Genomic DNA, 54,127 nt, shown 5'->3' with positions numbered 1-54,127 from the left:
GCCAGGCGCAGGCCTGGCAGGCGGTCACGCAGGCCTTCGGACAGGCGCAAACCAGCCAGCTCGGCCTGCTCGCCAAAGGCGCACAGGTAGACGTCGATCTGGCGGCTGATGGACTCCGGCACCTTGCCGAGGGTTTCCAGCAGCAGGATCAGACGCTCGATACCCATGGCGAAACCAACGCCGGTGGTCGGCTTGCCGCCCATCTGCTCGACCAGGCCGTCGTAGCGGCCGCCGGCACACACGGTGCCCTGGGCGCCCAACTTGTCGGTGACCCACTCGAACACGGTCTTGCTGTAGTAGTCCAGGCCACGCACCAGCTTGGTGTTGATCACGAACGGAATGCCGGCTGCGTCCAGGCGGGCCTTCAGGCCTTCGAAGTGCACGCGGGACGCTTCGTCCAGGTAGTCTTCCAGCTTCGGCGCCCCCACCAGCACCGCCTGGGTGTTCTGGTCCTTGCTGTCGAGAATGCGCAGCGGGTTGCTCTTCAGGCGGCGCTGGCTGTCTTCGTCCAGCTGCTCCAGGCGCGCCGAGAGGAACTCGACCAGCGCGTCACGGTAGCGTGCACGGGCCTCACTGGTACCCAGGCTGTTGAGCTCCAGCTTGACCGCGTCCTGGATGCCCAGCAGGCCCCACAGGCGCCAGGTCAGCATGATCAGCTCGGCATCGATGTCCGGGCCGTCCAGGTTGAACACTTCCACGCCAATCTGGTGGAACTGGCGGTAGCGGCCTTTCTGCGGGCGCTCGTGGCGGAACATCTGGCCGATGTACCACAGTTTCTGCACCTGGCCGTTGCCGGTGATGCCATGCTCCAGCACGGCACGCACGCACGCGGCGGTGCCTTCAGGGCGCAGGGTCAGCGAATCGCCGTTGCGGTCCTCGAAGGTGTACATCTCTTTTTCGACGATATCGGTCACTTCACCGATCGAGCGCTTGAACAGCTCGGTGAACTCGACGATCGGCGTGCGGATCTGGCTGTACCCGTAGGTATCCAGCAGACCGGCCACGGTGCCTTCGAAGTAGCGCCACAGTGGCGACTGTTCTGGCAGGATGTCGTTCATGCCACGGATGGCTTGCAGCGATTTGCTCACGAATAGTCCTTACGAATTCTGTGTGTCAGCCACGGGCGATCAGCGCCGCGTCGGCCTCGACCTTTTCGGCCGCTTTCTGGCGGATGAGTTTTTCCAGCTCATCGACCAGGTTGTCATTGGTCAGCTTCTGCGCAGGCTTGCCATCGATGTAGATCAGGTTCGGCGTGCCGCCGGTCAAGCCTACATGGGCTTCCTTGGCTTCGCCCGGGCCGTTGACCACGCAACCGATTACCGCCACGTCCAGCGGCACCAGCAGGTCTTCCAGGCGCCCTTCCAGCTCGTTCATGGTCTTGACCACATCGAAGTTCTGCCGCGAGCAGCTCGGGCAGGCGATGAAGTTGATGCCACGCGAGCGCAGGTGCAGCGACTTGAGGATGTCGTAGCCGACTTTCACTTCTTCGACCGGGTCGGCCGCCAGCGAGATACGGATGGTATCGCCAATGCCCTCGGCCAGCAGCATACCGAGGCCGACGGCGGATTTCACCGTCCCTGAACGCAGGCCACCGGCTTCGGTGATGCCCAGGTGCAGCGGCTGCACGATTTGCTTGGCCAGCAGGCGGTAGGCTTCGACGGCCATGAACACATCAGACGCCTTGACGCTGACTTTGAAGTCCTGGAAGTCCAGGCGGTCGAGGTGCTCGACATGGCGCAGGGCCGACTCCACCAGCGCCGCCGGGGTCGGTTCGCCGTACTTCTTCTGCAGGTCCTTTTCCAGCGAACCGGCGTTTACGCCGATACGGATCGGGATGCCACGGTCGCGGGCAGCATCGACCACGGCGCGTACACGGTCTTCACGACCAATGTTGCCCGGGTTGATACGCAGGCAATCGACGCCCAGTTCGGCTACGCGCAGTGCGATCTTGTAGTCGAAGTGGATGTCAGCGACCAGCGGCACGCTGACCAGTTGCTTGATCTTGCCAAACGCCTCGGCCGCGTCCATGTCCGGCACCGAAACCCGCACGATGTCCACGCCGGCATCGACCAGGCGCTGGATTTGCGCCACGGTCGCGGCGACATCGTTGGTGTCGGTGTTGGTCATGCTCTGCACCGCGATAGGTGCATCACCACCCACCGGCACATTGCCGACCCAGATTTTGCGGGATTCGCGACGTTTGATCGGAGATTCGCCGTGCATGACTTACTGTCCCAACTTCAGGCGAGCAGTCTCGCCACTGGTGAACGGGGCAACATCGACGGCCTGGCCGTTGTAGCTGACCTGGGCGCCACGGGCAAAGCCCAGGCGTACCGCGAACGGCGGCTTGCCGGTCAGCTCGAGGTTGTCCCCCTTGCGCTTGACGGCGCTGAACAGCACCTTGCCGTTGCCATCCGAGACCTGGGTCCAGCAATCGGCGGTGAACTGGATGGCGACCTTGGCGCTACCTGCCGGCACTGCGGCTGGCTCGGCAGCGGCCACGGCGGCTGGCGCTACAGGCGCAACGGCGGCCGGTGCAGGGGTAACCGGTGCGACCTGAGCAGGCGCTGCGCTGGCCGCAGGTTGCGCAGGCACCTGCTGGGCGGGTGCGGCAGCCGTTGGCGCCGGGGTTGCCGGGGCCTGTTCGGCAGTAGCGGCAGGCTGTTCGGCAGTGCCCTGGTCCAGTGCCAGCGGCGCGCTTTCAGGCTGCTGCCCAGCGGTCACGGCCTGATCTTCAGGCTCGTCAAGCGGGTGAATCTGGGTGGTGCCGTCGGCGCTCTCGACTTCGACGTGCTCCAAAGCAATCTTGGCCAGGTCCTTGCCACGCAGGCTGCCCTGGTCCTGCCACCAGACAAAGCCACCGCCGACCACCGCCACCAGCAACAGCAGGCTGACGCCGCGCAGGATGTTATGCGACAGGCGTACCGGCTCTTCGATACGGCCCAGCGAGTGCACATCGCTGCCTTTGGCGTGGGTACCGGTGTAGCGGTCGAAGGCCTCTACCAGGGTGGCCTGGTCCAGGTCCATCAATTTGGCATAGGCGCGGATATAGCCACGGGCGAAGGTATGACCGGGCAGCTTGTCGAAGGCGCCAGTTTCCACATGGTTCAACGAACTGACAGTGAGGTTGAGCTTGCGGGCCACCTCGGCTTGAGACCAGTCCCGTTTCTCACGGGCCAGGCGCAAAAGCTCACCGGGGTTCTGGCCAGGCGCTACTGCTACTTCGGGATGCGCGGCGTTCATCGTTGCTCCGACAGGTATTGCTGATATTCCGGCGTACCGGGATAAAGTCGTTGTAATTGCTGGCCCATCTCGGCCAGTGTGCCCTGCTCGTCGAACACCCGGGCAAGGCGGCTGCCCAGCAGCAGGCTACGGGCATCGTGGTCGCTCAACTGGCTGAAACGATCGTAGTAGTCCCGGGCCGGCACATAATGCCTGTTTTCGTAGGACAACTCAGCCATTTCCAGCAACGCTTTCGGTTGCCGCCGGTTGAGTTGCAACGCTTTCAGCAGATAAGCATGCGCCTGGTCGCGGCGATCGAGCTTCAGGGCAGTCAGGCCCAGGTTCTCGTACACGCGTGAGCGCTCAGGATACAGGGTATCGGCGCTGGCCAGGCGAAACATCTGCTCGGCCTCGGCAAATCGCCCCTGAGCATAAAGGAAACTGCCGTAATTGTTGCGCATTCGCGTGTCGCCGGCGCGCGCTTGCAAGGCCTTGCGAAAGTGGGCTTCAGCGAGCGCCGGCTCACCTTCGGCCTGGAACACCAGCGCCAGGGCCGCGTGCGCGTCGGCATCAGTGCTGTCGAGGGCCAGGGCCTTGCCCAGTGGCGCCTTGGCCTGCTCGGTCAAACCCTGTTGCAAATACCCCAGGCCCAGTTGCACATAAGCCCGCCCCGCCTCCGCCCTGCCCTGGCGGCTGGCCAGGGGGTCGCTCGCACCGCCCGACACACAGCCGGCCAGCAGCGAGAGCGCAAGGATCGACAGCGCGGCGCGCAGGCTCATGGGCAAGGTCCCGGTCAGTGGCTGGCGGCGCTGTCTTGCAGCTCGACGTCCGCGGAAAGCTGGCGCACGGCAATGTAGCGCTCGCTACGGCGGGTGCGGTCGTTGACCTGGCCGACCAGCTGACCGCAGGCAGCATCGATATCGTCACCACGGGTGGTGCGCGTGGTCACGTTGAAGCCACCGTGGTGCAGCAGGTCCTGGAAGCGACGAATGGCGTTGTTGCTTGGCCGCTCGTAGCCCGAATGCGGGAACGGGTTGAACGGGATCAGGTTGATCTTGCACGGCACGTCGCGCAGCAACTCGATCATCTGTGCGGCATGCTCAGGCTGGTCGTTGACGTCCTTGAGCAGGGTGTACTCGACAGTAAGCACGCGCTTGCCACCCAGGGTGGACATGTAGCCCATGCACGATTCCAGCAGCACTTTCAGCGGGTACTTCTTGTTGATCGGTACCAGCTTGTTGCGCAGTTCGTCGTTCGGTGCGTGCAGCGACAGGGCCAGCGACACGTCGATGTGCTTGGCCAGTTCGTCGATCATCGGCACCACGCCCGAGGTGGACAGGGTGACGCGACGCTTGGAAATGCCATAGCCCAGGTCATCCATCATGATTTTCATGGCGGCGATGACGTTGTCGAAGTTCAGCAAGGGCTCGCCCATGCCCATCATCACCACGTTGGTAATCGCGCGGTCGACTTTGGCAGGGACGGTCCCGAAGGATTTGTTGGCAAGCCACACCTGGCCGATCACTTCGGCGGCAGTGAGGTTGCTGTTGAAGCCTTGCTTGCCGGTGGAGCAGAAACTGCAGTCCAGGGCACAGCCGGCTTGCGACGATACGCACAAGGTGCCGCGGTCGTCGGTAGGAATGTAGACGGTCTCGACGCAGCTGCCGGAGGCAACGCGGATCACCCACTTGCGGGTACCGTCGGCGGAAATGTCTTCACTGACCACTTCCGGAGGCCGAATCTCGGCAACGGCCTCGAGCTTTTCGCGCAAGACCTTGCCTACGTTGGTCATGGCCGCAAAGTCGGACACGCCAAAATGGTGAATCCATTTCATCACCTGGCCGGCACGGAAGCGTTTTTCCCCGATCGAGTCGAAGAATTGTTCCATTTCCGGCTGGGTCAGACCCAACAGGTTGATTTTGCCAGTAGATGTCGTCATGGATTCACCCTCACCCGTAAGCTTTCGCTTAGCGAGTGGTTACCTCGGTAGCAGCGAAGAAGTAAGCGATTTCGCGAGCAGCAGCAGCTTCGGAGTCCGAACCGTGAACGGCGTTGGCGTCGATCGACTCGGCGAAGTCAGCACGGATGGTGCCTGGAGCAGCTTCTTTAGGGTTGGTAGCGCCCATCAGCTCACGGTTCAGAGCGATGGCGTTTTCGCCTTCCAGAACCTGAACAACAACCGGGCCGGAAGTCATGAAGGCAACCAGGTCACCGAAGAAGCCGCGCTCGCGGTGCTCAGCGTAGAAGCCTTCGGCTTCGGCTTTGGACAGTTGCTTGATTTTCGAGGCAACGATTTTCAGGCCGGCTTCTTCGAAGCGAGTGGTGATCTTGCCGATGACGTTTTTGGCAACGGCGTCAGGCTTGATGATCGAGAAAGTACGTTGGACAGCCATGGAAAACTCCAGAATATGAGTGACACGAAAAATTAAACCCGCGAATTATACGCGGGTTCCGGGGGATTGCCTAACCTGCAAGTGACGCTTAGTCGGCTTCGTCGATCCAGGCAGCCTGGATGGCCTCGAGCACTTTCTCACCGCCGCGTGACGGATCGTCGCTGAACTCTGGCAATGCCAGCACCCAGCGGTGCAGGTCTACGAAATTCACATAACGAGGATCGACCTCAGGCTTGCTTTCTGCAAGCTGAATGGCGATCTCAAGTACATCAATCCATTTCAGGCTCATGGTGCAAACCTCAGTGCGGCGCTTCAGCGGCGTGGTTGAGCGAGTACTTGGGGATCTCGATGGTCAGGTCTTCGTCAGCGACGACCACCTGGCAACCAAGCCGCGACTGCGCTTCCAGGCCCCAGGCCTTGTCCAGCATGTCTTCTTCCAGCTCGTCGGCTTCTTCCAGCGAGTCAAAACCCTTGCGCACGATGCAGTGGCAAGTGGTACAGGCCTTGACGCCGCCGCAGGCACTTTCCATCTCGATGTGATGGTCGTGGGCCAGTTCCAGGATGTTGGTCCCGGTCGGCACCTCCACGGTCAGCCCCTCGGGGCAGAACTTCTCATGCGGCAGGAATGTCACCAGCGGCATCGGTTACTCCTCGATCTCATTCAGGTTGCGCCCGGCCAGTGCGGCTTTGACCGTCGAATCAAGGCGACGGGCGGCAAATGCGTCGGTCACCTGCGACAGACGCTTGGTCTGTTGCTCGATGGCTGCGCCATCGGTGCCGGCCAGCAAATCACGTAGTTCTTGCATCTGGAATTCGATGGCTTCGCGCTCGTCACTGCTGAGCAGGCGCTCACCGTCGGCGTCCAGGGCGCCCTGTACCGCTTCAAGCAGGCGCTCGCCGTCCACCTGGTGCTCGCGCAGCTGGCGGGCGTGCTTGTCGGAACCTGCGTGTTCGAAGGAATCCTTCAGCATGCGGGCGATTTCGCCGTCGGTCAGGCCGTAGGACGGTTTGACCTGGATGCTGGCTTCCACGCCCGAGCCCAGTTCGCGGGCGGCAACGCTGAGCAGGCCGTCGGCATCCACCTGGAAGGTGACGCGGATTTTCGCCGCACCGGCAACCATGGCCGGAATGCCGCGCAGCTCGAAACGGGCCAGCGAACGGCAGTCGCTGATCAGCTCGCGCTCGCCCTGCAGGACGTGGATCATCATGGCCGTCTGGCCATCTTTATAAGTGGTGAACTCCTGGGCACGCGCCACCGGAATGGTGGTGTTGCGCGGGATCACTTTCTCCATCAGCCCGCCCATGGTCTCAAGACCCAGCGACAGCGGGATGACATCGAGCAGCAGCAGTTCGCCACCTTCGCGGCGGTTGCCGGCCAGGGTGTCGGCCTGAATGGCGGCACCGATGGCCACCACCTGGTCAGGGTCGATCGAGGTCAGCGGGGTACGGCCGAACAGCGCGCCCACGGCTTCGCGCACGCGCGGAACGCGGGTCGAGCCACCCACCATGACTACCGCACTGACTTCTTCCAGCTCCACGCCACTGTCGCGAACGGCGCGGCGGCAGGCCTTGAGGCTGCGGGCAACCAGCGGCTCGATCATGGCTTCGAAGGCGGCGCGGCTCAGTTCGCCCTGCCAGGCGCCATGGCTGACGCTGACCACATCGGCGTCGGTCAGGGCTTCCTTGGCGGCGCATGCTGTTTGCAGCAACGCACGCTGGGTGGCCGGGTCCAGGTCGGACGACAGGCCAGCCTGCTCAATGATCCAGCCGGCAATGGCGTGGTCGAAATCGTCACCACCCAGGGCGGTATCGCCACCGGTGGCCAGCACTTCGAACACGCCAGCGGTCAGGCGCAGGATGGAAATATCGAAGGTACCGCCGCCTAGGTCATAGATGGCCACCACGCCTTCGGCGTTCTGGTCCAGACCATAGGCCACGGCTGCCGCGGTCGGCTCGTTGAGCAGGCGCAGCACGTTCAGGCCTGCCAGGCGCGCAGCGTCCTTGGTGGCCTGGCGCTGTGCGTCGTCGAAATAGGCCGGCACGGTGATCACCGCGCCTACCAGCTCACCACCCAGGGTCGCTTCGGCGCGTTCGCGCAGCACTTTGAGGATATCGGCGGACACTTCCACCGGGCTTTTCGGCCCCTGCACCGTGTCGATGAACGGCATGTGCGACTCGCCACCCACAAAGCGGTATGGCAGCTGCTCGCCCAGTTGCTTGACGTCGGCCAGGCCGCGCCCCATCAGGCGCTTGACCGACAGCACGGTGTTCAGCGGGTCGCTGGAAGCGGCATCACGTGCGGCCTGCCCCACTTCGTTGCGCCCTTCGAGGTAGCGCACCGCGGACGGCAGAATGACGTTACCCTGCGCATCAGGCAGGGGCTCGCTACGGCCGCTGCGCAACGCGGCGACCAGAGAGTTGGTGGTACCCAGGTCGATCCCCACCGCCAGGCGGCGCTGGTGCGGCTGAGGGCTTTGACCGGGTTCGGCAATCTGCAGTAGGGCCATGCTTATCTGAATACCTTAGGTGCCATCACGGGCGACACCGGGTTAATCGTCGAGGCGCTCTTCCAGTTGGCGCACTTCTTGGGCGAGCTTGTCGAGGAACTGCATGCGGCGCATCAGGCGCTCGGCCTTTTCGCGCTCGCCTGGGGCATCCCAGCAGGCGGCAAAGTCCTCGTTCAGGGTGTCCTGGGCAGCCTTCAGGCGCCGCTTGAATACACCCACGCCGTCAAGGTCGGCTTCGTCCTGCAACTCTTCGAGCTCTTCACGCCACTGCATCTGCTGCAACAGGAAATCCGGGTCGTGGACCGTGACTTCCTGGGGCACTTCATGGCCGCTGATGGCCAGCAGGTAGCGGGCGCGACGTGGCGCACTGCGCAGTGTCTGGTAAGCGTCGTTGAGGGCTGCGGACTTTTCCAGCGCTACACGCTGCTCACGCTCGGAGGCGTCGGCAAAGCGGTCGGGATGGACTTCCCGGGCCAACTCGCGGTAGCGAGTGGCCAGCTTGTCGAGGTCCAGGCGGAAGCTTGGCTGGAGGTCAAACAATGCGTAATGACAAGGAGTACCCACAGCCAGCCTCAAACGTTGAAGCTTTCGCCGCAGCCACACTCACCGCGCACGTTGGGGTTGTTGAACTTGAAGCCTTCGTTCAACCCTTCCTTGACGAAATCCAGCTCGGTGCCGTCGAGGTAGACCAGGCTCTTGGGATCGATGATCACCTTCACGCCATGGTTCTCGAACACCTGGTCTTCGTCCGCCAGTTCGTCAACGAACTCCAGCACGTAGGCCAGGCCCGAGCAACCGGTGGTGCGCACGCCCAGGCGAATGCCCTCACCCTTGCCGCGCCCGTCGAGGGAGCGGCGAATGTGGTTGGCGGCGGCTTCTGTCATGCTGATAGCCATCAGGACTCCTTACCTCGCAACAGGCGGCTTAGATCAAGCCTTTCTTCTGCTTGTAATCGCGTACGGCTGCCTTGATGGCGTCCTCAGCGAGTACCGAGCAGTGGATCTTGACCGGCGGCAACGCCAGCTCTTCGGCCAGCTGGGTGTTCTTGATGGTCTCGGCTTCGTCCAGGGTCTTGCCCTTCATCCACTCGGTGGCGAGGGAGCTGGAAGCGATGGCCGAACCGCAGCCGTAGGTCTTGAACTTGGCGTCTTCGATAACGCCCTGCTCGTTGACCTTGATTTGCAGACGCATTACGTCACCGCACGCCGGGGCGCCGACCATGCCGGTGCCAACGTCTGGGTCTTCAGCATTCATCTTGCCGACGTTGCGTGGGTTTTCGTAGTGGTCGATGACCTTTTCACTGTATGCCATGGTGCAATTCCTTCCTCATCAGGGAGCCGCTCTTGCCGGCGACTGCTTAGTGGGCGGCCCACTCGATCTTGGAGATGTCAACGCCGTCTTTGTACATGTCCCACAGCGGCGACAGCTCACGCAGTTTGTTGACGGCCTCGCAGACTTTCTGCGCGGCGTAGTCGACTTCTTCTTCAGTGGTGAAACGGCCGAAAGAGAAGCGGATCGAGCTGTGCGCCAGCTCGTCGTTGCGGCCCAGGGCGCGCAGCACGTACGAAGGTTCGAGCGACGCGGAGGTGCAGGCCGAACCGGACGAAACGGCGATGTCCTTCAGCGACATCAGCAGCGATTCGCCTTCGACGTAGTTGAAGCTCAGGTTCAGGTTGTGCGGCACGCGGGCGGTCTGGCTGCCGTTGACGTACAGCTCTTCCAGGTCCGAAACCTGCTTGAAGAAGCGGTCGCTCAGGGCCTTGATGCGCGCGTTCTCTGCGACCATTTCCTGCTTGGCGATGGCGAACGCTTCGCCCATGCCGACAATCTGGTGAGTTGGCAGGGTGCCCGAACGCATGCCGCGCTCATGGCCACCGCCGTGAATGATGGCTTCCAGGCGTACACGCGGCTTGCGGCTGACGTACAGCGCGCCGATACCTTTAGGGCCGTAGACCTTGTGCGCCGAGAACGACATCAGGTCGACTTTCAGTTTTTGCAGGTCGATTTCGACCTTGCCGGCCGACTGGGCGGCATCGACGTGGAACAGGACGCCGCGCGAGCGGGTCAGTTCACCGATGGCGGCGATGTCGTTGATCGAGCCGACTTCGTTGTTCACGTGCATCAGCGAGACCAGGATGGTGTCGTCGCGCAGCACCGCTTCTACCATGGCCGGGGTGACGATGCCGTCTTCGCCTGGCTCAAGGTAGGTGACTTCGAAACCTTCACGCTCCAGCTGGCGAGCGGTATCCAGGACCGCCTTGTGCTCGATCTTGGAGGTGATGATGTGCTTGCCCTTGGTCTGATAGAAGTGCGCGACGCCTTTCAGTGCGAGGTTGTCGGACTCGGTGGCACCGCTGGTCCAGACGATTTCGCGCGGATCAGCGTTGATCAGCTCGGCAACCTGGCGACGACCGTTCTCGACCGCTTCCTCGGCCTTCCAGCCGAAGACGTGGGAGCGCGAAGCCGGGTTACCGAAGTTCCCGTCGACCAGCAGGCAGTCGGCCATCTTCTGGGCCACGCGTGGGTCGACCGGAGTGGTCGCGGAGTAATCGAGGTAGATCGGCAACTTCATTTGTCTCTCCTATCAGGCGGTGGCGTCGCTCATCGTCCCTGGGGGATCAATCGACGGCGGACGTCTCAATCTTGTCCAGCTGGGCGGTTCGGCCTGCGACACGTCGCAAGTCCTGGCGCTGGGCGACTTCCTGCACCTCACGGCGCATGACGAGGTCGGCCAGGCTGATGCCGCTGAGGAATTCATGGATCTGCTGGCTGAGGTCGCACCACAGGTGGTGGGTCAGGCAGGTATCACCGGCATGGCAGTCCCCGAGGCCCTGACAACGGGTAGCATCGACCGATTCGTTGACCGCATCGATGACCTGGGCCACCTGGATGGTTTCCATGCCCCGCGACAGCTGGTAGCCACCGCCTGGACCGCGCACGCTGGAAACCAGGCTGCTGCGGCGCAGCTTGGCGAACAGCTGTTCCAGATAAGAGAGGGAAATGCCCTGGCGCTCGGAAATATCGGCCAAAGACACCGGCCCATGCTGCGCGTGCAACGCCAGGTCAAGCATGGCGGTCACGGCGTATCGGCCTTTGGTAGTCAGTCGCATGGCTATTGGGTACCACGGGAGTTTCGGGATGTGTGCGAGTATGCGATTCCCGAGCATTTAAGTCAACTATAAGACCTAGTGCTTTAGTCGGGTTTGCATCGGGGAGGCGGGCGCGAGTGTAGCAGACGAGGGGCGTGAGCACACGCCCCGTATGTCACTATGATTTCAGTGCGGCGCAATCAATGCGACTGAGTGTCGCGCTGGGCCACCTTGGCCTCCTCGGCAAAATCGTCTTCCGGCAGGGCTGGCAGCTCCTTGGCACAGTAGTCACTACCCATCTTGGTCAGGGCGCCACACATACCCTCCAGCCGCTCGTCGACCGCTTGCAAGTGATCGAGCATCTGGCCGATGGCGCGCGCCACCGGGTCGGGCATGTCACCACTGACGCCGTAGGCATCGAAGCCGATCTTCTCGGCCATGGCCTTGCGCTTGGCCTCGACTTCGTTGTCTTCGCTCTTGACGATGATCCGCCCCGGGATGCCCACCGCCGTGGCGCCCGCTGGCACCGCCTTGGTCACCACTGCATTGGAACCAATCTTGGCGCCGGCACCGACGGTGAACGGGCCCAACACTTTGGCCCCCGCCCCTACCACCACGCCGTTCTCCAGGGTGGGGTGGCGCTTGCCTTTGTTCCAGCTGGTGCCGCCCAGGGTCACGCCCTGATAAAGCGTGACGTCGTCGCCGATTTCGGCGGTTTCGCCAATGACGATACCCATGCCGTGGTCAATGAAGAAGCGCCGGCCGATGGTGGCGCCCGGGTGGATCTCGATACCGGTCAACCAGCGGCCGAAGTTGGACACCAGCCGGGCCAGCCACTTGAAATCACGCTTCCACAAGGCGTTGCCGAGGCGGTGCAACCAGATGGCATGCATGCCGGGGTAGCAGGTGAGCACCTCGAAGGCATTGCGCGCCGCCGGGTCACGGTGGAATACGCTTTGAATATCTTCACGCAGGCGTTCGAACATCTGTCAGTCCTTCCGTTTATGCGGCTCGCCCCGGACCACTTTCTGGGTCTCGGTAAGGATGCCGCGCAAAATGCTCATTTCCGAACGTTCGACCGCCACCCGCCCATACAGCCTGCGCAAGCGCGGCATCAGGTACTTGGGTTTTTCCGGGTCGAGGAAGCCGATGCCCACCAGGGTTTTTTCCAGGTGGTCGTAGAACAGCTCCATTTCGTCCATGGTCGCCAGCTCGCTGGCGTCAACCTTCTCGACTTTTTCCGGCGCTGCACCGCCAGCCAGCCACGCCATGCGCACCTCATAAGAGAGCACCTGCACGGCAGCGGCCAGGTTCAGCGAACTGAAGTCGGGGTTGGAGGGAATGTGCACGTGGAAGTGACATCGCTGCAGTTCTTCGTTGGTCAGGCCGGCGTGTTCGCGCCCGAACACCAGGGCGATTTCTTCGCCGCCATTGGCATGCTCCACCGCCTTGGCACCGCACTCGCGCGGGCCGATCAACGGCCACGGGATGCTGCGCTCGCGGGCGCTGGTGCCCATCACCAGGTTGCAGCCGACCAGCGCCTGTTCAAGGCTGTCGACCACCTGGGCGTTATCCAGCACATCGTCGGCGCCCGAGGCACGGGCACTGGCATCCACGGCGGGGAATTCTTTCGGCTGCACCAGCACCAGACGCGACAAGCCCATGTTTTTCATGGCACGCGCAGCGCCGCCGATGTTGCCGGGGTGGCTGGTATTGACCAGAACAACACGAATATTTTGCAGCAAGGTGTTGTGCTCACAGATGCAGGAATCAGGGCCTTCGATCTTACAGAACCGACAGACGTAACGCCATGAAAGCAAATGTGACACTTCTGCCGCCAAAGTTTTCTGCTAGAATGATCGGCTTTCTTCTTTAACATCTCCAGGTGACCCGCCCATGCAGCCTATGCTGAATATCGCCCTGCGCGCCGCTCGCAGCGCCAGTGAACTGATTTTCCGCTCCATCGAACGCCTGGATAGCATCAAGGTGGACGAGAAAGAGGCTAAGGACTACGTTTCCGAGGTTGATCGCGCCGCCGAGCAGAGCATCGTCAACGCCCTGCGCAAGGCCTACCCGAACCACTCCATCCAGGGCGAGGAAACCGGCCTGCACGCGGGTAGCGGCGAAGAAGGCAAGGATTACCTGTGGATCATCGACCCGCTGGACGGCACCACCAACTTCCTGCGTGGCATCCCGCACTTCGCCGTCAGCATCGCCTGCAAATACCGTGGCCGCCTTGAGCACGCCGTGATCGTCGACCCGGTTCGCCAGGAAGAATTCACCGCCAGCCGTGGCCGTGGCGCCCAACTCAATGGCCGCCGCCTGCGCGTCAGCTCGCGCACCAGCCTGGAAGGTGCCCTGCTGGGTACCGGCTTCCCGTTCCGTGACAACCAGATGGCTGACATGGACAACTACCTGGGCATGTTCCGCGCCCTGACTGGCCAGACCGCCGGCATCCGCCGCGCCGGCTCCGCCAGCCTGGACCTGGCCTACGTGGCCGCTGGCCGTTTCGACGCCTTCTGGGAGTCGGGCCTATCCGAGTGGGACATGGCAGCCGGCGTGCTGCTGATACAGGAAGCCGGTGGTTTGGTGAGCGACTTCAACGGTGGCCACGACTTCCTCGACAAAGGCCATATCGTTGCGGGCAACATCAAGTGCTTCAAGGCAGTCCTGACGGCCATCCAACCGCACCTGCCAGAGAGCATGAAGCGCTAAGCGCGGATTGCCTGAAAACAAAAAGCACCCCGCGGGGTGCTTTTTTTATGCCTGCAGGTTTTGCATTTCCTGTACCGGCCTCTTCGCGGGCAAGCCCGCTCCCACAGGGATAGCACCAACCTCAAAGGCAGCGCAGCACCTGTGGGAGCGGGTTTACCCGCGAAAGGGCCAGCACAGGCAACACAAATTACTGCGCAGCATCGCTCAGGATCAGCTTGCCATTCTTGTCCAGCGGAATGGTCGACCCCGGCTCGCGATCCATCTTCACCTTGCCGACCTGATCGCCAATGGAATAGGTCACGTTGTAGCCCACCACCTTCTCACTGATGTCATTCACCGTGTTGCAGCGAGTTTGCGTGGTGGTGTAGGTGTCACGCTCCTGCATGCCTTCCTGCACCTTGTTACCGGCATAACCACCACCGACCGCACCGGCCACGGTGGCGATCTTCTTGCCGGTGCCGCCGCCAATCTGGTTACCCAGCAAACCACCGGCGATTGCACCCACCACAGTACCGGCGATCTGGTGCTGGTCCTTGACCGGCGCCTGACGCGTCACAGCGACGTCCTTGCAGACTTCGCGCGGGGTTTTTACCTGTTGTTTGATCGGTTGCACGTCGGTGACCTGCGCATACTCAGGCCCCTTGTTGACCAAGCTGTAGGTCGCCACAGCACCTCCGGCAGTTACACCGACAGCACCCAGTACCGCACCCACCAGCATTGATTTGTTCACATGAACCTCCTGATCATACCCGCGGGGGTTAGCCCGCCTTCTCCCAGCCTTGGAGCAAAAAAAAAGGCGCGAGTTCAATACTCGCGCCTTTCGGGCAGCCAAACGGCGTGAGACAAGCCCTTATGGGCGCTCGTCCACACCTTCCGCCTTGGTCGGCGGGATCAGGTCTTCGCTGTTCAGGTTCAGCCAGATCAGCACCACGTTGGCGATGTAGATCGACGAGTAGGTACCGGCCATGACGCCGATGAACAGGGCCAGCGAGAAGCCGAACAGGTTATCACCACCGAAGAACAGCAGTGCGGCAATGGCCAGCAAGGTCGAAACCGAGGTGGCGACGGTACGCAGCAGGGTCTGGGTGGTGGAAACGTTGATGTTTTCGATCAACGAGGCCTTGCGCATGACACGGAAGTTTTCACGCACCCGGTCGAATACCACGATGGTGTCGTTCAGCGAGTAACCGATGATCGCCAGCACCGCTGCCAGCACCGTCAAGTCGAAGGTGATCTGGAAGAACGACAGGATACCCAGGGTGACCACTACGTCGTGAATCAGCGAGATGATCGCACCCACGGCAAACTTCCACTGGAAGCGGAAGGCCAGGTAGATAAGGATGCCGCCCAGGGCCAGGAGCATGCCCATGCCGCCCTGGTCGCGCAGCTCTTCACCCACCTGCGGCCCAACGAACTCGACACGCTTGAGCGTGGCTGGGTTATCGCCGCCAGCCTTCTGCAAAGCAGCGGCTACCTTGTTACCCAGTTGCGGGTCATCGCCCGGCATACGCACCAGCAGGTCGGTGGTAGCGCCAAAGCTCTGTACCACGGCCTCGTGGAAGCCCGAATTGACCAGCTCGGCACGCACCGCCTTGAGGTCGGCCGGGCGCTCGTAAGTCAGCTCGATCAGCGTACCGCCGGTGAAGTCCAGGCCAAAGTTGAGGCCCTTCTGCCACCAGCTGAACAGCGCCAGCACGGTGAGGAGCACGGTAATGGCGAACGCGACATTGCGCACGCCCATGAAGTTGATGGTTTTCATCGCAGCTCCCTCAAACCCACAGCTTCTTGATGTCACGCCCGCCGCAGGTCAGGTTGACCATTGCGCGGGTCACCATGACGGCGGTGAACATCGAGGTGAAAATCCCGAGGGACATGGTGACCGCAAAGCCTTTGACCGGGCCGGTACCCATGGCGAACAGGATGCCGCCGACCAGCAGGCTGGTCAGGTTGGCGTCGATGATCGCGGTGTAGGCGCGATTGAAGCCTTCGTGGATGGCGCGCTGTACCGACATGCCGGCTTTCAGCTCTTCGCGGATACGCGAGAAGATCAGCACGTTGGCGTCTACCGCCATACCCATGGTCAACACGATACCGGCAATACCCGGCAGGGTCAGGGTGGCGCCCAGCAGCGACATCAGGGCCAGCAGCAGCACCATGTTGCCCGCCAGGGCGATGGTGGCGATCACGCCGAAGCCGCGGTAGATGGCGATGATGAACAGCGAGACGAACAGCATGCCCCACAGCGACGCATCGATACCCTTGGTGATGTTGTCGGCACCCAGGCTTGGGCCAATGGTACGTTCTTCAGCGAAGTACATCGGCGCGGCCAGACCACCGGCACGCAGCAGCAGGGCCAATTCGGACGACTCGCCCTGGCCGTTCAGGCCGGTGATGCGGAACTGGCTGCCCAGCGGCGACTGGATGGTCGCCAGGCTGATGATTTTCTTCTCTTCCACAAAGCTTTGTACGGCAACGTCCTTCTCGACGCCGTCGACCGTCTGCTTCACGTAGCGGGTGACCGGCTTCTGCTCGATGAAGATCACCGCCATGCTGCGGCCAACGTTGCTACGGGTAGCGCGGCTCATCAGCTCGCCACCGTGACCATCCAGGCGGATGTTCACTTGTGGGCGGCCGTGTTCGTCGAAGCTGGCCTGGGCGTCGGTTACCTGGTCACCGGTGATGATCAGGCCGCGCTCTACAGGGGCGGAGCGGCCGCCTTCGCGGAACTCGAACACCTCGGTAGTGGCTTTGGACGCGCCCGGCTCGGCACCGAAGCGGAACTCAAGGTTGGCGGTTTTACCGAGAATACGCTTGGCTTCGGCAGTGTCCTGCACGCCTGGCAGCTCGACCACGATACGGTTGGCGCCCTGGCGCTGTACCAGCGGCTCGGCCACGCCCAACTCGTTCACGCGGTTGCGCACGGTGGTGAGGTTCTGCTTGATCGAGTATTCGCGGATTTCGGCAACTTTTGCCTGGGTCAGCGCCAGACGCAGCACGGCAAGCTCGTTGCGCTCGGTGGTGGTCAGGTCGAAATCATTGAAATTCTTGCGGATCAGGGCACGTGCCTGTTCGCGGGTAGCATCGTCAGCGAAGCCCAGCATGATGCCGCCATCCTGCTGAGGCAGGCTGCGGTAGCGGACGCGCTCTTTGCGCAGCAAGGTCTTGACCTCGCCTTCGTAGACTTTCATGCGGGCCGTCATGGCCTTGTCCATGTCCACTTCCAGCAGGAAGTGCACACCACCGGACAGGTCCAGGCCCAGCTTCATCGGGCTTGCACCCAGGTTGCGCAGCCATTGCGGGGTAGTCTGGGCCAGGTTCAGGGCCACGACGTAATCATCGCCCAGCGCCTTGCGCACGACATCCTTGGCTGGCAGTTGGTCTTCCTGGTTGGTCAGGCGGATCAGCCCGCTGCCCTTCTCGCCCAGGCTTGCGCCCTTGACGGCGATTTTGGCATCGACCAGCGCCTTGCTGACGCGATCGAGGTCGGCCTGGTTCACCTGCAGCGCCGAGCTGGCACCGCTGATCTGCACCGCCGGGTCATCCGGGTAGAGGTTGGGAGCGGAATAAATGAAACCGACCACCAGTACCAGCACGATCAGTGCATATTTCCACAGAGGGTATTTGTTCAGCATCACGCCGCCCGTTCAAGACGCGGGGCGCGTTGCGCGCCCCGACTGGAAAATAAAACCGGTAACTCAGATAGCCTTGAGCGTACCTTTTGGCAGGGTTGCCGCGATGGCGCCCTTCTGGAACTTCAGCTCGACAGTGTCGGACACTTCCAGTACCACGAAGTCATCGGAAACCTTGACGATCTTGCCGGCGATGCCGCCGTTGGTGACAACTTCGTCACCTTTTTGCAAGTTGCTCAGCAGGTTCTTCTGCTCTTTGGCGCGCTTGGCCTGCGGGCGCCAGATCATCAGGTAGAAGATGACCAGGAAACCGACCAGGAAAATCCACTCGAAGCCGGTACCGGCTGGGCCGGCGGCAGGTGCTGCTGCGTCCGCGTATGCGGCGGGGATCAAGAAGCTCATTGGGCACTCCTAATGTAATTTTCTAATAATGTGTGCGAACAGTCAGTCCAGGGGCGGTACGGGAAGCCCGCGCTTGGCGTAGAAGGCGTCGACAAAGGCGGCCAATTTACCCTGTTGAATAGCCTCGCGTAAACCGGCCATCAAGCGCTGGTAATGGCGCAAGTTGTGGATGGTATTCAGCATGCTGCTCAACATTTCGCCGCACTTGTCCAGGTGGTGCAGATAGGCGCGGGAGAAGTTGGTGCAGGTGTAGCAGTCACAGGTCGGATCCAGCGGCGATTCATCGTGGCGATGGAACGCGTTGCGGATCTTGATCACCCCTGTATCGACGAACAGATGGCCGTTGCGCGCATTACGCGTCGGCATCACGCAGTCGAACATGTCGACGCCGCGGCGCACACCCTCAACGAGATCTTCCGGTTTGCCTACCCCCATAAGGTAACGAGGTTTGTCAGCGGGCATCTGGCCCGGCAGGTAATCCAACACCTTGATCATTTCGTGCTTGGGTTCGCCCACCGACAGGCCGCCGATGGCCAGGCCGTCGAAGCCGATGTTCTCCAGGCCTTCCAGCGAGCGCATGCGCAAGTCCTGGTACATGCCGCCCTGGACGATACCGAACAGTGCCGCGGTGTTGTCGGCGTGGGCGTTCTTCGAGCGCTGGGCCCAGCGCAACGACAGCTCCATGGAGGTGCGCGCCACGTCGTGCTCGGCCGGGTACGGGGTGCACTCGTCGAAGATCATCACCACGTCCGAGCCCAGGTCACGCTGCACCTGCATCGACTCTTCCGGGCCCATGAACACTTTCGAGCCATCGACTGGCGATGCGAAGGTCACGCCCTCTTCCTTGATCTTGCGCATGGCACCCAGGCTGAACACCTGGAAGCCACCCGAGTCAGTGAGGATCGGGCCTTTCCACTGCATGAAGTCGTGCAGGCCGTTGTGCTTCTTGATCACCTCGGTGCCCGGGCGCAGCCACAGGTGGAAGGTGTTGCCCAGGATCATCTCAGCGCCAATGGCCTCGATATCGCGTGGCAGCATGCCCTTGACCGTGCCGTAGGTGCCCACCGGCATGAACGCCGGGGTCTCCACGGTGCCACGAGGGAAGGTGATGCGACCACGACGGGCCTTGCCGTCGGTGGCCAGCAGTTCGAAGGACATTCGACAGGTGCGACTCATGCTTGATCCTCGGGGCCGCGCGGCGCCGGATTGCGGGTGATGAACATGGCATCACCGTAACTGAAGAAGCGGTACCCGTTCTCGACCGCCGCCGCGTAGGCAGCCATGGTCTCGGGGTAGCCGGCGAATGCCGAGACCAGCATCAGCAGCGTGGACTCCGGCAGGTGGAAGTTAGTGACCAGGGCGTCAACCACATGGAACGGCCGGCCCGGGTAGATGAAGATATCGGTGTCGCCGCTGAACGCCTTGAGCACGCCGTCACGCGCCGCGCTTTCCAGCGAACGCACACTGGTGGTGCCAACCGCGATCACCCGGCCGCCACGTGCGCGGCAGGCCTCGATGGCATCGACCACATCCTGGCCCACTTCGAGCCACTCTTTATGCATGTGGTGGTCTTCGATCTTGTCGACCCGCACCGGCTGGAAGGTACCCGCGCCCACGTGCAGGGTCACGAAGGCCCGCTCCACGCCTTTGGCGGCGATCTTTTCCAGCAGCGCCTCGTCGAAGTGCAGGCCCGCTGTGGGCGCTGCAACCGCACCGGCACGCTGGGCATACACGGTCTGGTAACGCTCACGGTCGGCACCCTCGTCCGGGCGGTCGATATAGGGCGGCAGCGGCATATGGCCGACGCGGTCGAGCAGTGGCAGCACCTCTTCGGTGAAACGCAGCTCGAACAGCGTGTCATGGCGCGCGACCATTTCGGCCTCGCCACCGCCATCGATGAGGATGACCGCGCCTTCTTTCGGCGCCTTGCTGGCACGTACATGGGCCAGCACCCGGTTGCTGTCGAGCACGCGCTCGACCAGCACTTCCAGCTTGCCGCCGGAGGCTTTCTGGCCAAACAACCGCGCCGGGATCACCCGAGTGTTGTTGAACACCATCAGGTCGCCGGGGCGCAGGTGGTCGAGCAAGTCGGGGAATTGCCGGTGCGACAGCGCGCCGGTTGGCCCATCGAGCACCAGCAGACGGCTGCCATGGCGCTCTGCCAACGGGTGGCGGGCGATCAGGGAATCAGGGAGTTCGAAGGAGAAATCGGCGACGCGCATGATGATGTTCGGTTCGGCAGGGCCAGGAAGTTTAGCCCAATGTGTGAAAATTGACCATGAAAGCCGATTGACCGACTAGCGGCAGCTCTCTATACTGCGCGCCACACGCCCTGATGGCGGAATTGGTAGACGCGGCGGATTCAAAATCCGTTTTCGAAAGGAGTGGGAGTTCGAGTCTCCCTCGGGGCACCAAGATCCGGAAAAAACCGACCTTATGGTCGGTTTTTTTTTGCCTGTTGATCGGCCATCAGCACAGCCGCCCTTCCTTCACCCAACAGAGGTTACACATAACGTAACTTTCTGTGCACCCTAACCGTTAGGGATCATGGTTGCCGCCCGCTCACGCTAGCCAGTATGAGTGGATGCAACGTCAGCATGAAGCTGTAGGCCAAGCGCTCTGGTCACCTTCAGGATGGTGGCGAAGCTTGGGTTCCCCTCGCCGGACAACGCCTTGTACAGGCTTTCACGCCCAAGCCCGGTATCACGGGCCAACTGAGCCATGCCTTTTGCACGCGCAATGGTGCCGAGCGCCTTGGCGATAAAAGCCGCATCATCACCCGCCTCTTCAATGCAAGCTTCGAGGTAAAGCGCCATGTCCTCGTCCGTCTTGAGGTGTTCGGCACTGTCCCATTTTTTCAACTTGACGTTACCCATGGGTACCTCCTAAAGCCGTCGTGCAATGTCGAGGGCGGTTTTGATGTCTTTTGATTGAGTGGACTTATCGCCACCCGCCAGCAGGATCACGATTTCAAGGCCGCGCTAGGTGAAGTACACACGATATCCTGGCCCATAGTGAATACGCAGCTCGGAGACGCCCTCACCCACAGCTTGGCAATCACCGAAATTCCCTGCTTCGGCACGGTCGATGCGCGCCTGGATGCGCATCGCAGATCGCTTATCGCTAAGCTTGGAAAACCAAGCATCGAAATCATCGGTTGTGAGGATGGTCTTCACGGCTCAAATGTATTCCATGGGATACACAGTATGGGCCGACCATCCCCATAGCGCAATCAACGAACGTTGCCAATCATGACCAAGCCACCCCAACCAAGGAGTGCGTAGGCCTCAGAAATCCGCCCGCAGGGTAACGGTGTAGTTACGCGGATCCCCGTAGTAGTTCGCCGCATACAGCCAACCGATGCTGGAGAAGTACTTCTTGTCGAACAGGTTGTTGCCGTTCAACGACACGCTGAAGTTTTTGTTGATCTGGTAAGCCACCCGAGCGTTCCAGATCGCATAACCGGCCTGTTCGATCTTCCCTACCCCGTCTGTCCCACCAAAGTTACCGTGGTAGTTGCGGCTCTGGATGTTGGCGCCAGCGCCAACGGTCCATGGGTCCAGTTCGCCAGGCAGGTTGTAGTCCGCCCAGAAGCGCAGCAGATGCTTGGGTGTGTAGGTGTTGAAGGTGCCTCCGGCCTGCGACTCGCCATCGGCCGGGTCGTTGCGGTACTCGGTGTGGGTGTAGGTGTAGCCGGCAAACAGCTGCATGCGGTCCAGCACTTCACCGCTGATCTCCGCATCGAAGCCCTGGGTGCGCACTTTGCCGCCGGCCACGTAGCAGTTTTCGCCACCGTCAGTACCGCACTCGGCGGCCTGGGCGCGGTTCTGCTGGTCTACCTGGAACAGCGCGAAGCTGGTATTCACGCGACCGTCGAACAGCTCACCTTTCAGGCCCAGCTCATAGTTGGCGCCTTCGATGGGCTTGAGCGGGGCGTTGTCCACGCTCAGCTCGGTCTGCGGCTTGAAGATGTCGGCGTAGCTCACGTAGGCCGACCACTGGTCGTTCAACGCGTAGATCAGGCCGCCATAAGGCGTGAACTCGCCACTTTCACGCGAGTGGGCCGGGGTTGGCGACACGCCATTGAAACGGTGCAGTTCATAGTCGTAGGTGTAGTTGCTGGTGCGCCCGCCCACTACCAGAGTCACAGGGTCGGCCAGCTTGTAGCGCGTGACCGCGTAAAGCCCGTTCTGGCGGATCTTGCCCTTGGAAGTGCCGGGGTAGGTGTTTGTAGTGCCGTTGCCCAGCAGTTGATCCTGGGTCGGGCGCTGTGGCGAGATAGGGTCGTAAATGTTCATCGGGCCCAGGTTCAGGAAACCGCCTTGCAGGTCGTCGGTCTGCAGGTCACTGGCGTTGGCGCCCACCACCACCTCGTGCTCCCGGCCAAAGGCACGCCACTTGCCGGTCAGGTTGATGTCCGCGCCCTTGTTGATGTTCTCGAAGTCGTACATGTAGGCACGCGAGCGCATGCCGTCGCCGGTGGCCGGGTCCACAGCGCCACGGCCGAAGCTGTAGAGGATGTAGTTGGTTTCGCGCATGTAGCTGCCAGAAGCCTTCAGGCGCCAGTCTTCGTTGAAGTCGTGGGTGACGTCGGCAAAGTAGGTGGTCTGCTTGTTGTCCCACGTGTTCCAGTCGGCACCGGTGTAGGTGGAACGGCTGACGTTCAAGGCGCTGCCATCCTTGTTGCGTGGCAGGCCGCTGAAGAACGGCGTTGAATGCAGGTCTTCAACACTGGCGCCCGCCGCTACCGTCGTCGCGTCGCTGAGGTCGTATTCAAGGATGCCGTAGAGCACGTTCTTGCGGCTTTCGGCAGTGTCGTAGAAATAGTTCTGGTCTTCGTGCCCGGCCACCACACGGCCACGAAGCGAGCCGTCGGCATTGAGCGGGGCGCCGGCATCGACGGTCTGACGATAGGTGTCCCAGGAGCCGGCGCTGGCAGTCACTGACAAGAACGGCTCGGCTTTCGGGCGTTTGCGCACCAGGTTGATGGCTGCGCCGGGGTTGCCGCTGCCTTGCAACAGGCCGTTGGCCCCGCGCAGGATTTCGACGCGGTCGTACAGCAGCGTGTCGGACGTGAAGCTGCTGCCGATGGCGTAATAGCGGCGGTCGAGTGGCACGCCGTCGTACTGGATGGTTTCCACCTCGAAACCACGGGAATAGATGTACTTGCCGCCGGACGGACTTTGCAGGGTGGTAATGCCCGTGGTCTTTTCCAGCACTTCATCCAGGGTATCGAGGCGCTGGTCATCCATGGCCTTGCGCGTGACCACGCTGACCGATTGTGGAATGTCCTTGAGGCGGTGGGTGCCCTTGCCAATGGTGACGGCGTTGGCGGTGTAGCTGCCTGAGCCCTCGGTGGTTGCGTCATCCTGGACACCATTGATGTTCAGCGGCTCCAGGTTCAAGGCGGCGCCGCCAGACGCTGCACTCAGGGGAACGGGTTGCAAGCCATAGACGTTGTTGCCCCGGCGCACGGCCTGCAAGCCGGTGCCGGCCAACAGGTGCTGCAAGCCTTCTTCGACACCATACTGGCCCTGCAACCCCGGGCTGGAGAGGCCACGGGTCAGCTCCGAGGTGTATTGCAGGGTAAACCCTCCTTCACTGGCAAACCGGGCAAGCACCTGAGCCAGGGAGCCAGACGCGATGCTGTAGGCCTGCGGCGCCTGCACAGGCGCAGCCAGGGCGTGCACGCCAACACCTTGCAGGGCGATGGCCAGGGCGCTCAGGGCGAGTATCCGACGATAGCTGGGCACGCGTGGTTGAACCATGGCGAGGCCGGTCGTGGCGACCGGTGAAGAAGAGCGGATCATTGAGAAGTTGTCCCTATTGTGTGTGGCAGTTCCACAGATAAGGACTGACGAGTTTCAAAAACGGGCCAATTCTCATTAACGTTTGCTGACAGTCACCCAGTAGCGGGTGCGGTAATCCACCTGCACCGCCAATGTGGCTGGCAGCGCGGCCAAAATGGCGTCAGTGTTTTTCAGCTGGAAAGCGCCGCTGATCAACAGATGCCCAACTTCAGGCTGGCAGCGTAGCCAGCCCGGTCGGTAGCGCCCCAGCTCGCTGAGGAATTCGCGCAGAGGCATCTCGTCGACCACAAGCTGGCCACGGGTCCACTGGCTGTCCTGCTCACGGGCTGCGACCAAGGCACCCTGCCCCGAGGCATCGAAGGTCAGCTGCTGGCCGGCCTCAAGGATTTGCACTGGCCCACGGGCAGGTGTCACCCGTACCGCCCCTTGGAACACGGCCAGTTGTGTCGTACCTTCGCGCTGGCGGACCATGAAGCGCGTACCCAGAGCCTCCATCGGGCCTTGCCCGGTAGCAACACGCAGTGGCCGGTAAACAGTGCTGTGGGCATCCGGCCCGCTGTCGACCAGCACCTCGCCACGGCGCAGGCTGATCAGCCGTTGATGCGCGTCGAAGTCCACGTCCACGGCGGTATCGGTGTTCATGTCCAGCAACGTGCCGTCAGCCAAGGTCATCTGTTCATGCTGACCAACGTCCGTGGCATAAGCCGTCTGCGGCACAAGCTGGCGATAACCCAAATAACCGAGCGGCGCGACGATGGCCAGTGCCAGCATCTGCTTCATCACCTGCCGGCGTTCACGGTTCAAGGTACCCATGGCCAGTTGCTGCGGCAGCATGCCCAACCGGGCCTGCACCCGAAGCGCCTTCTGCCAGGCCCGCTCATGCTCGGGCGCCGCCGCGCGCCAGCGGCTACAGGCAGCGCGCTGGGCCGGGCTGACGGCTTCGTCGAGCATCAGCATGTGCCAGTTGGCGGCTTGCCGGGCCACTTCCGGCTTGATGCGGGGTTGCTGGCTGGGCATCAGAAGTCTTCGTCGAACAGGATGCAAGCTTGTAGGGCATTGGCCATGTGCCGCTTGACCGTGCGCTCGCCAATGCCCAAGCGGCGGGCTACTTCGATGTAGGTCAGGCCCTCCAGTTGCACCAGCAGGAACACCGAGCGCACCACCGGCTTGAAGGTGTCGAGCAGTGCGTCCAGTTGCTGCAGGGTTTCGCGCATTTCCCACTGTTCTTCGGCAGACAGCGCGAACAACTCCGGCAATTGCGCGAGCATGTCCAGGTAGGCGCGCTCCAGTGACTGGCGGCGGAAATGGTCATGGACCAGCCGCCGGCTCACCGTTGCTAGGTAGGCCCGGGGGCGCTGCAGGCTCAGGCTGGCACCCGCCTTCTGCTGGGCCTGAAGGATCCGCAAGAAGGTGTCCTGAGCCAGGTCGGCGGCTTGTGCCGAACAGCCCAGCCGGCGGTATAGCCACTGCTTGAGCCATCCATTGTGCTCGGCATAGACCTGACTCAGATCGTCGTTAATCACGGGTATCCCTCCGGGCGAGGATGGCACCTTAGATGATAACGATTATCAGATCAATTATTCCTGTGCTGGCCCTATCGCCGTGACAAGTGAAAATTGACGGCACCCTAATGACTGCGGGGCCTCCAGCCATGCATGAAGCCTATTAGCCATGCTGTCTCCTACTACTTAAGCTGTCATTCATCGGATATATGCCGAAAGTATTGATAGCGTAATGGCACTTCGCCATAGTTGCGCTCCCTTTTCACCACGCACCGTGTGACCCATGAAAACAATCGCGCCCTGCATGGCGGCAATGATGCTGCTCAGTGGGTGCAATGGAGTGCCAACCTCGTACGTTTCCGATCCCGTCTACAGCCAGGCTTTCGTGGTCACCTCCGGTGCCCCGCTGCCCATGTTGCTGATGGCCAGCGCCATCCAGTGGAACGAGGATTACGCCGTAACCGCCAAACACACCCCCTTCCTGCGCAACGTGGTCCACGAGGGCCTCGGTGATGTGGTGTTCTTCAAGCACAAGGCCAGCAACGTGCCGGATTGGCGCCAGTATGTGCCTGGCGAAGCCGTGACGGCAGTGGGTTTCAACAGTTTCATGATGCCGATGCAGGGCAAGGGCCATGCGCTGCCGTCGCTGGTGCGGCTTGAAGGCACGCCAGGCAGCGTCTTCTATTCGGTGCACGACGGCCCGATCACCAAGGGCATGTCGGGCGGGCCTGTGTTCGCCGATGACGGCAAGGTGGTCGGCATCAATGTGGCCATCATCCCCACCAGCGAGATCGATGCCGGCAAGCGCCCGGACCTGGCTGGCAAGGAGCGGATCAGCGTGTTCATGTCGTTCAACGAGATCGACAAGGAATGGCGACGCTTTCAGTACCTGACGGCGCACAAGGGCAAGCCTCAGGCACCGGCTTCGGTCAAAGGCTATGTGGCGGTTGCTGCCAAGCCTTGAGCGGGTCGGGTTTTGTGGATGGAAAGCGGCTTATGATGTGAGGCTGATTGCCTCTTCGTGGGTAAACCCGCTCCTACAGGACCTGCGCAGGTCCTGTAGGAGCGGGTTTACCCGCGAGAGGCCCTGACAACCTGCGCAAGAAGGACCTGCCATGCACTTGACCCACCGCCCCGTCCAGCCAGACGACATCCCCGTCATCTGCAGCTTCCCGCAAAGCCCGGACGAACTGTTCTACCTGTTCCCCAAAGCCACCTACCCCCTCACCCCTGCCCAGTTGAGCGATGCCATCGCCCAGCGCAGCGGCTCCACGGTAGTGGAAGGCAACGGCAAGATCTTGGCCTTCGCCAACTTCTACAAGGCTGAACATGACGGAGTGTGCGCCCTGGGCAACGTGGTCGTAGCGCCCAACGCCCGGGGTCACGGTTTAGCACGCTACCTGATTACCACCATGATCGCCCTCGCCCGCCAGCAATACACAGCCAGGGAAGTATGGGTGTCATGCTTCAATCACAACACCGCAGGTTTGCTGCTTTATCCGCAGTTGGGCTTTGTGCCGTTTGGAATCGAGGAACGGCAGGGGTGGGATGGCACGCGGGTGGCGCTGGTAAAGATGAAGCAGGTGCTGATTCAACCCGTTTGAATCAACGGGCTACCGCATGGGGCTGCACGAGAAGGTCTACCCCCAAGGCTCGAATGACCTTCAACACAGTGTCAAAACGAGGCTTTGCGCCTGGGCTGAGCGCCTTGTAGAGGCTTTCTCTGCCCAAACCACTCTCCATGGCTATGTGTGTCATGCCTCGTGCACGCGCGATATGGCCGAGCGCTCGAATGATCTCTTCGGTATCGCCATCTGATAGCACCTGGCTAAGGTACTCACTGATGGCCTCATCGCTACTCAACAAAGCTGCCATATCAAACGGAATCAGTTTTTCGCTCATATCATCTCCTTCAGCAGCTTTCTTGATTTGAGAATATCGGCGACTTGAGTGGACTTGTCGCCGCCAACCAGCAGCAGAACCAATCTGTGCCCCTTTTGCGTGAAATAGACGCGATAGCCTGCACCTACGTCGATGCGAAGCTCACCTAGACCGCCTCCAAGCCACTTGAAGTCACCAAGGTTGCCTATCGCAACTCGCTCCAGCCTGCGACCTATCGCAAGCTTGGCTTTCAAATCCCTCAAACTGGATAGCCAAACTGCAAAGCTCTCCGTCTGTTCAACAAGATACATCAAGTGGTGCCCCATCGTATCCGTATGGATACGCCCATTCAAGTGCTGAAGCGGACCACTTTGGCTGTGTTCAATTGCATTGGGAATTCAGGCACATCCCATGACGTCGTCAGATTTTTCGCGTCGCTGCAGTCGCAAAATCCCTTGCAACAATCAGCATTCGAACCTTCGAGGCCCCTCGACGTCCGATCCAGCATGCCCCCGCTTAGAGGTGCCCCCGCGTGAAAGACATCATCACCCGCAAGTTCCGCCTGGTCGTGAAGACCATCGGCTACATCGGCTGGTCGCTGTTCTGGCTGCTGATCTGGGATGTGCTGGTCACCATCGATTTCATGCTGTTCTTCAACAGCAAGTTCACCCTGCCGCTGATCCCCCTGACCTTGCTGGGCTCGGCGCTGGTAGTGCTGGTGAGTTTTCGCAACAGCAGCGCCTACAACCGTTGGTGGGAAGCTCGCACGTTGTGGGGGGCGCTGGTGAACAGTTCGCGTAGCTTCGCAAGGCAGACGCTAAACCTGATCGATGACCCGGCTGATGGCCTGAACCCGGTCAAGGCCACCCTGCTGCGCCGGCACATCGCCTATGTGAACTGCCTGGCTGCACACTTGAAGGGTGAGAGCTGCCCGGATGAACTGATGGCCTTCATCCCGCCGGCAGAGTTCGAACGGCGCAACCGCTCGAACAACTTTGCCAATGACATTCTCGGTGGCTCGGCGGCCTTGCTGGCGCGGGAATACCAGGCCGGGCGGCTGGACAGCATTCGCCTGGCGCGGCTGGAATCGACGCTGGTGGACCTGTCCAATGCCCAAGGCGGTATGGAGCGCATCGCCAATACACCGCTGCCCTACCCTTACGTGTATTTTCCGCGACTGTTCATCACCCTGTTCTGCCTGATCGTGCCAGTAGGGCTGGTGGAGTCGCTGGGCTGGTTCACGCCGCTGGCTTCGACCGTGGTGGGGTTCATGTTGCTGGCCATCGAGCGGATCGGCACGGATTTGCAGAGCCCGTTCAAGTTCAGTGAGCACCAGATCCAGATGGACACCATTTGCGAGACGATCAAGCGGAACCTGGAGTCGATGCAACGGGAAGCACAGTGTGGGGAGCTCGCTTAGGCCCGCACATAGCGCTGGCGCAACACATCACTCAACGTATCCACCAGCAACACCAGCACCAGCATGCCCAGGATCACCGTGCTGGCCTGGGCCTCCTGGAACAGGCTCAACGTGGTGTACAGCATCTGCCCCAAGCCGCCCGCCCCGACGAAGCCCAGCACACTGGCCATACGGATATTGTTTTCCCAGCGGTACAAACTGTAGGCCAGCAACTGCGGCCACACGTTGGGCAAGGTACCAAAACAGAACGCGGCCACCTGGCTGCCGCCCTGCAAGCGAATCGCTGCCGCTGGCTCCGGCGGCGCATTCTCCAGCGCCTCGGCAAACAAGCGCCCCAGAACACCAGCGGTGTGCAGCGCCAACGCGAGGGTGCCGGCATTGGGCCCAAGACCGGCCGCCAGGACTGTCAGCGCAGCCCACACCAGTTCCGGAATGGCGCGCAGGGCATTCAGCAGCAACCGCGCCGCGCCCTGCAATGGCCAACCGAATCGCCCTGCCGCCGGCAGTGCCAGCAACATCCCCATGACCATCGCCAACAAGGTGCCCAGGCCAGACATGGCCAGCGTCTCCAGCGCCCCATGCCACACGGCCTTCAGGTGCCCGGCAGACAGGTCCGGGTGCAGGAAACGCCCGGCGTACTCACCCATCTGCCCCAGCCCACCGTTGCCGACCAGTGCTTGCAGGTCCAACTCCAGGTATGCGAACGAGGCCAACACCGCCAACACGATGGCGCCCAGCAGCAACAGGTTGATGACCCGGTTCATGCCAGCCTCCAGCGCAGCAGGCGGCTGAGCAAGTCGGCCAGCATCACCAGCAGCAGGAAGGTGAGCAACATGCTGGCCACTTCCGCCCCGGCAAACATCCGCATCGACAGGTCAATCTGCTGCCCAAGGCCCCCCGCTCCCACAAACCCCATCACCACCGAGGCTCGCACCGCGCACTCCCAGCGGTACACGGTGTAGGACACCACTTCGGACGCCGCGTTGGGCAGAATGCCGTAGAGAAACGCCGTCAGCCGGCCACTGCCCGCCTGCAACAAGGCATGGGCCGGGCGCTGGTCAACCGACTCGAAGATTTCGGCGTAGACCTTGCCCAGCATACCGCTGTAGGTAATGGCGATGGCCAACACACCCGCCGTCGGCCCCAGCCCCACGGCCCGCACGAACAACAGCGCCCAGACAATTTCCGGCACGCTGCGCAGGAAAATCAGCAACCCGCGCACCGGCAGGCGCAGCAGACGCGACCAAAGCCCTGCACGCCCACCACGGGAGGCAGCACGCAACGACAAGGCGCGACTGGCCAACAGCCCCGCCGGGACGGCCAGCAGCAACGCCAACGCCATGCCGGCGGTGGCCACGGCCAGGGTCTGTAGCGTGGCTTCATACAGCAACACGAGAAAATCGGCATCGTGCGCAGGTGGCCAGAAGGCGCTGGTGAAAGTGGCGATCTGCTGTCGGTTCTCTGCCTGCAGCAGCACCCCGGGGTTCAGTTCGCTCAACTGGATACCCGGCCACAGTATCGCCACGCCCAGCAAGGCCAGCAGCAGCCGCGGCAGCAGGGCCGGGTCGCGGGTGTCGGCCCTCAGCATCGCGGGATCTGCACCGTCAGAATCGGCCCCTGGTTTGGCGGCGAAGCCAGTTGTTCATTCGCGTACAGCGCCTCCAGCATGTGTTCGTTGACCGCTTCTGCCGGGCAATCAAACACTACCTGGCCCTCGCGGATACCAACCACCCGGGGGAAATGCGCCAGCGCCAACTCCACCGCATGCAGGCTCGCCACCAGTGTCACGCCGTTGGCCTGGGCATGGCGGTTGAGCAAGGCCAGGCTGTGGTCGGCCAGCACAGGGTCCATGGCCGACACCGGTTCGTCGGTCAGCAGCACCTGTGGCCGCTGGTAAAGGGCCCGGGCAATACCCACCCGCTGCAACTGGCCACCCGACAACTGCCCGCACTGCACGAACAGCTTGTCGGCCAGGCCCAGCTCTGCAAGCACCTGGCGCGCCCCCGGCACATCACTGGGGTACAGCAGGTTGAGCAAGCCACGCGTTACCCCCCACTGCCCCAGTCGGCCGGCCAATACTGCCGTCACCACCCGTTGGCGCGGTGGCAAGGGCGGTGCCTGATGCACCAGGCCGACCCGCGCCCGAAGGCGCTGGCGTGCCCTGGCGGACAACGCCCAGGGCTGCTCACCAAGCAACTCCACGCGCCCGCTGCTGGGCTGGATGGCCGTAGCCATCAGGTGCAGCAAGCTCGACTTGCCCGCCCCCGACGGCCCAATGATCGCGACGCGCTCGCCCTGCGCGATGCGCAAGCTGATTGCGTCAAGCGCGCGTACCTGGCCATGGCGCAGGCCGGCACCGTGCAGGTGGATTGCCACGTTCGAAGCAGTCACTTGAGCAGGCCAGCCTCACGCGCAGCTTGCTCGGTGCCTACATAGTTTTCAGGCTTAGTCTCGATGAAGCGGCTGGCGGCCTGCAGGTCGAGGATGGCCTTGTGCTCCGGCTTGGCCGGGTCGAGGTCGAGGAACGCTTTTTTGATCTTTTCTTTCAGCGCCGGTGCCATGTTGCCGCGCACGGTCCAGTTGTAGTCGAAGTAGGTCGGGGTAGTGGCGAACACTTTCACCTTGGCGGTATCGACCTTGCCGGCATCCACCAGTTTCTGCCACACACTGGCATTGAGCACGCCGCCATCGACTTTGCCCGCCTGCACCCAGGCCACTGTAGCGTCATGGGCGCCAGAGTAGGCCACACGGCTGAAGTACTCTTCAGGCTTGATGTTGTCCTGCTTGAGCATGAAGTAACGCGGCATCAGGCTGCCCGAGGTAGACGAGATGGAGCCGAAGGCGAACGACTTGCCCTTGAGGTCGGCCAGGCTTTTCACGTCGGGGTTGGCGGTGATGAACTTGGAGGTGAACTGCGCGTCCTGCTCACGCTGCACCAGTGGCGTGGCGGTCGGATCCTTCAGGTGCACCTGAACGAACGTGAAGCCTCCCAGCCAGGCCAGGTCCAGCCGGTCGGCGGCCAGCGACTCGACCACAGCCGGGTAATCGGCCACCGGTACGAACTTCACGTCCATGCCCAGTTGCTTGGCCAGGTACTCGCCCAACGGCTTGAACTTGCGCTGCAACTCGGTGGGTGCTTCGTCGGGGATGGCGCTGACTCGCAACACTTCAGCAGCCTGGACGACAACGGCACAGCAAGACAGCACAAGGCCGGCGGCGAGCGCCAAGGGGCGTTTAAGCATGGGTGTTCTCCGGTTCAATAGCGGGGAAATGCCGACAAATCCGTCGACTCCAAGGATTATAAGAGGCCAAAGCCCAAAGGCCAGCTTTGCTACAATCGCGCAACAATCTGACCTGCCGAGGTGCGTATGAGCGAGCCGATTCGCCTGACCCAGTACAGCCATGGTGCCGGCTGTGGCTGCAAGATTTCCCCCAAGGTGCTGGATGTGATCCTTGCCGAAAGCGGCACCCAGGCCCTGGACCCGAAGCTGTGGGTTGGCAACGCCTCGCGCGACGACGCTGCCGTGTATGCGCTGGACGACGAGCGCGGCGTGGTCTCGACCACCGACTTTTTCATGCCGATTGTCGATGACCCGTACGACTTCGGCCGCATCGCCGCCACCAACGCCATCAGCGACATCTACGCCATGGGCGGCGACCCGCTGATGGCGATTGCCATTTTGGGCTGGCCGGTCAATGTGCTGCCACCGGAAGTGGCCCGCGAAGTGATTCGTGGCGGCCGTGCGGTGTGCGCCGAAGCCGGCATTCCGCTGGCTGGCGGCCACTCCATCGACGCCCCCGAACCCATCTTCGGCCTGGCCGTCACTGGCGTGGTCAGCAAGCGCCACCTCAAGCGCAACGACACCGCCACTGCCGGCTGCCAACTGTACCTGACCAAACCCCTGGGCATCGGCATCCTTACCACAGCCGAGAAAAAGGCCAAGTTGCGTGCACAGGACCAGGGCCTGGCCCGAGACTGGATGTGCACCCTCAATACCCCCGGCAGCCGCTTCGGCAAACTCGATGGGGTGAAGGCCATGACCGACGTCACCGGCTTTGGCCTGCTCGGCCACATGGTGGAACTGGCCGAAGGCAGCGGCCTTACCGCGCACCTGGACTACGCCGCCGTACCGCGACTGCCCAGCGTCGAGCATTACTTGGCCGAAGGTTGCATCCCCGGCGGCACGCTGCGTAACTTCGAAAGCTACGGCCACAAACTCGGCGCACTCAGCGACGAGCAGAAACACCTGCTGTGCGACCCGCAAACCAGCGGCGGCCTGCTGGTAGCGGTCAGCCCTGAAGGTGAAGACGCGTTCCTGGCAGTCGCTGCCGAACTGGGCCTGCAACTGTCGCCAATCGGCAAGCTGGTCGAACGACAGAGCCACGCGGTCGAGGTGATCTGATGCGCCCCGACTGCACCGATTTCCGCCAGCTGTTTCTCGACGACGTGCCGATGATGGATATGCGGGCACCCGTCGAGTTTTCCAAAGGCGCCTTTCCGGGCGTAGTCAATTTGCCGCTGATGAATGATCAGGAACGGCAGAAGGTCGGCACCTGCTTCAAGCAGCAGGGCCAGACAGCTGCCATCGCCCTTGGCCACCAACTGGTCAGCGGCACCACTAGGCAGGCTCGGCTGGACGCCTGGGTGGCGTTTACCCAGGCCCACCCCGAAGGCTACCTGTACTGCTTCCGTGGCGGCCTGCGCTCGCAGATCGTGCAGGGCTGGTTGCGTGATGAAGCGGGCATCCAGTACCCGCGCGTCAAGGGCGGTTACAAGGCCATGCGGACCTTCTTGCTGGAAACCACCCAACAGGCGGTGGCGCAGTGCGATTTTGTGCTGCTGGGCGGCCTTACCGGTACTGGCAAGACCGACGTGCTGCATCAGCTGGATAACGTGCTGGACCTGGAAGGCCATGCCAACCATCGCGGCTCCAGCTTCGGCAAACGCGCCACCGCGCAGCCGGCGCAGATCGACTTCGAAAACCAGCTGGCCATCGACGTACTGAAGAAACGCGACCGAGGCATTGAACAGTTCGTACTGGAAGATGAAGGCCGCATTGTCGGCAGTTGCACCGTGCCGCTGGAGCTGTACCAGGGCATGCAGCAATACCCGCTGGTGTGGCTGGAAGACAGTTTTGCCAACCGCGTTGAGCGCATCTTGCGTGATTACGTGGTCAACCTGAGTGCCGAGTTCACCGCTGTGCATGGCGAGGAAGAAGGCCGCCGGTTGTTTGCCGAACGCATGCTGCAAAGCATGGCCAACATCTGCAAGCGCTTGGGTGGCGAGCGATATCAGCGGTTGTCGACACTGCTGGCCCAGGCGCTGGAAGAACAGCAGCGCAGCGGCGCGGTGGAGTTGCACCGGGGCTGGATCGAAGGCTTGTTGAACGAGTATTACGACCCGATGTATGCCTACCAGCGTGCGGCGAAGGCTGAGCGTATCGAGTTTGCCGGGGATGCCTTGGAAGTGCGCGAGTACCTCAAGGCCCGGGCGCTACGCGAGCGTCATCCTTGAGACCGCATCGCCTTCTTCGCGGGTAAACCCGCGAAGAGGCCGGTACAGGCAACCTCACTGCCCCGGGCTAAGCACCCGCTCCAGCTCCGCCGCCCGGTCGCGGGTCATGGCCATCACACACGTCCCACCTTCCAACTGCGCCAGGGTCCCGCCACTGGCCCGCACATGGAACTGGCAATTGCCATCGCGGTAGGCCATCCACTTGCGCTGCACATCACGCAAGCTTTTCTGCTGCCCAGTCTCCAGCTTGCCCATCAACTGTTTGTACACCCGGTTCAAACGCTGGTCCTGCACCTGTGTTTCAGCCTGGATGCATGCACTCATGGCCACCGTGCTGGAGGCCTTGTCCATGCACTGCCCGTAGGCCGGCGTGTAGTCGTCCGCCACTGCTAATGGCAGCACACAAGCCAGTGCCAGGCCTGTCAGATAATGTTTGGTCATGCGCCCCCTCCTTGTGGGTATCAAAGCGTCTGCGGCTGCTCTGGTGGCATCAGTACGTTGCCCGGCTCGAAGCGCAACGATGGCATCTGCGTTGCCGCGTAAAGCGTCACAGCCAACGCTGCGATCAACGCTACATCAAGCCAGCTCCAACCCGGCATGTCGTTGGCGCTGCGTGCCTTACAGCAATGCCAGGCCTGGCCTACACAAAACACCACCATCGCCGCCAGCCACAGGTAAAAACCGGCGCCAAAGCCGGTCCGCTCATGGAACGCGTAGCTCTGGTTGTCCGGCAAGCGGTCTATTCCGAAACTGCTGGCGGCCAGGTACACAGCTGCCAACCCGGCCAGCAAGGCCAGTCTGCGAAACCGCCGATGGGCAAGGATGGCCAGGGCCAGCAGCGGGTTGGCAAACCATTGGAACAGCCCGAAGGCCATGCCCCATGGCCCGTACAGCAGCATCTGCAGGGCCGGCATGTGGCGCTCGCCGCTCATCAGCGCACCATCGAAAAACAGGGCGAGTACGTACAGCAGCAAGCTGATGCTCAGGTAGAAAACGGGCAAGGGATGTACCTGGTGGAAGCGGAACAGGCTACGACCTTAACCCAGCCCCTGCCCCGCTTCCAGACCCTCAATAGGTGCCCCGCCGTGGTGCTCGCTGTACAGCTGTTCAAGCGGGTACGGACTCGGTGAGTCGGCTACGAGCATGGGGCACCGGGGCACAAGTGAGAATTGCTCCCGAATAGTATCTATTCGCCAGACTATGCAACAGGCGGTTCCAGCAGCAGGCCGTAGAGACCCGAGTCGGACAACTCGCCGGCCACGCACCAGCGTGCCCGCAGCGTGCCTTCCAGCACGAAACCCTGGCGCTCCAGGGTGCGTGCCGAGCCTTGGTTGCGTGGGTCGATTTCGCCTTCAAGGCGGCGCATGTGCAGGGTGTGGGCGAGGTAGTCGATGAAGCAGGTCAATGCCTCGTCCATGTAGCCCCTGCCCTGCACCGCGCTGGCCAGGCAGTAGCCGATTTCGCCACGGCGGGAGACATCGTCGATGTTGAAAAGCTGCACCATGCCGATGAGTTCGCCGTTGTCGCGGCGGTACATACCGAGCTTGAGCTGGTCGCCATTGGCATAGGCTTCTCGGTCGGCGGCCAAGGCGCTTTCGGCTTCGGCCAGGTCTTGCCAGGGGGCATGGTGCCAATAACGCATGACCTCGGGGTCGGCCATGATCGCCAGCCATTGCGCGGCATCGGCATGGCGCATGGGGCGCAAGTGCAGACGCGGGCTGTCGAGGCAGAGGTCACTGGGGAAACTGCGGGGTGGGGTCACGCCGGATCTCCTGTCCATTGCTGGGGAGATGACAGTTTAACGTCAAGCGCAGGGTTCGGGCATCCCGGGGCTGCCGCGCAGCCCATCGCGACACAAGGCCGCTCTACAGAGAGCGTGCCAGCTTTCTCAGAGAGAGTACTTCTGCAGGTTCGCCATCATCTGCTGCAGCGCCTGCAGGCTGTCCTGCGGGTGCACGGCGCCGTCAAAGTCACCAATCCGCGCCCAGTTTTCCGCTACCTGCTCCGGGGTAAAGCCTTCGCGCGGATCAAATCCTACCCCCAGGCTGCGCTCCCAGCGCACTTTGCCCACCCAGCCGCCACCCACCTCGAACAGTTCGCCCGTGCCCTGGCACTGCTCGCTACCCAGGTACACCACCAGCGGGCTGACCAGTTCCGGCTTGAGCCGCTCGAAGACCTGAGGCGGGATCAGCCCTTCGGTCATGCGGGTGCCGCCGGTAGGGGCGATGGCGTTCACCAGAATGCCGTGCTTGCGCCCTTCGATTGCCAACGTGCGGGTCAGCCCGTACAAGCCAAGCTTGGCCATGCCGTAGTTGGCCTGGCCGAAATTGCCGTAGATACCAGAGGTGGAGGCGGTGAAGATCACCCGCCCCCAGTTCTGCTCGCGCAGGTGTGGCCAGGCGGCACGGGTGACCTTGAAGGCCCCTTCCACATGCACCTGATAAACTTGCTCCCAGTCGCTGTCGTCCATCTTGTGGAACGTCTTGTCGCGCAGGATGCCGGCATTGTTCACCAGCACATCGACCCGACCGAAGCTGTCCAGCGCCTGTTCGACGATGCGTGCGCCCTGGCTGACCGAGTCATGGTTGGCGATGGCGGTGCCACCGGCGGCGCGGATCTCTTCTACCACCCGGTCGGCGGCCGAGGCGCTGGCACCTTCACCATGGGTAGAGCCGCCGAGGTCATTGACCACGACCCTGGCACCCCGCGCGGCGAACAGCAGCGCATGGGCGCGGCCCAGCCCACCGCCGGCTCCGGTGACGATCACCACGCGATCTTGCAGACGGACAGGCTCGCTCATGCTCATGGCTCCAGGCAGGTTCAGGTCAGCCAAGTGTCCGCCGCCAGCGGCAGACGGACAATCAAGCTCACGCAGGCTGAATGCCTGGCAATAACGCAGGGCGATGAGGCCCGGTCAGGACCACGCCACTTTCTGCGGGTAATAGCTCAGCGGCTGTTCCCGAAAAGCCAGGTAGTGGCGCAGGACCTGCACAGGCGCCTCGGTGTGCGGGTAATGGCCGATGCCCTGCAACTGCACGGTATCCGGCTCCGGCACCAGTTGCCGATAACGCTCCAGCATGTGCCCGCCGGAAAGTGGGTCAACCACGCCATTGATGAAGCGCAGGGGTACGCCTTTGCGCTGCATCGCCCCGACCCAGCGTTCGCGATGCAACCTGCGCTCGGGCATGTAGCTCACCAGCTTGTGCAGGATGCGCGTGCCCCGGTTGGCGGCGATCAGGCTCCAGAAATCATCCAGCGCACTTTCGCTGGGGTGGGTGCAGGGGCCGTATACCTGGGTCACGCTGCGCACCAGGTCGTCACGCCCGAACGAGCGCCCGACCAGCCAGCCGAACCGGCTAAGCAGCAGTTTCTGGATCAGCAGCATGCGACAGCTTTCGGGGAATAGGCCGCTGTTGAGGAACACGCAGCTGGCTATGTCGGCACGCTGTTCGTGATGCCGCGCCAGCAGTTCCTGGGCCACGCTGCCGCCGTAGTCATGAGCCAACAGGTGCACAGGCTGGTCGACCTGCAAGTGGCCGAGCAAGGCCTGCTGCAGGTCGGCTTGCTCCATCAGGCTGTACGCGTGATCGACCGGCTTGGCCGAGTCGCCAAAACCGAGCATGTCGCAAGCGATCACCCGAAAGCGTTGGGTCAAAGGCCCCCACAGGTAGTGCCAGTCCCAGCTGGCCGTGGGGAAGCCGTGTAACAGAAGCAGGGGCTCTCCTTGCCCTGCGGTCCAGTAGCGGATGCTCTGGCCCCGGAAGTTGAAGCTTTGTCCCCGGGTACGCCAGACGCACAATGGAATTTCGGCCATAGGCATCAGAAGTAACCCGGTGAAGTGATAGGGACGGGATAGGGCAAGGCTGCGGTCATTGCATGTCACCTCGGCACATACATGTGCTCTCTGTGTCGAGGCAAAGTCTAGCCAGCAGCACACTGGCTGGAACTTGCGTTGCCAGCCAGCTTGATGACTGTGCGAGTCAGTGGCACGAACGGTCAGAGCAACAGGGCCAGCAACGGTGCCGCGAACAGGTTCAGCAAGCCGGTCAACACCATGACCAGGCCGGCCACCGAGCCTTCCTCGCGGCCCACCTCCTGCGCCCGGCTGACCCCGGCACCATGCGCACCGACACCAAAAAGCGCCCCCCGTGCCAGCGGCGTGCGCAACGGCAACCAACGCAGCAGCACGCCGCCGAACATGGCGCCGAGCACGCCGGTGAACATCACGAACACCGCTGTCAGCTCTGGCACGCCGCCCAGGTCATGGGCCAACGGCATGGCAAACGGTGTGGTAATCGAACGCGGCACCAGCGACAGGCTGGTCGCGCTGTCCAGCGCCAGCAGGTGCGCCAGCCCCCAGGAACTGGCGATCGAGGCACTGCTGCCAGCGACCATGCCCACCATCAGCGCCGGCCAATGGCGCGCCAACATCGCCCGCTGCTGCCAGATGGGCACCGCGAAGGCGACGGTCACCGGGCCAAGCACGCTCATCAACCAATGGGTATTGCGCGCATATTCGGCATACGCGGTGTGCAGCGGCACCGCCACCGCCAGCAACAGCACCGGTACCAGGATCAACGGCGACAGCAGGTAGCGCCCGCTGCGCCGGTACAGCCAACGGCTGCCCAGGTAGGCCAGCAAGGTCAGGGCCAGCCAGAACAGCGGCATGGGTTCAAGGCTCATGGCGCAACCTCCAGCGGCACACCAGTTCCACGGTGAGCGCGGTCACCACCATGACCATCAGCGTGCTAACGCCGATCACCAGCAAGATGCGCCAGCCCTCCTCACGGATCAGCGAGCCGTAGTCCAGCAGGCTCATCAACGCCGGAATGAAGAACAGCAGCATCTCGGCCATCAGCCAGCCGGCGCCCAGTTGCAGCATGGCCGGCTTGAGCACACCGGACGCGAACAGTATCAGCAGCAGCGCCAGGCCCATCACGCCGCCGGGGATCGGCCAATCCAACCAGGTGGCAAGCTGGCCTCCCAGCAGAAACAAGGCATAAAGAGTTGCCAGCTCGACAAGCAGGCGCAGGGCTTTTTTCAACAATGCGGGTTTCATGGCGGGGGTTCCTCGACAGGCCCTCATTTTAAGATTTGGCTGCCTAGGCCAGAAGCGAATTGTTAGACTGATCGCCATTCCAGAATGGAATTCAGAGCATGGAATTCAAACAGCTGCGCAGTTTTTTCGAAGTGGTCCACCGCGGTGGTTTTACCCAGGCCGCGCAAACCCTGCACATCAGTCAATCGGCCGTGAGCAAGCAGGTGGCGCAGCTGGAGCAAGATGTGGGCCAGCCGCTGCTGGAGCGCCAGGCCTCCCAGCTGCACCTGACAGCGGCCGGGCGCATTGTGCTGGAGCGCGGCGAAGCCCTGCTGCGCCAGCGCCAGGCGCTGCTCAACGAACTGGACGACCTCAGCCAGATGGAGCGCGGCGAACTGCGCCTGGGCTTGCCGATGTTGGGCAGTGACGCCTTGTTCGCCGGGCTTTTTGCCGAGTACCGGCGACGTCACCCGAACATCGCGATTCAGTTGCTGGAAGGCGGTAGCCGCAGTGTCGAACAGGCGGTCAAGAGTGGCGAGCTGGAACTGGGTGGTAGCCTGACACCCAGCGACGAGGCGTTCGACTACCAGCCATTCTGCAACGAGCCATTGGATGCCCTGTTGCCGACGGGGCATTCATTGGCGAGCCTGGACGGGGTGGACCTGGGGCAACTGGCCGATACGCCGTTCCTGTTGTATCAACGCAGCTTTGTGCTCAACGACCGGCTGCTGAAGGCGTGCCAGCAACAGGGCTTTACCCCGAAGGAAGGCGGCCGCAGTGGCCAGGCGGATTTTTTGGCGGCGTTGGTGGCGGCAGGCCAGGGTGTGGTGTTGCTGCCCCGTGTGGTGGCAAAAGCGCTGGAGCGCCCTGGGGTGGTGCGCTTGCCGCTACGTTCGCCGGCGGATTTGCGCTGGGACATCGCCTTTATCTGGCGGCGTGGGGCCTACCTGTCACGGGCGGCGAAGGCGTGGTTGGCATTGTTGCGCGAGTGCCCGGTACCTGGCTGCAAGTAATGTGTTGGCCTTGCTGGCCTCTTCGCGGGTTTACCCGCGAAAGGGCCAGTACAGCAATAATGATATGTCAGTCTTTCAGCGCTTGAGCCAATTCAGCCAACCAAGGCTCGGCATCCGCCTCTGGGGTCACTGTCTCGCTGGCATCCAGCCGCAACATCGGCTGCACTTCGCGCACGCCCAATTCGGCAAACAGCTCGCGCATCTGCTCGCCACCGCCGCAATAGGTATCACCGTAGCTGGAGTCACCCAGTGCAATCACCGCCCCCGGTAGACCACGCCAGGCCGCAGGCAAGGTATCGCGAAGGGTGCTGTACAGTGGCATGAGGTTGTCCGGCAATTCACCCATGCCGGTGGTCGAGGTCACGGCAAGCAAGGCATCGGGGGCAAAACCTTCAAGGTCATGCTGGGTGGCACGTGCCGCATGCCAGGCCTCCAGGCCCGCTGCCTTGAGCAGCGTTTCAGCGTGACGGGCGACTTCTTCGGCGGTGCCATAGACCGATCCGGAAATAATGGCGACTTTCATCGGGTAGAGGATTCCGAAACTGAGTAAAAACGTAGGATACTAGCATCCGGCGCTGGCAAAAGGCCGCCTCTACCAAAGTCTCCGTCCTCAGCCCCTCTTTGCCCAATGGCCCGAACATGATCAATGCGCAATTGCTGCAATCGATGGTCGATGCGTCCAATGACGGGATCGTGGTTGCCGAACAGGAAGGCGACGACACCATCCTGATCTACGTGAACGCCGCCTTCGAACGCCTGACCGGCTACAGCCGCGATGAAGTCCTCTATCAGGATTGCCGCTTTCTTCAGGCGGACGACCGTGACCAGCTTGGCCGCGCACGTATCCGCAGGGCCTTGGCCGAAGGCCGCCCCTGCCGCGAAGTGCTGCGCAATTACCGCAAGGATGGCAGCGCCTTCTGGAACGAGCTGTCGATTACCCCGGTAAGGCACGCTGCGGATCAGCGCACCTACTTCATCGGTATCCAGAAAGACGTCAGCCGCCAGGTCGAACTGGAACGGCAACTGGCGGAACTGTGCGCTCGTCCGAAACCCGACGAACGCGCTTGAACCAAGTACGCCATGCACGGTCAATCCCGATGAAGAAATCGCCACCACCGAGTTCGATCATGCAAGCAGACGCCCTCCTGACCCAGGCCGAGCTGGATTTCATCCAGAACATGCAGCATTCGCCACAATTGAACCTGGCCGACTCCATGTCGAGCCTGCTGGTCAATGGCGACCGCCGCATCCAGAGCCTGCTCACCCGGCTGGTGGCGAACGAACAGGTTACCTTGCAGGCCCAGTTCAACAACCAACAGATCAGCTTCCCCCTGCAATTGGTGGAGGACGAGTTCCACGCCCTGCACCTGCAACTGGGTTCACCGGAAATCTACGAAGACGGCCCCATGCTGCGCCCTTGGCGCCTGTCGATGGACCAGCCGAGCGCACTGCTCGGTGCCCATGACGAGATCAGCGGCCTGTGGGTGCGTGATATTTCCTTCAAAGGTGTGCTGCTGGAAGTCCGTGACCTGCCCTCGCCACCCGCCCGCTTCGAACTGCGCTTCGCCCCCGGCGGCATCAGCCCGATCGAACTGCACGGCGTACTGGGCCGGCGCATTGGCCCGGACCTGGCGGCCTATGACCTCAGCCAAAGCCCGGCCGAAGAAATCGAGCGTCTGCGCGACTACATCCTCCAGGCCCACCGCCGGGCCCACCCCGACCTGCACACTCAGGTATCTAGCTGACCTGCCAGAAACTGCCGCAGCCGCTGGCGCATGACACTACCCTGCGCTCCCAGGCAGGCGATAGCACTGCCAGCCAGGCTGGCCTGTGCCACTTCCGCCGCCTCACCGGCCAGTAACAACGGGCAGTCCAATACCGCCGCTAGGCGAGCCAAGTGCCGGATGAGTGCTGCGGTAGGCGGCTGATGGGAAAACAACACCAGGGCATCCGGCTTCAGGCGTTCGCAAACCAGCGCCAGCTCCTGCAGTGGCTGCCCGCTCGCCAACGGGGTCACACCTGTTTCGTCGCTGCCCAGGATCAGGCTGGTGACCAGCAGCTCAAGCTCATGGCACTGCCCCGGTAATGGCGCCAACAGCACGCTGCGGCTACGCGGCACATGGGCAAGCTGCAAACGAGCGAACACCCGGCCGCGCAAGAACTGGTCAAAGAACAGCCATTCACTGGCCTGCCCATAGCCGCCCTGGCGGACGGCCATGTCGTGCCACACAGGCATGAACACTTCGCTGAAAACGTGGTCCAGGGTGCTGGCGGCAAACACCTCCTGGAAAAGCAGATCAAGGCCCGCCATGTCGAAACGCTGCACCGCCAGGCGGATCTGGTGCTGCCAGCGTAGCCAGGCGTCCGTCGCATCACCGGCCTGGTCGGCAAGGGCATGGCCACGCGCAAGAATACTGCCCACTTTGCTGACCGCCACACCGCGCTCCAGCCACCCGAGGATACGGCGGATTTCATCGATATCGGCCTGGGAATACAGGCGGTGGCCACTGTCGGTACGGATTGGCTGGATCAGGCCATAACGACGCTCCCAGGCCCGCAGGGTCACAGCGTTGACACCGGTCAGACGGGAAACTTCACGAATTGGAAACAGCTCCTTCTGTTCGAAACTCGCATCGATCACCGGATTACGTCGCTGTTCGTTCATCTGCAAGGGGTACCCTGAGTGCGGAAGTTGAACGGGTATTCTACTGCGACGGCACGCGCCGCAGGGTGCAACCGTTGGCCGGATGACATTTGCCGCAGATCGCACATGCGCGATAATCCGCGCCCGATTCTTGCATGCACGCCTGTGTCGCCCACCACCCCGGGCCACACAGCCAAAGGGGCCAGCTACCCGCCAGCCCCGTTGCCAGGAGATATACGATGTCTACCCCACCCGTCACCCTGATGGTGTCGCGCCGCGCCGCCCATGGCCGCTACCAGGACTTGCTGGCCTGGTTGCATGAAGGCGAGCAGCTGGCCACCGACTTTCCCGGCTACCTTGGCTCGGGCATCCTTGCGCCGCCCCGCGATGGCGACGAATTCCAGATTATCTTCCGCTTCAGCGACGAGCCCACCCTGCATGCCTGGGAACACTCCGCCTCGCGCCGGGCCTGGTTACAACGCGGCAACGGCCTGTTCGAACGTCCCAAAGAGGCGCGCGTAAGGGGTATCGACGACTGGTTTGGCACCAACACGGTGCAAAAACCACCCCGCTGGAAACAGGCCGTGGCGATCTGGCTGGCATTCTTCCCGGTCTCGTTGCTGTTCAACCTGCTGTTTGGCCACTGGTTGGCAGCGCTGGACTTGGTACCCCGGGTACTGCTCAGCACCCTGGCGCTGACACCCGTGATGGTCTACCTGTTCATCCCCCTGTCCACCCGCCTGCTGGCCGGTTGGCTGCATGCCACCCCAACGCCCCCTGGCGCCCTGCGCAGCCGCTGAGGGCAGGCCATACAACAGGGAAACAGTTCGGGTATGCTGGGTGGCAACCAAAGGACAGACAAGTTGACCGCCCGAACATGAACAGCCCCATTCTCGTTACCGGAGCCAGCCAGCGCGTCGGGCTGGCCCTGGCCCTTGAACTGGCACAGGCCGGCCATACAGTGGTCAGTGCCAGCCGCAGTGTCCAGCCACAGACGGCCCACCCGAACATCGTGCAGTTCCAGGCCGACCTGTGCCAGGCGGCCGACCGCCAGGCCCTGATCGATCACCTGCACAGCCATTACGACGGCCTGCGCGCCATCATCCACAATGCCTCGCTGTGGCTTGATGACGGGCTCGACAACCTTGAAACCATGTTCCGCCTGCACGTCGAAGCGCCCTACCACCTCAACCTGGCCCTGGGCGACCTGCTGGCCAGGGTGGACAAAGCCGACATCATCCACATCTGCGACGAAACGTCCTCACGCGGCAGCAAGAGCCACATCGGTTATGCCGCCACCAAGGCCGCGCTGCAGAACATGGTGCTGTCGTTCGCCGAAAAATATGCGCCCAAGGTGCATGTGAACGGTATCCTGCCTGGGCTGCTGATCCTCAAGGAAGGGGGCGATGAAGCCTACCGCCAGCAAACCCTGAAAAAGGCCTTGCTGGAATTCGAACCCGGCGCCGGCCCGCTGATCGAGACCGTCAAGTACCTGCTCGCCAGCCAGTACAGCACCGGCAGCCAGGTGGTCATCAACGGCGGCCGCCACTTGAAAAACCGCATGACTTGAGAGACGCCCATGACCCCACAGCAACAGCTCGAACTCGAAGCCGCCGCGTTCCGGCGTTTGGTCGAACACCTGCAAAAGCGCACCGACGTGCAGAACATCGACCTGATGAACCTGTCCGGTTTCTGCCGCAACTGCCTGTCCAAGTGGTACAAGGCCGCAGCGGACGAGCGCCAGCTCGACCTGAGCCTGGATGACGCCCGCGAAACGGTGTACGGCATGCCCTACGGCGAGTGGAAAGCCCAACACCAGAAAGAAGCCAGCGCCGAACAACAAGCGGCGTTCGAAAAAGGAAAACCTCGTGACTGATCTGAACACCCTGCGCACCAGCCTGGCCAGCGGCCAACATGTATTTGCCGATACCCTGGCGTTCATTGCCGACAATTACAGCTACCAGCCCCAGGCCTTCAACAATGGTGGCGTGGAAAATGCGGCTGGGCAGAACGAAGGTTCGTGCAAGACGTTGGGCCTGGCACTGCTGGAAGGGCTGAGCGATCAGGAAGCGCTGCTGGCCTTTGGCGAGCACTACCGTGATGTGGTGGCCACGCCTGAGGGTAGCGACCATGGCAATATCCGTGCGCTGATCAAGCATGGGCTGGCTGGGGTGAAGTTTGCTGCGCAGCCTTTGGCGCGCAAGGCTTGAGATAGCCGGGGCCGCTTTACGGCCCCAAAATTTTGAGCCCACCATCAATCCATGATGGTGCCAGGCCCTCCTTCTTCCAGCCCTCCCTGCTGCAACCACTGCAAGGCTACCGGCCACAGGCTTTCGCGAAAGCGGTCATGGAAGAACGCGAAGTGGCCAATTTCCTCGACCGAGATATCCACAGGCGCGATGCGCAGGTGCCGGGCACCCTGCATATAACGCAGCAAACGCTCGGTGGCCGCGACGGTGCCGAAAGGGTCATCGGTCAGGCTGATGGCCAGGGTTGCCGCCCGCACCTGAGCGAACGGGAGCGTTTTCAGTTCACGGCCGCTGGGCCGGTGTTCGTAACGCGGGGTTCGTGTGGTCCAGTCGTGCACCACCCCGGACGGCGTGTCCTCCAGCCAACCCAGGCGCTTGCCGGGAAAGTAGCCAAACACCCGGTTCAATAGCGGCATCACCACATGCCACTTGCCAAACAGCTGCCAGCGCTGGTCGGCCGCGTAGTCGCGCCAGTAAGCAAACTGCGCGCCCACCATCACCACGCGGCGCACCCGATTGGCAGATGGCGCCAGGCCCACTGCACAGCCGCCGAAACTGTGCCCCACCACATCCACCGGCTGGCCAGGGAAATGCGTTGCCGCATGCGCCAGCATGGCTTCGAAATCGAGCCTGCCCCAGTCGCTCCATGAAGCCTGAAAACCGCGCAACGAAGCCGGGCGGGATTCGCCGATACCCCGGTAATCGTAGGTCAGCACATCGAAGCCCTGGGCGAACAGGAAGTCGGCAAAGCGTGAGTAATAACGGCAGCGTACCGAAGTGGCAGCGTTGATGATCACCAGCGGGCGCTGGGGGTCTGGCTGGGCGTGGCGCCAGCAGAAACCGCCGAGGCTGTAACCGTCGGCTGCGGGGTGGCGAAAGGCTGTGGCGGGTTGGGTGAGGCTGCTCATGGCGCATTCCCTGTTGTTGTGCGCCAAAACTAGCAAAGATTTTATAGCCTGTACCGGCCCGTTCGCAGGTGAACCCGCAAAAGAACCGGTACAGGCTATCGCCGATTACAGCTCGACGCAGTCGAACTTCACATCGGTAGCCACGTCTTCGTCGTAGTTGACGTCAGCACGCTCGAAGCCGAACAGGTTGAGGAACTGCTTCTTGTAACCGGCATAGTCGGTCAGCTCGAACAGGTTCTCGGTGGTCACCTGTGGCCACAGGGCCTTGCAGGCGCTCTGCACGTCGTCACGCAGTTCCCAATCGTCCAGACGCAGGCGGCCCTTCTCGTCGAGTTCGGCCGGGGCACCGTCGGCACGGTACATACGGTCGCGGTACATGCGGTCCAGCTGGTCCTGGGTGCCTTCGTGAACGCCCTTCTCCTGCATGATCTTGAAGACCATCGACAGGTACAGCGGCATCACCGGAATGGCCGAGCTGGCCTGAGTGACCACCGACTTCAGCACCGCCACGTTGGCGCCCCCCTTGAGTTCGCCGGCCAGTTTCTGGTCCAGGCGCAGGGCGGTTTCGTCCAGGTCCTGCTTGGCCTGGCCCAGCGCGCCGTGCCAGTAGATCGGCCAGGTGATGTCGCTGCCGATGTAGCTGAAGGCCACGGTGCGGGCGCCTTCGGCCAGCACGTCAGCGCCCGCCAGGGCGTCGATCCACAGCTGCCAGTCCTGGCCCCCCATGACGGTGACAGTGTCGGCGATTTCCTGCTCGGTGGCCGGCTCGATGCTGGCCTCGATGATGGTGTCCTTGTTGGTGTCGATGGCGGTCGACTTGTATGGCTGGCCGATTGGCTTCAGGGCCGAACGCACCAGTTCGCCGGTTTGCGGCAGCTTGCGCACAGGCGAAGCCAGCGAGTAGATGACCAGGTCAACCTTGCCACCCATTTCGTTCTTGATCAGTTCGATGACTTTGGCACGGGCCTCGTCAGAGAAGGCATCACCGTTGATCGACTTGCTGTACAGGCCCTCGGCCTTGGCAAACTTGTCGAAGGCAGCGGCGTTGTACCAGCCAGCAGTGCCGGCCTTGGTTTCGGTGCCTGGTTTTTCGAAGAACACACCCAGGGTGTCGGCCTTGAAGCCGAACGCTGCGGTGATGCGGGCCGCCAGGCCATAGCCGCTGGAAGCACCGATGACCAGGACCTTCTTCGGGCCATCCTCGCGCACGCCCAGCTTGCGGGTGGCTTCGATCTGGTCACGGACGTTGAGCTCGCAGCCCTTGGGGTGAGTCGTGGTGCAGATGAAACCGCGAACCTTAGGATGAATGATGGCCAATGTCTGTACCTCGTCAGGTTTATGCCGGGGAAGCGCCGCTTGAGGCGATTCCGATTGATCAGAGGGTGAGACTACCCCCGCAGGTTATCCGACACATATTACGGGGTGATCAAAGGGATGCAAAACGGTGGCAACCTCAATCCGGCAGTAAAGCCGCTCTAAGCCAATCCAGAAACTGCCTGGCCAGCGGATCATCCTGACTGTCCCGATGTACCAGACAAGCCCACGCGGGCCCGCGAACGCGCTGCGCCGACAACGCCTGCAAACGCCCCTCTTCCACTGCCCGCCGCGCCAGCAACTGGCTGACCAACGCCACCCCAAGCCCCTCGCTCGCCGCATCCAGCAACAAACCGGGGTCGGAAAAGTTCAACCCTTTGCCCTGCTGCCCCACCTCTTCGCCGCCTTCCAGTTGCCAGTGGCTCCAGTCCATTTCGCGCTCGCCATGCAGCGTGGTGCGCTGCTGTACCGGCGTTTGCAGCAAGACTGGGTGGCAAGCCGGGTACAGCTGGTCTTGATGCAGCACGCTGAAACTGCACTCGGCCTGAGCACTGAGGTCGTCGCGGATGGCAAGGTCGATGGTTTCGGTGGCCATGTCCGGCACCTCGAAACTGGTGAACAACCACAAGTCCACCTCCGGGCAGCGCTGATGGAAGTCCGTCAGTCGCGGCAACAGCCAGTGCCTGGCAAACGCCGGGCTGGTATTCACCACCAACTGGTTGGGCTTGCGGTACTGGTCGAGCCGACGAATGCCCACGGCCAGGTGCTGCAGCAATGATTGCGTGGTACTGAGCAGGTCGTGCCCGGCGTCTGTCAGGCTCACGCTGCGGCCACTGCGGTAGAACAGCGGCTGTTCCAGGTAGGTTTCCAGGCTGCGGATCTGCTGGCTGATGGCCGACTGGGTCAGGTTCAGCGCCTCGGCGGCCTTGTGGAAGCTACCCAGTCGCGCGGCGGCCTCGAAGCCGCGCAGGGCATTCAGGGGTGGCCAGTGTTTAAGCATGATTGATAAGCCCTGCTAATCAAATGTGCGCTAAATCTATCGTTTGTCGCCAGCCATGCCTAGCCATAGCATGAACACCAACACCCGCGACGGCGGGCTTCGTTGATAAAAAACCCTAATAGATCGGAGTTCACTATGCACCTGTCCCTCGACAGCGGCTGGCGCATGCCCGCCGAATGGGCACGCCACGCGGCAACCTGGATGGTCTGGCCACACAATCAGGCCCTGTGGGAAAGCGGCTGGAACGTGCGCCTGGCCGATGTCCAGCAGGACTACGCCCGAGTCGCAGCGGCCATCGCCCGTTTCGAGCCGGTGAAGATGGTGGCCGCCCCGTCCGCCGTGGCCAGCGCCCGCGCCCTGTGTGGTGCCAACATCGAGCTGATCGAACTGGCGGTGGACGACAGCTGGTGCCGTGACAGCGGCCCGAGCTTCATCTGCCACCCGCAGCACGGCCTGGCCGGCCTGAGCTGGCGCTTCAATGCCTGGGGCGGCAAGTCGCAGCACAGCCAAGACCGCAGCCTGGGCCGGCGCATCCTCGACCAGCTGGGCCTGGACGGGTTCAGCACTGCACTGTGCAACGAAGGGGGTGCGATTCATGTCGACGGCGAAGGCACGCTGATCACCACCGAATCGGTGCTGCTCAACCCCAACCGCAACCCTGGCGTGAGCAAGGCCGATTTCGAGGCCTGTTTCGCCCGCCACCTGGGCATCCGCAAGACCATCTGGCTGCCAGGTGACCCGCAGTACGTCACCGGCGACATGACCGACGGCCACGTCGATGGCGTGTGCGCCTTCGCCCGCCCTGGCGTGCTGCTGGTGGATGCCACTCGAGACCCGCATTCGGTGTACGCCGAAGTGGTGCGGGAAAACCGCCGCGCCCTGGAGCTGGCAACCGATGCGCAGGGCCGCCACTTCGAACTGCTCGACCTGTACGAGGCCAGCGCCGCCGTTGACCCGAATGCCGAGGTGTTCTGCGCCTCCTACACCAACTTCTACATCGCCAACGGCGCAATCATCATGCCGGCCTATGGCATCGCAGCCGACCAGGACGCAGCTGCGCAACTGGCCCACGCCTTCCCGGGCCGCGAGATCGTACCGGTGCGCATCGACCACATTGCCCACGGCGGTGGCGGCATTCACTGCATCACCCAGCAACAGCCGCAGGTACAGCCATGAGCCTGCTGCGCGTGGCCACCACGCAGATGCCGTGCAGCTGGAACCTGCCCGATAACCTCGACCGCGCCGAACACCTGGTGCGCCAGGCTGCTGCCAAAGGTGCCCAGGTGATCCTGCTGCAAGAGCTGTTCGCCACCCCGTACTTCTGCATCGAACAACACCACCAGCACCAGGCCCTCGCCCAGCCCTATCCCGACAGCCCGATACTGCAGCGCTTCGCGGCGCTGGCCGGCGAGCTGGGCGTGGTGCTACCGCTTAGCTGGTACGAGCGCGCCGGCAATGCCTTTTTCAACTCGCTGACCGTGGCCGATGCCGATGGCCGCCTGCTGGGGGTATACCGCAAGACCCACATCCCCAACGCCATTGGCTACCAGGAGAAGGAATATTTCAGCCCCGGCGACACGGGCTTCAAGGTCTGGGACACCGCGTTCGGGCGACTGGGCATTGGTATCTGCTGGGACCAGTGGTTCCCCGAAACGGCCCGTTGCCTGGCCTTGATGGGTGCTGAAGTGCTGCTGTTCCCCACCGCCATCGGCTCCGAGCCCGGCTGCGCCGAACTGGACTCGCGTGACCATTGGCAAATAGCCATGCGCGGCCACGCCGCCGCCAACCTGCTGCCGGTGGTGGCGGCCAATCGCGTCGGTGAGGAGGTCGCGGCCAGCGATGCATCGTTGTCCATGCGCTTCTATGGCTCGTCGTTCATCTGTGACCACAAGGGCGCCATGCTCAGCGAGGCGGACCGCGACAACACGGGCATCTGGTTGCACGACCTGGACCTTGCAGCCATGCGCGAAGACCGGCTGAGCTGGGGCATCTACCGCGATCGTCGCCCAGAGATGTACGCCCCCCTGCTGACCCTGGACGGCAAGCATCCACACCCCCTGAGGGCCTGAGCATGAAACGCCACGTTCTAGCCGCAATGGCGCTGGCCATCTGCGCCAGCCAGGCACAGGCCGAACAGCCCGTGCTGCGCCTGTACAACTGGGCCGATTATTTTGCCGAAGACACCCTCAAGCAGTTCACGGCCGAAACCGGCATCCAGGTGATCTACGACGTCATGGATGGCAGTGAAGTGCTCGAAGCCAAGCTGATGTCAGGGCGCAGTGGCTACGACCTGGTGTTCCCCGGTGACACCGTTGCCGAGCGGCTGATGCGCGCCGGGAGCCTGCAGCCATTGGACCACAGCCGCCTTGAGGCACTGGACGACATCGAGCCCGGCCTGCGCCAGCTGCATGCTCGCTACCCCAAGGCCAGCCAGGCCACCGTGCCCTACACCTGGGGCACCATCGGCCTGACGGTGAATGCCGACAAAGTCCGCCAGCGCATGCCCGATGCGCCGCTGGACAACCTCGACCTGCTGTTCAAACCAGCGCTGGCCGCCAAGTTCGCCGACTGTGGCATTTCGGTGATCGACTCGCCCGACGAAGTGCTAGCCGTGGTGCTCAACTACCTGGGCCGCGAGCCGCGCAGCGCCAAGCGTGAAGACCTGGCCGCCGCCAGCGAACTGCTCAAGGCCATACGCCCGTACGTGCGCAAGTTCCAGTCGCAGCCGGTGACCGAACTGGTCAACGAAAACCTGTGTGTGTCGCTGGGCTACAGCGGCGACGTGATCCAGGCCCAGCGTACCGCCGATGCCGCAGGCAAGCACCTGGACTTCCAATACCGTGTCCCCCGCCAGGGCACCACGGTGTGGATGGACACCATGGCCATCCCGGCCGATGCCAAGCACCCGGAATACGCCTATCGTTTCATCAACTTCGTCATGCGCCCGGCAAACATGGCCGCCATCAGCAACTTCACCGGCTACCCCACCGCCAGCGCCAAAGCGCGCCAGGCCGTGGACCCGCGCATGCGCGACAACCCCGACATCTACCTCGACGAAGCCACCTACACCCGGCTGATTCCGGGACGTGATATCCCACAGGCCGACATGCGGGCACGCATGCGCGTGTGGACACGCTTCAAGACTGCACAGGACTGACCCATGCCTAGCCGTAGAACCTTCCTGCAACTGTCACTGGCCGCTGGCCTCGGCACCGGCCTTGGCCTGCCGCTGGGCCTGGCCCGCGCTGAAGAACCGGGGCGCTGGTTCATGCCCGACGAAGGTGAACCACAGCAACGCGCCTTCATCGCCTTTGGCGCGCAGGATGCCATTTGGGAAGACTTCACCGCCGATGTGCAAGCTGCCCTGGGCCGTATCGCCCAGGCCATCGCGCGTTATCAGCCGGTCACCGTGTTCTGCCGGGCCAGCGAACGCAAGCTGGCCGAGCAGCACTGTGGCAGCCCACGCACCCGCTTTGTCGAATGCAACCTGGACGATATCTGGATGCGCGACATTGGCGCCAACTTCGTCCTCGATGACGACGGCGCGCTGGGTGCGGTGGACTTCAATTTCAACGGCTGGGGCAACAAGCAGCGCCACCGCAACGATGCGCAGCTGGCCAAACGGGTCGCTACCCTGGCGGGCGGTCAGTACCAACGCAGCGAGCTGGTAGGTGAAGGTGGCGCCATTGAAGTGGATGGCCATGGCACTGGCATCATGACCGAGAGCAGCTGGATCAACGCCAACCGCAACCCGGGCTGGAGCAAGGCCGACGTCGAGGCGGAGCTCAAGGCGCGCCTTGGGTTGAGCAAGGTCATCTGGCTGCCAGGCATCGCCGGCAACGACATTACCGACGGGCATGTGGATTTCTATGCCCGCTTCGTGCGGCCGGGGGTGGTCATTGCCAATCTCGACAATGACCCGGATTCGTATGATTACGCCGTGACGCGCAAGCACCTGGATATCCTCAGGCAGGCCACCGATGCCGAGGGGCGCAAGTTGCAGATACATGTGGTGTCACCGCCAATGCGTGGGCGGCGTAACAGGTTCAGCAAAGGCAATGACGACTTTGCAGCGGGGTACATCAATTACTTCGTGATCAATGGTGCGGTCATCGCACCGCAGTTTGGCGATGCGCAGGCAGATGAGAAGGCACGGGCGTTGCTGGCAGCGTTGTATCCGGGGCGGGATATCGTGCAGCTGGATATCGATGCCATTGCGGCAGGGGGTGGGGGAATTCACTGTGTGACCCATCAGTGCCCGGCTGTATGAAGGTCGCCAGGTGCATGTCGACAGAAGTTCGGCGCCTATGAGACCGAGCGCCGCCCGCGCGGCGCATCGCGAGCTGCGCTCGCTCCTACGTTTGTTTCGGGCCAATTATTCCTGGGGGATTTGCGCGCGAACGCCTTGGCGCACGACTCGGTGTCGCGTCTTACCAACAAGGCGGTCGCGCGCGCCTGTCACAAGCGTTACTGGCCCGAAACAAACGTAGGAGCGAGCGCAGCTCGCGATGCGCCGCGCGGGCGGCGCTCGATCTCATAGGCGCGGAATATCCGACGACATACCCTCTAGCAACCCCATTGATTTGTTTTTCACATCAATCACAAAGAAAAACAAACTTAACAAATCAACCAAACCCGCCGATGCTGGCAGCACCATGCCCATTGCCCGGAGAACAACAACATGAACGACGTGGTCATTGTCGCCGCAACCCGTACCGCCATCGGCAGCTTCCAGGGCGCCCTGGCTACAGTGCCTGCGGTCGACCTCGGTGCCGCCGTGATCAAGCGCCTGCTGGAACAGACCGGGCTGGACCCGGCGCAGGTCGACGAAGTGATCCTCGGCCAGGTACTCACCGCAGGTGCCGGGCAGAACCCGGCGCGCCAGGCCGCGATCAAGGCCGGCCTGCCCTACAGTGTTCCGGCACTGACCCTGAACAAGGTCTGCGGCTCGGGCCTCAAGGCCCTGCACCTGGCCGCCCAGGCCATTCGCTGCGGTGACGCCGAAGTGGTGATTGCCGGCGGCCAGGAAAACATGAGCCTTGCCCCTTACGTGATGCCTTCGGCACGCACCGGCCAGCGCATGGGCCATGGCCAGCTGATCGACAGCATGATCACCGACGGTTTGTGGGATGCCTTCAACGACTACCACATGGGGATCACCGCCGAGAACCTGGTGGACACGTACAGCCTGAGCCGAGAGCAGCAGGACGCCTTTGCCGCCGAGTCGCAGCGCAAGGCGGTGGCGGCTATCGAGGCCGGGCGTTTCGATGACGAAATCACGCCGATCGTGATGCCGCAGAAAAAGGGTGACCCCAGAGTGTTTGCGCGTGACGAACAGCCACGCCCGGACACCACCGCGCAATCCTTGGCCAAACTGCGTCCTGCGTTCAAGAAAGATGGCAGCGTTACCGCTGGCAACGCCTCCAGCCTCAATGACGGGGCAGCCGCCGTGCTGCTGATGAGCGCCGCCAAGGCCAAGGCCCTTGGACTGCCGGTACTGGCGAAGATCGCAGCTTATGCCAGTGCCGGCGTAGACCCGGCAATCATGGGCATCGGGCCGGTTTCCGCGACCCAGCGTTGCCTGGACAAGGCCGGCTGGCAGTTGGCCGAACTGGACCTGATCGAAGCCAACGAAGCGTTCGCCGCGCAAGCGCTGGCGGTGGGCAAGGCACTGGAATGGGATGCGGCACGGGTCAACGTGAATGGCGGGGCGATTGCGTTGGGCCACCCGATTGGTGCATCCGGCTGCCGCGTGCTGGTGACCTTGCTGCACGAGATGATCAAGCGGGATGTGAAGAAAGGCCTGGCTACCTTGTGCATTGGGGGTGGCCAAGGGGTGGCGCTGGCGATAGAGCGTTGATCCCAGCCTGAGTTGA

62 protein-coding genes, 1 tRNA gene and 1 pseudogene (1 of these 64 cut by a window edge) are annotated in these 54,127 nt (G+C 62.5%); 19 read left to right on the top strand and 45 right to left on the bottom strand.

The genetic code is table 11. The features are described 5' to 3' along the window. From hisS to trmJ, 16 genes are all read right to left on the bottom strand, one after another. Window positions 1-1,088: the 5' portion of a histidine--tRNA ligase gene (gene hisS, locus ACF8R4_RS20535; RefSeq protein ID WP_016713198.1), read on the bottom strand. 202 nt of this gene lie to the left of the window's left edge; the window shows 1,088 of its 1,290 coding nt (coding positions 1-1,088); its start codon is at window positions 1,086-1,088; its stop codon lies off the left edge, out of view. 25 nt (window positions 1,089-1,113) lie between these two features. Further along, complete coding sequence (gene ispG / locus ACF8R4_RS20530; RefSeq protein WP_156867112.1) at window positions 1,114-2,223, bottom strand: flavodoxin-dependent (E)-4-hydroxy-3-methylbut-2-enyl-diphosphate synthase; 1,110 nt, start codon at window positions 2,221-2,223, stop codon at window positions 1,114-1,116. A 3-nt stretch (window positions 2,224-2,226) separates the two neighbouring features. Continuing rightward, complete coding sequence (locus ACF8R4_RS20525; RefSeq protein ID WP_156867113.1) at window positions 2,227-3,243, bottom strand: RodZ domain-containing protein; 1,017 nt, start codon at window positions 3,241-3,243, stop codon at window positions 2,227-2,229. Next, window positions 3,240-4,001 carry a type IV pilus biogenesis/stability protein PilW gene (pilW, locus tag ACF8R4_RS20520; RefSeq protein WP_060501835.1) on the bottom strand — a complete coding sequence of 254 codons (762 nt, stop codon included), beginning with the start codon at window positions 3,999-4,001 and terminating at the stop codon, window positions 3,240-3,242. The genes ACF8R4_RS20525 and pilW overlap by 4 nt, the downstream gene beginning before the upstream one ends. A 14-nt stretch (window positions 4,002-4,015) precedes the next feature. Next, on the bottom strand, window positions 4,016-5,161 hold the full coding sequence (gene rlmN, locus ACF8R4_RS20515; RefSeq protein ID WP_012270596.1) for a 23S rRNA (adenine(2503)-C(2))-methyltransferase RlmN: 1,146 nt from the start codon (window positions 5,159-5,161) through the stop codon (window positions 4,016-4,018). 28 nt (window positions 5,162-5,189) lie between these two features. Then, window positions 5,190-5,615 carry a nucleoside-diphosphate kinase gene (ndk, locus tag ACF8R4_RS20510; protein WP_060501837.1) on the bottom strand — a complete coding sequence of 142 codons (426 nt, stop codon included), beginning with the start codon at window positions 5,613-5,615 and terminating at the stop codon, window positions 5,190-5,192. A gap of 88 nt (window positions 5,616-5,703) precedes the next feature. Then, window positions 5,704-5,904 carry a Fe-S cluster assembly protein IscX gene (gene iscX / locus ACF8R4_RS20505; protein ID WP_016713204.1) on the bottom strand — a complete coding sequence of 67 codons (201 nt, stop codon included), beginning with the start codon at window positions 5,902-5,904 and terminating at the stop codon, window positions 5,704-5,706. Between the two features lie 10 nt (window positions 5,905-5,914). Continuing rightward, window positions 5,915-6,256: an ISC system 2Fe-2S type ferredoxin gene (gene fdx / locus ACF8R4_RS20500; RefSeq protein WP_012270595.1), complete on the bottom strand. Its 342-nt coding sequence runs from the start codon at window positions 6,254-6,256 to the stop codon at window positions 5,915-5,917. A 3-nt stretch (window positions 6,257-6,259) separates the two neighbouring features. Next, window positions 6,260-8,122 (bottom strand): Fe-S protein assembly chaperone HscA, encoded by a 1,863-nt coding sequence (gene hscA / locus ACF8R4_RS20495; protein ID WP_104834021.1) that lies wholly within the window; start codon window positions 8,120-8,122, stop codon window positions 6,260-6,262. 42 nt (window positions 8,123-8,164) lie between these two features. Further along, complete coding sequence (gene hscB, locus ACF8R4_RS20490) at window positions 8,165-8,686, bottom strand: co-chaperone HscB (RefSeq protein WP_060501842.1); 522 nt, start codon at window positions 8,684-8,686, stop codon at window positions 8,165-8,167. An 8-nt stretch (window positions 8,687-8,694) separates the two neighbouring features. Then, entirely contained in the window at window positions 8,695-9,018 is a 324-nt protein-coding gene (iscA, locus tag ACF8R4_RS20485; protein WP_003248536.1) for an iron-sulfur cluster assembly protein IscA, read from the bottom strand. Between the two features lie 28 nt (window positions 9,019-9,046). Continuing rightward, window positions 9,047-9,433: a Fe-S cluster assembly scaffold IscU gene (iscU, locus tag ACF8R4_RS20480; RefSeq protein WP_003248539.1), complete on the bottom strand. Its 387-nt coding sequence runs from the start codon at window positions 9,431-9,433 to the stop codon at window positions 9,047-9,049. A gap of 46 nt (window positions 9,434-9,479) precedes the next feature. Then, entirely contained in the window at window positions 9,480-10,694 is a 1,215-nt protein-coding gene (locus ACF8R4_RS20475; protein WP_012270592.1) for an IscS subfamily cysteine desulfurase, read from the bottom strand. Window positions 10,695-10,740: 46 nt separating this feature from the next. Further along, on the bottom strand, window positions 10,741-11,232 hold the full coding sequence (iscR, locus tag ACF8R4_RS20470) for a Fe-S cluster assembly transcriptional regulator IscR (protein ID WP_008092572.1): 492 nt from the start codon (window positions 11,230-11,232) through the stop codon (window positions 10,741-10,743). Window positions 11,233-11,411: 179 nt separating this feature from the next. After that, window positions 11,412-12,197: a serine O-acetyltransferase gene (cysE, locus tag ACF8R4_RS20465; RefSeq protein WP_016713210.1), complete on the bottom strand. Its 786-nt coding sequence runs from the start codon at window positions 12,195-12,197 to the stop codon at window positions 11,412-11,414. Between the two features lie 3 nt (window positions 12,198-12,200). Further along, window positions 12,201-12,956, bottom strand: coding sequence for a tRNA (cytosine(32)/uridine(32)-2'-O)-methyltransferase TrmJ (trmJ, locus tag ACF8R4_RS20460; protein ID WP_060501844.1), 756 nt, complete (start codon window positions 12,954-12,956; stop codon window positions 12,201-12,203). 151 nt (window positions 12,957-13,107) lie between these two features. On the opposite strand from trmJ, the gene suhB reads away from it, so the two are divergent. Next, the gene (suhB, locus tag ACF8R4_RS20455; RefSeq protein ID WP_016713212.1) at window positions 13,108-13,926 is read left to right on the top strand and encodes an inositol-phosphate phosphatase; all 819 of its coding nucleotides are present in this window, start codon (window positions 13,108-13,110) and stop codon (window positions 13,924-13,926) included. Window positions 13,927-14,113: 187 nt separating this feature from the next. Here the strand turns inward: suhB and ACF8R4_RS20450 are convergent, their stop codons facing one another. The 6 genes from ACF8R4_RS20450 to queA form a co-directional block, all read right to left on the bottom strand. Next, the gene (locus tag ACF8R4_RS20450; protein ID WP_060501846.1) at window positions 14,114-14,656 is read right to left on the bottom strand and encodes a glycine zipper 2TM domain-containing protein; all 543 of its coding nucleotides are present in this window, start codon (window positions 14,654-14,656) and stop codon (window positions 14,114-14,116) included. A gap of 120 nt (window positions 14,657-14,776) precedes the next feature. Further along, window positions 14,777-15,685: a protein translocase subunit SecF gene (gene secF / locus ACF8R4_RS20445; RefSeq protein WP_060501847.1), complete on the bottom strand. Its 909-nt coding sequence runs from the start codon at window positions 15,683-15,685 to the stop codon at window positions 14,777-14,779. 10 nt (window positions 15,686-15,695) lie between these two features. Beyond that, window positions 15,696-17,558, bottom strand: a complete 1,863-nt coding sequence (gene secD, locus ACF8R4_RS20440) for a protein translocase subunit SecD (RefSeq protein WP_060501849.1) — start codon at window positions 17,556-17,558, stop codon at window positions 15,696-15,698. Between the two features lie 63 nt (window positions 17,559-17,621). Further along, entirely contained in the window at window positions 17,622-17,957 is a 336-nt protein-coding gene (gene yajC / locus ACF8R4_RS20435; protein WP_008092587.1) for a preprotein translocase subunit YajC, read from the bottom strand. A gap of 42 nt (window positions 17,958-17,999) precedes the next feature. After that, window positions 18,000-19,115, bottom strand: a complete 1,116-nt coding sequence (gene tgt, locus ACF8R4_RS20430) for a tRNA guanosine(34) transglycosylase Tgt (protein WP_014589748.1) — start codon at window positions 19,113-19,115, stop codon at window positions 18,000-18,002. Window positions 19,116-19,129: 14 nt separating this feature from the next. Continuing rightward, entirely contained in the window at window positions 19,130-20,179 is a 1,050-nt protein-coding gene (gene queA / locus ACF8R4_RS20425; protein WP_392493337.1) for a tRNA preQ1(34) S-adenosylmethionine ribosyltransferase-isomerase QueA, read from the bottom strand. A 107-nt stretch (window positions 20,180-20,286) separates the two neighbouring features. On the opposite strand from queA, the gene ACF8R4_RS20420 reads away from it, so the two are divergent. Next, window positions 20,287-20,371: transfer RNA gene (locus ACF8R4_RS20420), tRNA-Leu, on the top strand. Window positions 20,372-20,524: 153 nt separating this feature from the next. On the opposite strand, the gene ACF8R4_RS20415 is transcribed toward ACF8R4_RS20420, so the two are convergent. The 5 genes and pseudogenes from ACF8R4_RS20415 to ACF8R4_RS20395 all read right to left on the bottom strand — a co-directional run bounded on the left by ACF8R4_RS20415 (window position 20,525) and on the right by ACF8R4_RS20395 (window position 25,290). Beyond that, window positions 20,525-20,833, bottom strand: a complete 309-nt coding sequence (locus tag ACF8R4_RS20415; RefSeq protein ID WP_060499944.1) for an addiction module antidote protein — start codon at window positions 20,831-20,833, stop codon at window positions 20,525-20,527. Between the two features lie 9 nt (window positions 20,834-20,842). Further along, window positions 20,843-21,133 (bottom strand): annotated as a pseudogene (locus tag ACF8R4_RS20410) (type II toxin-antitoxin system RelE/ParE family toxin). 111 nt (window positions 21,134-21,244) lie between these two features. Then, a complete protein-coding gene (locus ACF8R4_RS20405) occupies window positions 21,245-23,725 on the bottom strand; it encodes a TonB-dependent receptor (protein WP_225521444.1) in 2,481 nt (826 codons plus the stop codon). Window positions 23,726-23,842: 117 nt separating this feature from the next. Then, a complete protein-coding gene (locus tag ACF8R4_RS20400; RefSeq protein WP_392493334.1) occupies window positions 23,843-24,784 on the bottom strand; it encodes a FecR domain-containing protein in 942 nt (313 codons plus the stop codon). Then, window positions 24,784-25,290, bottom strand: a complete 507-nt coding sequence (locus ACF8R4_RS20395) for a sigma-70 family RNA polymerase sigma factor (protein WP_060499947.1) — start codon at window positions 25,288-25,290, stop codon at window positions 24,784-24,786. Before ACF8R4_RS20395 ends, ACF8R4_RS20400 begins: the two co-directional genes overlap by 1 nt. Window positions 25,291-25,585: 295 nt before the next feature. Between ACF8R4_RS20395 and ACF8R4_RS20390 the strand changes: the two genes are divergently transcribed. Together ACF8R4_RS20390 and ACF8R4_RS20385 are read left to right on the top strand one after the other, a co-directional pair. After that, window positions 25,586-26,233, top strand: coding sequence for a trypsin-like peptidase domain-containing protein (locus ACF8R4_RS20390; protein ID WP_060499948.1), 648 nt, complete (start codon window positions 25,586-25,588; stop codon window positions 26,231-26,233). A gap of 151 nt (window positions 26,234-26,384) precedes the next feature. Beyond that, window positions 26,385-26,873 carry a GNAT family N-acetyltransferase gene (locus ACF8R4_RS20385; protein ID WP_104833975.1) on the top strand — a complete coding sequence of 163 codons (489 nt, stop codon included), beginning with the start codon at window positions 26,385-26,387 and terminating at the stop codon, window positions 26,871-26,873. Window position 26,874: 1 nt separating this feature from the next. Here ACF8R4_RS20385 and ACF8R4_RS20380 read toward each other — a convergent pair whose 3' ends face one another. After that, on the bottom strand, window positions 26,875-27,171 hold the full coding sequence (locus ACF8R4_RS20380; RefSeq protein WP_182408666.1) for an addiction module antidote protein: 297 nt from the start codon (window positions 27,169-27,171) through the stop codon (window positions 26,875-26,877). Continuing rightward, window positions 27,168-27,461 carry a type II toxin-antitoxin system RelE/ParE family toxin gene (locus ACF8R4_RS20375; protein WP_082426425.1) on the bottom strand — a complete coding sequence of 98 codons (294 nt, stop codon included), beginning with the start codon at window positions 27,459-27,461 and terminating at the stop codon, window positions 27,168-27,170. Before ACF8R4_RS20375 ends, ACF8R4_RS20380 begins: the two co-directional genes overlap by 4 nt. Before the next feature lie 221 nt (window positions 27,462-27,682). Here ACF8R4_RS20375 and ACF8R4_RS20370 point away from each other — a divergent pair, with 221 nt between their 5' ends. Further along, window positions 27,683-28,570 carry a bestrophin family protein gene (locus ACF8R4_RS20370; protein ID WP_392493330.1) on the top strand — a complete coding sequence of 296 codons (888 nt, stop codon included), beginning with the start codon at window positions 27,683-27,685 and terminating at the stop codon, window positions 28,568-28,570. On the opposite strand, the gene phnE is transcribed toward ACF8R4_RS20370, so the two are convergent. The 4 genes from phnE to ACF8R4_RS20350 are packed head-to-tail and all read right to left on the bottom strand — an operon-like array spanning window position 28,567 to window position 31,812. After that, window positions 28,567-29,334, bottom strand: a complete 768-nt coding sequence (gene phnE, locus ACF8R4_RS20365; RefSeq protein ID WP_060499952.1) for a phosphonate ABC transporter, permease protein PhnE — start codon at window positions 29,332-29,334, stop codon at window positions 28,567-28,569. The two genes, ACF8R4_RS20370 and phnE, sit on opposite strands and share 4 nt — an antisense overlap. After that, window positions 29,331-30,158 (bottom strand): ABC transporter permease, encoded by an 828-nt coding sequence (locus ACF8R4_RS20360; RefSeq protein WP_060499953.1) that lies wholly within the window; start codon window positions 30,156-30,158, stop codon window positions 29,331-29,333. The genes phnE and ACF8R4_RS20360 overlap by 4 nt, the downstream gene beginning before the upstream one ends. Beyond that, the gene (locus ACF8R4_RS20355) at window positions 30,152-30,961 is read right to left on the bottom strand and encodes a phosphonate ABC transporter ATP-binding protein (RefSeq protein WP_104833972.1); all 810 of its coding nucleotides are present in this window, start codon (window positions 30,959-30,961) and stop codon (window positions 30,152-30,154) included. Before ACF8R4_RS20355 ends, ACF8R4_RS20360 begins: the two co-directional genes overlap by 7 nt. Next, window positions 30,958-31,812 (bottom strand): putative selenate ABC transporter substrate-binding protein, encoded by an 855-nt coding sequence (locus ACF8R4_RS20350; protein ID WP_060499955.1) that lies wholly within the window; start codon window positions 31,810-31,812, stop codon window positions 30,958-30,960. The genes ACF8R4_RS20355 and ACF8R4_RS20350 overlap by 4 nt, the downstream gene beginning before the upstream one ends. A 126-nt stretch (window positions 31,813-31,938) precedes the next feature. On the opposite strand from ACF8R4_RS20350, the gene selD reads away from it, so the two are divergent. Continuing rightward, entirely contained in the window at window positions 31,939-32,973 is a 1,035-nt protein-coding gene (gene selD, locus ACF8R4_RS20345; RefSeq protein WP_060499956.1) for a selenide, water dikinase SelD, read from the top strand. Then, window positions 32,973-34,085 carry a tRNA 2-selenouridine(34) synthase MnmH gene (gene mnmH / locus ACF8R4_RS20340; protein ID WP_104833971.1) on the top strand — a complete coding sequence of 371 codons (1,113 nt, stop codon included), beginning with the start codon at window positions 32,973-32,975 and terminating at the stop codon, window positions 34,083-34,085. Before selD ends, mnmH begins: the two co-directional genes overlap by 1 nt. Before the next feature lie 54 nt (window positions 34,086-34,139). On the opposite strand, the gene ACF8R4_RS20335 is transcribed toward mnmH, so the two are convergent. The 7 genes from ACF8R4_RS20335 to ACF8R4_RS20305 form a co-directional block, all read right to left on the bottom strand. Then, window positions 34,140-34,526, bottom strand: a complete 387-nt coding sequence (locus tag ACF8R4_RS20335) for a lysozyme inhibitor LprI family protein (protein WP_392493326.1) — start codon at window positions 34,524-34,526, stop codon at window positions 34,140-34,142. Window positions 34,527-34,546: 20 nt separating this feature from the next. Beyond that, window positions 34,547-35,086: a hypothetical protein gene (locus ACF8R4_RS20330; protein WP_060499959.1), complete on the bottom strand. Its 540-nt coding sequence runs from the start codon at window positions 35,084-35,086 to the stop codon at window positions 34,547-34,549. A 197-nt stretch (window positions 35,087-35,283) separates the two neighbouring features. After that, entirely contained in the window at window positions 35,284-35,847 is a 564-nt protein-coding gene (locus tag ACF8R4_RS20325; RefSeq protein ID WP_016713234.1) for a GNAT family N-acetyltransferase, read from the bottom strand. 126 nt (window positions 35,848-35,973) lie between these two features. Continuing rightward, entirely contained in the window at window positions 35,974-36,885 is a 912-nt protein-coding gene (locus tag ACF8R4_RS20320; protein ID WP_060499960.1) for an SDR family oxidoreductase, read from the bottom strand. 114 nt (window positions 36,886-36,999) lie between these two features. Further along, the gene (locus ACF8R4_RS20315; protein WP_104833968.1) at window positions 37,000-37,905 is read right to left on the bottom strand and encodes an alpha/beta fold hydrolase; all 906 of its coding nucleotides are present in this window, start codon (window positions 37,903-37,905) and stop codon (window positions 37,000-37,002) included. A 176-nt stretch (window positions 37,906-38,081) separates the two neighbouring features. After that, window positions 38,082-38,768: an LrgB family protein gene (locus tag ACF8R4_RS20310; RefSeq protein ID WP_016713477.1), complete on the bottom strand. Its 687-nt coding sequence runs from the start codon at window positions 38,766-38,768 to the stop codon at window positions 38,082-38,084. Then, complete coding sequence (locus tag ACF8R4_RS20305) at window positions 38,758-39,144, bottom strand: CidA/LrgA family protein (RefSeq protein ID WP_060499961.1); 387 nt, start codon at window positions 39,142-39,144, stop codon at window positions 38,758-38,760. The genes ACF8R4_RS20310 and ACF8R4_RS20305 overlap by 11 nt, the downstream gene beginning before the upstream one ends. A gap of 98 nt (window positions 39,145-39,242) precedes the next feature. On the opposite strand from ACF8R4_RS20305, the gene ACF8R4_RS20300 reads away from it, so the two are divergent. After that, window positions 39,243-40,136 (top strand): LysR family transcriptional regulator, encoded by an 894-nt coding sequence (locus ACF8R4_RS20300; protein ID WP_060499962.1) that lies wholly within the window; start codon window positions 39,243-39,245, stop codon window positions 40,134-40,136. A 67-nt stretch (window positions 40,137-40,203) separates the two neighbouring features. On the opposite strand, the gene ACF8R4_RS20295 is transcribed toward ACF8R4_RS20300, so the two are convergent. After that, window positions 40,204-40,659 (bottom strand): flavodoxin, encoded by a 456-nt coding sequence (locus tag ACF8R4_RS20295; protein WP_060499963.1) that lies wholly within the window; start codon window positions 40,657-40,659, stop codon window positions 40,204-40,206. Between the two features lie 116 nt (window positions 40,660-40,775). Here ACF8R4_RS20295 and ACF8R4_RS20290 point away from each other — a divergent pair, with 116 nt between their 5' ends. Both ACF8R4_RS20290 and ACF8R4_RS20285 read left to right on the top strand, forming a co-directional pair. Further along, complete coding sequence (locus tag ACF8R4_RS20290; RefSeq protein ID WP_060499964.1) at window positions 40,776-41,204, top strand: PAS domain S-box protein; 429 nt, start codon at window positions 40,776-40,778, stop codon at window positions 41,202-41,204. Between the two features lie 59 nt (window positions 41,205-41,263). Further along, window positions 41,264-41,881 (top strand): hypothetical protein, encoded by a 618-nt coding sequence (locus ACF8R4_RS20285; protein ID WP_392493322.1) that lies wholly within the window; start codon window positions 41,264-41,266, stop codon window positions 41,879-41,881. Here ACF8R4_RS20285 and ACF8R4_RS20280 read toward each other — a convergent pair. Beyond that, window positions 41,866-42,801, bottom strand: coding sequence for a MerR family transcriptional regulator (locus tag ACF8R4_RS20280; protein WP_104833965.1), 936 nt, complete (start codon window positions 42,799-42,801; stop codon window positions 41,866-41,868). The genes ACF8R4_RS20285 and ACF8R4_RS20280 overlap by 16 nt on opposite strands. Window positions 42,802-43,019: 218 nt before the next feature. Between ACF8R4_RS20280 and ACF8R4_RS20275 the strand changes: the two genes are divergently transcribed. The 4 genes from ACF8R4_RS20275 to ACF8R4_RS20260 all read left to right on the top strand — a co-directional run bounded on the left by ACF8R4_RS20275 (window position 43,020) and on the right by ACF8R4_RS20260 (window position 44,990). Next, a complete protein-coding gene (locus ACF8R4_RS20275) occupies window positions 43,020-43,580 on the top strand; it encodes a hypothetical protein (RefSeq protein ID WP_060499967.1) in 561 nt (186 codons plus the stop codon). A gap of 77 nt (window positions 43,581-43,657) precedes the next feature. After that, window positions 43,658-44,350 (top strand): dihydromonapterin reductase, encoded by a 693-nt coding sequence (gene folM / locus ACF8R4_RS20270; RefSeq protein WP_060499968.1) that lies wholly within the window; start codon window positions 43,658-43,660, stop codon window positions 44,348-44,350. Window positions 44,351-44,359: 9 nt separating this feature from the next. After that, a complete protein-coding gene (locus ACF8R4_RS20265) occupies window positions 44,360-44,656 on the top strand; it encodes a DUF1244 domain-containing protein (RefSeq protein WP_392493320.1) in 297 nt (98 codons plus the stop codon). Beyond that, window positions 44,649-44,990 (top strand): HopJ type III effector protein, encoded by a 342-nt coding sequence (locus ACF8R4_RS20260; RefSeq protein WP_060499970.1) that lies wholly within the window; start codon window positions 44,649-44,651, stop codon window positions 44,988-44,990. The genes ACF8R4_RS20265 and ACF8R4_RS20260 overlap by 8 nt, the downstream gene beginning before the upstream one ends. Before the next feature lie 44 nt (window positions 44,991-45,034). On the opposite strand, the gene ACF8R4_RS20255 is transcribed toward ACF8R4_RS20260, so the two are convergent. From ACF8R4_RS20255 to ACF8R4_RS20245, 3 genes are all read right to left on the bottom strand, one after another. Then, window positions 45,035-45,937 (bottom strand): alpha/beta fold hydrolase, encoded by a 903-nt coding sequence (locus tag ACF8R4_RS20255; RefSeq protein ID WP_104833963.1) that lies wholly within the window; start codon window positions 45,935-45,937, stop codon window positions 45,035-45,037. Window positions 45,938-46,042: 105 nt separating this feature from the next. Further along, the gene (gene fabV, locus ACF8R4_RS20250) at window positions 46,043-47,254 is read right to left on the bottom strand and encodes an enoyl-ACP reductase FabV (RefSeq protein WP_060499972.1); all 1,212 of its coding nucleotides are present in this window, start codon (window positions 47,252-47,254) and stop codon (window positions 46,043-46,045) included. A 136-nt stretch (window positions 47,255-47,390) separates the two neighbouring features. Then, window positions 47,391-48,251, bottom strand: a complete 861-nt coding sequence (locus tag ACF8R4_RS20245) for a LysR substrate-binding domain-containing protein (RefSeq protein ID WP_392493317.1) — start codon at window positions 48,249-48,251, stop codon at window positions 47,391-47,393. A gap of 135 nt (window positions 48,252-48,386) precedes the next feature. Between ACF8R4_RS20245 and ACF8R4_RS20240 the strand changes: the two genes are divergently transcribed. The 5 genes from ACF8R4_RS20240 (at window position 48,387) to ACF8R4_RS20220 (ending at window position 54,111) form a co-directional block, all read left to right on the top strand. Next, on the top strand, window positions 48,387-49,427 hold the full coding sequence (locus tag ACF8R4_RS20240; RefSeq protein ID WP_104833962.1) for an agmatine/peptidylarginine deiminase: 1,041 nt from the start codon (window positions 48,387-48,389) through the stop codon (window positions 49,425-49,427). Continuing rightward, complete coding sequence (gene aguB / locus ACF8R4_RS20235; protein ID WP_392493315.1) at window positions 49,424-50,320, top strand: N-carbamoylputrescine amidase; 897 nt, start codon at window positions 49,424-49,426, stop codon at window positions 50,318-50,320. Before ACF8R4_RS20240 ends, aguB begins: the two co-directional genes overlap by 4 nt. A gap of 2 nt (window positions 50,321-50,322) precedes the next feature. Next, window positions 50,323-51,408, top strand: coding sequence for an extracellular solute-binding protein (locus ACF8R4_RS20230; RefSeq protein WP_392493313.1), 1,086 nt, complete (start codon window positions 50,323-50,325; stop codon window positions 51,406-51,408). A gap of 3 nt (window positions 51,409-51,411) precedes the next feature. Continuing rightward, window positions 51,412-52,521: an agmatine/peptidylarginine deiminase gene (locus ACF8R4_RS20225; protein ID WP_156867123.1), complete on the top strand. Its 1,110-nt coding sequence runs from the start codon at window positions 51,412-51,414 to the stop codon at window positions 52,519-52,521. 411 nt (window positions 52,522-52,932) lie between these two features. Beyond that, window positions 52,933-54,111: an acetyl-CoA C-acetyltransferase gene (locus ACF8R4_RS20220; protein ID WP_060499979.1), complete on the top strand. Its 1,179-nt coding sequence runs from the start codon at window positions 52,933-52,935 to the stop codon at window positions 54,109-54,111. The last annotated feature ends 16 nt before the right edge of the window (window positions 54,112-54,127 follow it).

This window comes from Pseudomonas sp. FYR_2, from assembly GCF_043106425.1.
Classification (GTDB): Bacteria; Pseudomonadota; Gammaproteobacteria; order Pseudomonadales; family Pseudomonadaceae; genus Aquipseudomonas; species Aquipseudomonas monteilii.
The sequence above is the reverse complement of the archived record's forward strand: the minus strand, read 5'-3'. Positions and strand labels throughout refer to the sequence as shown.

Coding starts and splice junctions, on each gene's coding strand:
- ispG (WP_156867112.1), bottom strand. CDS start 2,223: ATGCACGGCGAATCTCCGATCAAACGTCGCGAATCCCGCAAAATCTGG.
- ACF8R4_RS20525 (WP_156867113.1), bottom strand. CDS start 3,243: ATGAACGCCGCGCATCCCGAAGTAGCAGTAGCGCCTGGCCAGAACCCC.
- pilW (WP_060501835.1), bottom strand. CDS start 4,001: ATGAGCCTGCGCGCCGCGCTGTCGATCCTTGCGCTCTCGCTGCTGGCC.
- rlmN (WP_012270596.1), bottom strand. CDS start 5,161: ATGACGACATCTACTGGCAAAATCAACCTGTTGGGTCTGACCCAGCCG.
- ndk (WP_060501837.1), bottom strand. CDS start 5,615: ATGGCTGTCCAACGTACTTTCTCGATCATCAAGCCTGACGCCGTTGCC.
- iscX (WP_016713204.1), bottom strand. CDS start 5,904: ATGAGCCTGAAATGGATTGATGTACTTGAGATCGCCATTCAGCTTGCA.
- fdx (WP_012270595.1), bottom strand. CDS start 6,256: ATGCCGCTGGTGACATTCCTGCCGCATGAGAAGTTCTGCCCCGAGGGG.
- hscA (WP_104834021.1), bottom strand. CDS start 8,122: ATGGCCCTACTGCAGATTGCCGAACCCGGTCAAAGCCCTCAGCCGCAC.
- iscA (WP_003248536.1), bottom strand. CDS start 9,018: ATGGCTATCAGCATGACAGAAGCCGCCGCCAACCACATTCGCCGCTCC.
- iscU (WP_003248539.1), bottom strand. CDS start 9,433: ATGGCATACAGTGAAAAGGTCATCGACCACTACGAAAACCCACGCAAC.
- ACF8R4_RS20475 (WP_012270592.1), bottom strand. CDS start 10,694: ATGAAGTTGCCGATCTACCTCGATTACTCCGCGACCACTCCGGTCGAC.
- iscR (WP_008092572.1), bottom strand. CDS start 11,232: ATGCGACTGACTACCAAAGGCCGATACGCCGTGACCGCCATGCTTGAC.
- cysE (WP_016713210.1), bottom strand. CDS start 12,197: ATGTTCGAACGCCTGCGTGAAGATATTCAAAGCGTATTCCACCGTGAC.
- suhB (WP_016713212.1), top strand. CDS start 13,108: ATGCAGCCTATGCTGAATATCGCCCTGCGCGCCGCTCGCAGCGCCAGT.
- secF (WP_060501847.1), bottom strand. CDS start 15,685: ATGAAAACCATCAACTTCATGGGCGTGCGCAATGTCGCGTTCGCCATT.
- secD (WP_060501849.1), bottom strand. CDS start 17,558: ATGCTGAACAAATACCCTCTGTGGAAATATGCACTGATCGTGCTGGTA.
- yajC (WP_008092587.1), bottom strand. CDS start 17,957: ATGAGCTTCTTGATCCCCGCCGCATACGCGGACGCAGCAGCACCTGCC.
- tgt (WP_014589748.1), bottom strand. CDS start 19,115: ATGTCCTTCGAACTGCTGGCCACCGACGGCAAGGCCCGTCGTGGTCGC.
- queA (WP_392493337.1), bottom strand. CDS start 20,179: ATGCGCGTCGCCGATTTCTCCTTCGAACTCCCTGATTCCCTGATCGCC.
- ACF8R4_RS20415 (WP_060499944.1), bottom strand. CDS start 20,833: ATGGGTAACGTCAAGTTGAAAAAATGGGACAGTGCCGAACACCTCAAG.
- ACF8R4_RS20405 (WP_225521444.1), bottom strand. CDS start 23,725: ATGGTTCAACCACGCGTGCCCAGCTATCGTCGGATACTCGCCCTGAGC.
- ACF8R4_RS20400 (WP_392493334.1), bottom strand. CDS start 24,784: ATGCCCAGCCAGCAACCCCGCATCAAGCCGGAAGTGGCCCGGCAAGCC.
- ACF8R4_RS20390 (WP_060499948.1), top strand. CDS start 25,586: ATGCTGCTCAGTGGGTGCAATGGAGTGCCAACCTCGTACGTTTCCGAT.
- ACF8R4_RS20385 (WP_104833975.1), top strand. CDS start 26,385: ATGCACTTGACCCACCGCCCCGTCCAGCCAGACGACATCCCCGTCATC.
- ACF8R4_RS20380 (WP_182408666.1), bottom strand. CDS start 27,171: ATGAGCGAAAAACTGATTCCGTTTGATATGGCAGCTTTGTTGAGTAGC.
- ACF8R4_RS20375 (WP_082426425.1), bottom strand. CDS start 27,461: ATGTATCTTGTTGAACAGACGGAGAGCTTTGCAGTTTGGCTATCCAGT.
- phnE (WP_060499952.1), bottom strand. CDS start 29,334: ATGAACCGGGTCATCAACCTGTTGCTGCTGGGCGCCATCGTGTTGGCG.
- ACF8R4_RS20360 (WP_060499953.1), bottom strand. CDS start 30,158: ATGCTGAGGGCCGACACCCGCGACCCGGCCCTGCTGCCGCGGCTGCTG.
- ACF8R4_RS20350 (WP_060499955.1), bottom strand. CDS start 31,812: ATGCTTAAACGCCCCTTGGCGCTCGCCGCCGGCCTTGTGCTGTCTTGC.
- selD (WP_060499956.1), top strand. CDS start 31,939: ATGAGCGAGCCGATTCGCCTGACCCAGTACAGCCATGGTGCCGGCTGT.
- mnmH (WP_104833971.1), top strand. CDS start 32,973: ATGCGCCCCGACTGCACCGATTTCCGCCAGCTGTTTCTCGACGACGTG.
- ACF8R4_RS20335 (WP_392493326.1), bottom strand. CDS start 34,526: ATGACCAAACATTATCTGACAGGCCTGGCACTGGCTTGTGTGCTGCCA.
- ACF8R4_RS20320 (WP_060499960.1), bottom strand. CDS start 36,885: ATGAGCGAGCCTGTCCGTCTGCAAGATCGCGTGGTGATCGTCACCGGA.
- ACF8R4_RS20315 (WP_104833968.1), bottom strand. CDS start 37,905: ATGCCTATGGCCGAAATTCCATTGTGCGTCTGGCGTACCCGGGGACAA.
- ACF8R4_RS20310 (WP_016713477.1), bottom strand. CDS start 38,768: ATGAGCCTTGAACCCATGCCGCTGTTCTGGCTGGCCCTGACCTTGCTG.
- ACF8R4_RS20305 (WP_060499961.1), bottom strand. CDS start 39,144: ATGAAACCCGCATTGTTGAAAAAAGCCCTGCGCCTGCTTGTCGAGCTG.
- ACF8R4_RS20300 (WP_060499962.1), top strand. CDS start 39,243: ATGGAATTCAAACAGCTGCGCAGTTTTTTCGAAGTGGTCCACCGCGGT.
- ACF8R4_RS20295 (WP_060499963.1), bottom strand. CDS start 40,659: ATGAAAGTCGCCATTATTTCCGGATCGGTCTATGGCACCGCCGAAGAA.
- ACF8R4_RS20290 (WP_060499964.1), top strand. CDS start 40,776: ATGATCAATGCGCAATTGCTGCAATCGATGGTCGATGCGTCCAATGAC.
- ACF8R4_RS20285 (WP_392493322.1), top strand. CDS start 41,264: ATGCAAGCAGACGCCCTCCTGACCCAGGCCGAGCTGGATTTCATCCAG.
- ACF8R4_RS20280 (WP_104833965.1), bottom strand. CDS start 42,801: ATGAACGAACAGCGACGTAATCCGGTGATCGATGCGAGTTTCGAACAG.
- ACF8R4_RS20275 (WP_060499967.1), top strand. CDS start 43,020: ATGTCTACCCCACCCGTCACCCTGATGGTGTCGCGCCGCGCCGCCCAT.
- folM (WP_060499968.1), top strand. CDS start 43,658: ATGAACAGCCCCATTCTCGTTACCGGAGCCAGCCAGCGCGTCGGGCTG.
- ACF8R4_RS20265 (WP_392493320.1), top strand. CDS start 44,360: ATGACCCCACAGCAACAGCTCGAACTCGAAGCCGCCGCGTTCCGGCGT.
- ACF8R4_RS20255 (WP_104833963.1), bottom strand. CDS start 45,937: ATGAGCAGCCTCACCCAACCCGCCACAGCCTTTCGCCACCCCGCAGCC.
- ACF8R4_RS20245 (WP_392493317.1), bottom strand. CDS start 48,251: ATGCTTAAACACTGGCCACCCCTGAATGCCCTGCGCGGCTTCGAGGCC.
- ACF8R4_RS20240 (WP_104833962.1), top strand. CDS start 48,387: ATGCACCTGTCCCTCGACAGCGGCTGGCGCATGCCCGCCGAATGGGCA.
- aguB (WP_392493315.1), top strand. CDS start 49,424: ATGAGCCTGCTGCGCGTGGCCACCACGCAGATGCCGTGCAGCTGGAAC.
- ACF8R4_RS20230 (WP_392493313.1), top strand. CDS start 50,323: ATGAAACGCCACGTTCTAGCCGCAATGGCGCTGGCCATCTGCGCCAGC.
- ACF8R4_RS20225 (WP_156867123.1), top strand. CDS start 51,412: ATGCCTAGCCGTAGAACCTTCCTGCAACTGTCACTGGCCGCTGGCCTC.
- ACF8R4_RS20220 (WP_060499979.1), top strand. CDS start 52,933: ATGAACGACGTGGTCATTGTCGCCGCAACCCGTACCGCCATCGGCAGC.